At 70.7% G+C, this 57,671-nt stretch carries 46 protein-coding genes and 1 pseudogene (2 of these 47 running past the window's edge); 20 read left to right on the top strand and 27 right to left on the bottom strand.

Annotation, left to right across the window (positions count from 1 at the left end; all coding sequences use genetic code 11):
• On the top strand, positions 1-512 hold the 3' portion of the coding sequence (locus ACIP79_RS14620) for an MFS transporter (protein ID WP_401223076.1). Its footprint begins 712 nt before the window's first position; the window shows 512 of its 1,224 coding nt (coding positions 713-1,224); the start codon falls outside the window, past its left edge; the stop codon is at positions 510-512.
• Positions 513-565: 53 nt separating this feature from the next.
• Here the strand turns inward: ACIP79_RS14620 and ACIP79_RS14615 are convergent, their stop codons facing one another.
• The 4 genes from ACIP79_RS14615 to ACIP79_RS14600 all read right to left on the bottom strand — a co-directional run bounded on the left by ACIP79_RS14615 (position 566) and on the right by ACIP79_RS14600 (position 6,301).
• Positions 566-2,593, bottom strand: a complete 2,028-nt coding sequence (locus tag ACIP79_RS14615) for an NAD(+) synthase (RefSeq protein WP_401223426.1) — start codon at positions 2,591-2,593, stop codon at positions 566-568.
• A gap of 182 nt (positions 2,594-2,775) precedes the next feature.
• Positions 2,776-4,716, bottom strand: a complete 1,941-nt coding sequence (locus ACIP79_RS14610; protein WP_401223074.1) for a protease pro-enzyme activation domain-containing protein — start codon at positions 4,714-4,716, stop codon at positions 2,776-2,778.
• Between the two features lie 215 nt (positions 4,717-4,931).
• Entirely contained in the window at positions 4,932-5,558 is a 627-nt protein-coding gene (locus tag ACIP79_RS14605) for a DUF305 domain-containing protein (RefSeq protein ID WP_401223072.1), read from the bottom strand.
• A gap of 77 nt (positions 5,559-5,635) precedes the next feature.
• Complete coding sequence (locus tag ACIP79_RS14600; RefSeq protein ID WP_401223071.1) at positions 5,636-6,301, bottom strand: DUF3105 domain-containing protein; 666 nt, start codon at positions 6,299-6,301, stop codon at positions 5,636-5,638.
• 279 nt (positions 6,302-6,580) lie between these two features.
• On the opposite strand from ACIP79_RS14600, the gene ACIP79_RS14595 reads away from it, so the two are divergent.
• On the top strand, positions 6,581-7,942 hold the full coding sequence (locus tag ACIP79_RS14595) for a glutamine synthetase family protein (RefSeq protein WP_401223069.1): 1,362 nt from the start codon (positions 6,581-6,583) through the stop codon (positions 7,940-7,942).
• A gap of 131 nt (positions 7,943-8,073) precedes the next feature.
• Here the strand turns inward: ACIP79_RS14595 and ACIP79_RS14590 are convergent, their stop codons facing one another.
• Entirely contained in the window at positions 8,074-8,730 is a 657-nt protein-coding gene (locus ACIP79_RS14590) for a TetR/AcrR family transcriptional regulator (RefSeq protein ID WP_401223067.1), read from the bottom strand.
• A gap of 135 nt (positions 8,731-8,865) precedes the next feature.
• Here ACIP79_RS14590 and ACIP79_RS14585 point away from each other — a divergent pair, with 135 nt between their 5' ends.
• A complete protein-coding gene (locus tag ACIP79_RS14585; RefSeq protein WP_401223065.1) occupies positions 8,866-9,438 on the top strand; it encodes an ester cyclase in 573 nt (190 codons plus the stop codon).
• Here the strand turns inward: ACIP79_RS14585 and ACIP79_RS14580 are convergent.
• The 3 genes from ACIP79_RS14580 to ACIP79_RS14570 all read right to left on the bottom strand — a co-directional run bounded on the left by ACIP79_RS14580 (position 9,435) and on the right by ACIP79_RS14570 (position 11,399).
• The gene (locus ACIP79_RS14580; RefSeq protein WP_401223063.1) at positions 9,435-10,292 is read right to left on the bottom strand and encodes an aminoglycoside N(3)-acetyltransferase; all 858 of its coding nucleotides are present in this window, start codon (positions 10,290-10,292) and stop codon (positions 9,435-9,437) included. The genes ACIP79_RS14585 and ACIP79_RS14580 overlap by 4 nt on opposite strands.
• Before the next feature lie 76 nt (positions 10,293-10,368).
• The gene (locus ACIP79_RS14575) at positions 10,369-10,809 is read right to left on the bottom strand and encodes a VOC family protein (RefSeq protein ID WP_401223061.1); all 441 of its coding nucleotides are present in this window, start codon (positions 10,807-10,809) and stop codon (positions 10,369-10,371) included.
• 62 nt (positions 10,810-10,871) lie between these two features.
• Positions 10,872-11,399 carry a pyridoxamine 5'-phosphate oxidase family protein gene (locus ACIP79_RS14570; protein WP_401223059.1) on the bottom strand — a complete coding sequence of 176 codons (528 nt, stop codon included), beginning with the start codon at positions 11,397-11,399 and terminating at the stop codon, positions 10,872-10,874.
• Positions 11,400-11,557: 158 nt separating this feature from the next.
• Here ACIP79_RS14570 and ACIP79_RS14565 point away from each other — a divergent pair, with 158 nt between their 5' ends.
• On the top strand, positions 11,558-14,647 hold the full coding sequence (locus ACIP79_RS14565) for a bifunctional [glutamine synthetase] adenylyltransferase/[glutamine synthetase]-adenylyl-L-tyrosine phosphorylase (protein WP_401223057.1): 3,090 nt from the start codon (positions 11,558-11,560) through the stop codon (positions 14,645-14,647).
• Between the two features lie 306 nt (positions 14,648-14,953).
• On the opposite strand, the gene ACIP79_RS14560 is transcribed toward ACIP79_RS14565, so the two are convergent.
• Positions 14,954-15,886, bottom strand: a complete 933-nt coding sequence (locus ACIP79_RS14560; protein WP_401223055.1) for a DMT family transporter — start codon at positions 15,884-15,886, stop codon at positions 14,954-14,956.
• Positions 15,887-15,957: 71 nt separating this feature from the next.
• Between ACIP79_RS14560 and ACIP79_RS14555 the strand changes: the two genes are divergently transcribed.
• Positions 15,958-16,869 carry a LysR family transcriptional regulator gene (locus ACIP79_RS14555; protein ID WP_401223053.1) on the top strand — a complete coding sequence of 304 codons (912 nt, stop codon included), beginning with the start codon at positions 15,958-15,960 and terminating at the stop codon, positions 16,867-16,869.
• A gap of 25 nt (positions 16,870-16,894) precedes the next feature.
• Here ACIP79_RS14555 and ACIP79_RS14550 read toward each other — a convergent pair whose 3' ends face one another.
• Together ACIP79_RS14550 and ACIP79_RS14545 are read right to left on the bottom strand one after the other, a co-directional pair.
• The gene (locus tag ACIP79_RS14550) at positions 16,895-17,755 is read right to left on the bottom strand and encodes a phosphatase PAP2 family protein (RefSeq protein ID WP_401223051.1); all 861 of its coding nucleotides are present in this window, start codon (positions 17,753-17,755) and stop codon (positions 16,895-16,897) included.
• A gap of 120 nt (positions 17,756-17,875) precedes the next feature.
• Entirely contained in the window at positions 17,876-18,910 is a 1,035-nt protein-coding gene (locus ACIP79_RS14545; protein ID WP_383686344.1) for a LacI family DNA-binding transcriptional regulator, read from the bottom strand.
• Positions 18,911-19,377: 467 nt separating this feature from the next.
• Between ACIP79_RS14545 and ACIP79_RS14540 the strand changes: the two genes are divergently transcribed.
• The 8 genes from ACIP79_RS14540 (at position 19,378) to ACIP79_RS14505 (ending at position 33,977) form a co-directional block, all read left to right on the top strand.
• A complete protein-coding gene (locus ACIP79_RS14540; RefSeq protein WP_383686347.1) occupies positions 19,378-20,649 on the top strand; it encodes an extracellular solute-binding protein in 1,272 nt (423 codons plus the stop codon).
• A 132-nt stretch (positions 20,650-20,781) separates the two neighbouring features.
• Complete coding sequence (locus ACIP79_RS14535; protein WP_383686350.1) at positions 20,782-21,786, top strand: carbohydrate ABC transporter permease; 1,005 nt, start codon at positions 20,782-20,784, stop codon at positions 21,784-21,786.
• 13 nt (positions 21,787-21,799) lie between these two features.
• Positions 21,800-22,711: a sugar ABC transporter permease gene (locus ACIP79_RS14530; RefSeq protein ID WP_401223048.1), complete on the top strand. Its 912-nt coding sequence runs from the start codon at positions 21,800-21,802 to the stop codon at positions 22,709-22,711.
• A gap of 168 nt (positions 22,712-22,879) precedes the next feature.
• Positions 22,880-24,562 (top strand): glycoside hydrolase family 13 protein, encoded by a 1,683-nt coding sequence (locus ACIP79_RS14525; protein WP_401223046.1) that lies wholly within the window; start codon positions 22,880-22,882, stop codon positions 24,560-24,562.
• A gap of 299 nt (positions 24,563-24,861) precedes the next feature.
• Positions 24,862-26,244: an alpha-amylase family protein gene (locus tag ACIP79_RS14520; protein ID WP_401223044.1), complete on the top strand. Its 1,383-nt coding sequence runs from the start codon at positions 24,862-24,864 to the stop codon at positions 26,242-26,244.
• 230 nt (positions 26,245-26,474) lie between these two features.
• Positions 26,475-31,901 (top strand): pullulanase-type alpha-1,6-glucosidase, encoded by a 5,427-nt coding sequence (gene pulA, locus ACIP79_RS14515; RefSeq protein ID WP_401223042.1) that lies wholly within the window; start codon positions 26,475-26,477, stop codon positions 31,899-31,901.
• Between the two features lie 71 nt (positions 31,902-31,972).
• The gene (locus ACIP79_RS14510; RefSeq protein ID WP_401223425.1) at positions 31,973-33,589 is read left to right on the top strand and encodes a SpoIIE family protein phosphatase; all 1,617 of its coding nucleotides are present in this window, start codon (positions 31,973-31,975) and stop codon (positions 33,587-33,589) included.
• A gap of 28 nt (positions 33,590-33,617) precedes the next feature.
• Positions 33,618-33,977, top strand: a complete 360-nt coding sequence (locus tag ACIP79_RS14505; protein ID WP_401223040.1) for a 5-carboxymethyl-2-hydroxymuconate Delta-isomerase — start codon at positions 33,618-33,620, stop codon at positions 33,975-33,977.
• Positions 33,978-34,011: 34 nt separating this feature from the next.
• On the opposite strand, the gene ACIP79_RS14500 is transcribed toward ACIP79_RS14505, so the two are convergent.
• The 5 genes from ACIP79_RS14500 to ACIP79_RS14480 all read right to left on the bottom strand — a co-directional run bounded on the left by ACIP79_RS14500 (position 34,012) and on the right by ACIP79_RS14480 (position 39,476).
• Positions 34,012-34,713, bottom strand: coding sequence for a TetR/AcrR family transcriptional regulator (locus ACIP79_RS14500; RefSeq protein ID WP_401223038.1), 702 nt, complete (start codon positions 34,711-34,713; stop codon positions 34,012-34,014).
• A gap of 56 nt (positions 34,714-34,769) precedes the next feature.
• A complete protein-coding gene (locus tag ACIP79_RS14495; RefSeq protein ID WP_401223037.1) occupies positions 34,770-35,828 on the bottom strand; it encodes a PDR/VanB family oxidoreductase in 1,059 nt (352 codons plus the stop codon).
• Complete coding sequence (locus ACIP79_RS14490; RefSeq protein ID WP_401223035.1) at positions 35,828-36,733, bottom strand: metal-dependent hydrolase; 906 nt, start codon at positions 36,731-36,733, stop codon at positions 35,828-35,830. Before ACIP79_RS14490 ends, ACIP79_RS14495 begins: the two co-directional genes overlap by 1 nt.
• 251 nt (positions 36,734-36,984) lie before the next feature.
• Positions 36,985-38,916 carry a hypothetical protein gene (locus tag ACIP79_RS14485; protein ID WP_401223033.1) on the bottom strand — a complete coding sequence of 644 codons (1,932 nt, stop codon included), beginning with the start codon at positions 38,914-38,916 and terminating at the stop codon, positions 36,985-36,987.
• 44 nt (positions 38,917-38,960) lie between these two features.
• Complete coding sequence (locus ACIP79_RS14480; RefSeq protein WP_401223423.1) at positions 38,961-39,476, bottom strand: tetratricopeptide repeat protein; 516 nt, start codon at positions 39,474-39,476, stop codon at positions 38,961-38,963.
• A 142-nt stretch (positions 39,477-39,618) separates the two neighbouring features.
• Between ACIP79_RS14480 and ACIP79_RS14475 the strand changes: the two genes are divergently transcribed.
• On the top strand, positions 39,619-40,020 hold the full coding sequence (locus ACIP79_RS14475) for a hypothetical protein (protein ID WP_387187001.1): 402 nt from the start codon (positions 39,619-39,621) through the stop codon (positions 40,018-40,020).
• A gap of 121 nt (positions 40,021-40,141) precedes the next feature.
• On the opposite strand, the gene ACIP79_RS14470 is transcribed toward ACIP79_RS14475, so the two are convergent.
• From ACIP79_RS14470 to ACIP79_RS14440, 7 genes are all read right to left on the bottom strand, one after another.
• Positions 40,142-41,707 carry a DUF1996 domain-containing protein gene (locus tag ACIP79_RS14470; RefSeq protein ID WP_401223030.1) on the bottom strand — a complete coding sequence of 522 codons (1,566 nt, stop codon included), beginning with the start codon at positions 41,705-41,707 and terminating at the stop codon, positions 40,142-40,144.
• A 230-nt stretch (positions 41,708-41,937) separates the two neighbouring features.
• The gene (locus ACIP79_RS14465) at positions 41,938-42,594 is read right to left on the bottom strand and encodes a LuxR C-terminal-related transcriptional regulator (RefSeq protein ID WP_401223028.1); all 657 of its coding nucleotides are present in this window, start codon (positions 42,592-42,594) and stop codon (positions 41,938-41,940) included.
• The gene (locus tag ACIP79_RS14460) at positions 42,579-43,847 is read right to left on the bottom strand and encodes a sensor histidine kinase (RefSeq protein WP_401223026.1); all 1,269 of its coding nucleotides are present in this window, start codon (positions 43,845-43,847) and stop codon (positions 42,579-42,581) included. The genes ACIP79_RS14465 and ACIP79_RS14460 overlap by 16 nt, the downstream gene beginning before the upstream one ends.
• A 304-nt stretch (positions 43,848-44,151) precedes the next feature.
• Entirely contained in the window at positions 44,152-45,132 is a 981-nt protein-coding gene (locus ACIP79_RS14455) for an NAD-dependent epimerase/dehydratase family protein (protein ID WP_401223422.1), read from the bottom strand.
• 117 nt (positions 45,133-45,249) lie between these two features.
• A complete protein-coding gene (locus tag ACIP79_RS14450; RefSeq protein WP_401223024.1) occupies positions 45,250-45,843 on the bottom strand; it encodes a winged helix-turn-helix domain-containing protein in 594 nt (197 codons plus the stop codon).
• A 388-nt stretch (positions 45,844-46,231) separates the two neighbouring features.
• Positions 46,232-47,260: a glutamine synthetase gene (gene glnII, locus ACIP79_RS14445; RefSeq protein ID WP_401223022.1), complete on the bottom strand. Its 1,029-nt coding sequence runs from the start codon at positions 47,258-47,260 to the stop codon at positions 46,232-46,234.
• 354 nt (positions 47,261-47,614) lie between these two features.
• Positions 47,615-48,283, bottom strand: a complete 669-nt coding sequence (locus ACIP79_RS14440; protein WP_401223020.1) for a hypothetical protein — start codon at positions 48,281-48,283, stop codon at positions 47,615-47,617.
• 365 nt (positions 48,284-48,648) lie between these two features.
• On the opposite strand from ACIP79_RS14440, the gene ACIP79_RS14435 reads away from it, so the two are divergent.
• From ACIP79_RS14435 to ACIP79_RS14425, 3 genes are all read left to right on the top strand, one after another.
• A complete protein-coding gene (locus tag ACIP79_RS14435; protein WP_401223018.1) occupies positions 48,649-48,957 on the top strand; it encodes a hypothetical protein in 309 nt (102 codons plus the stop codon).
• Between the two features lie 227 nt (positions 48,958-49,184).
• Positions 49,185-49,709, top strand: coding sequence for a hypothetical protein (locus ACIP79_RS14430; RefSeq protein ID WP_401223016.1), 525 nt, complete (start codon positions 49,185-49,187; stop codon positions 49,707-49,709).
• Between the two features lie 4 nt (positions 49,710-49,713).
• Positions 49,714-51,075 carry a DUF2252 domain-containing protein gene (locus ACIP79_RS14425; RefSeq protein WP_401223014.1) on the top strand — a complete coding sequence of 454 codons (1,362 nt, stop codon included), beginning with the start codon at positions 49,714-49,716 and terminating at the stop codon, positions 51,073-51,075.
• A gap of 48 nt (positions 51,076-51,123) precedes the next feature.
• Here the strand turns inward: ACIP79_RS14425 and ACIP79_RS14420 are convergent.
• Positions 51,124-51,957 (bottom strand): annotated as a pseudogene (locus tag ACIP79_RS14420) (alpha/beta hydrolase); the annotation flags it as partial.
• A 259-nt stretch (positions 51,958-52,216) separates the two neighbouring features.
• Between ACIP79_RS14420 and ACIP79_RS14415 the strand changes: the two are divergent.
• A complete protein-coding gene (locus tag ACIP79_RS14415) occupies positions 52,217-52,522 on the top strand; it encodes a hypothetical protein (protein ID WP_401223012.1) in 306 nt (101 codons plus the stop codon).
• Between the two features lie 72 nt (positions 52,523-52,594).
• On the opposite strand, the gene ACIP79_RS14410 is transcribed toward ACIP79_RS14415, so the two are convergent.
• From ACIP79_RS14410 to glnA, 3 genes are all read right to left on the bottom strand, one after another.
• The gene (locus tag ACIP79_RS14410; RefSeq protein ID WP_401223010.1) at positions 52,595-53,182 is read right to left on the bottom strand and encodes a hypothetical protein; all 588 of its coding nucleotides are present in this window, start codon (positions 53,180-53,182) and stop codon (positions 52,595-52,597) included.
• A 2-nt stretch (positions 53,183-53,184) separates the two neighbouring features.
• A complete protein-coding gene (gene htpX / locus ACIP79_RS14405) occupies positions 53,185-54,105 on the bottom strand; it encodes a zinc metalloprotease HtpX (RefSeq protein WP_401223420.1) in 921 nt (306 codons plus the stop codon).
• 306 nt (positions 54,106-54,411) lie between these two features.
• The gene (gene glnA / locus ACIP79_RS14400) at positions 54,412-55,821 is read right to left on the bottom strand and encodes a type I glutamate--ammonia ligase (protein ID WP_383684052.1); all 1,410 of its coding nucleotides are present in this window, start codon (positions 55,819-55,821) and stop codon (positions 54,412-54,414) included.
• 199 nt (positions 55,822-56,020) lie between these two features.
• Between glnA and ACIP79_RS14395 the strand changes: the two genes are divergently transcribed.
• Together ACIP79_RS14395 and ACIP79_RS14390 are read left to right on the top strand one after the other, a co-directional pair.
• Positions 56,021-56,488 carry an RDD family protein gene (locus ACIP79_RS14395; protein ID WP_401223008.1) on the top strand — a complete coding sequence of 156 codons (468 nt, stop codon included), beginning with the start codon at positions 56,021-56,023 and terminating at the stop codon, positions 56,486-56,488.
• A 159-nt stretch (positions 56,489-56,647) separates the two neighbouring features.
• Positions 56,648-57,671, top strand: the 5' portion of a protein-coding gene (locus tag ACIP79_RS14390) for an acyl-CoA dehydrogenase family protein (RefSeq protein WP_401223006.1). Its footprint extends 152 nt past the window's final position; the window shows 1,024 of its 1,176 coding nt (coding positions 1-1,024); the start codon lies at positions 56,648-56,650; its stop codon lies beyond the right edge, outside the window.

Below are 57,671 nucleotides of genomic sequence, written 5' to 3'. Positions count from 1 at the left end.
TGACCCTGCTGCTGGCGCTGTTCGGCGTCGGCGCCACCGCGGGCAACCTGCTGGGCGGACGGCTGGCGGACCGCTCGATGCGCGGCACGCTCTTCGGCGGCCTCGTCTCGCTCGCGGTGGTCCTGGCCCTGTTCCCGGTGCTGATGACGGCCGCGTGGAGCGCCGCGCTCGCGGTGGTCCTGCTCGGCACGGCGGCGTTCGTGACCAGTTCGCCGCTGCTCCTGATGGTGATGGAGAAGGCCTCCTCGGCCCCGTCCCTCGCCTCCTCGGCCAACCAGGCCGCCTTCAACCTGGCCAACGCCGGGGGCGCGTGGATCGGCGGCCTCGTACTGGCCGCCGGGTTCGGCGTGACCTCGCCCGCCGTGGTGGGCGCGGGACTGGCCGTCCTGGGCCTGGGAGTCGCCGGGGTGGCGTATGTGGTGGACCGGCGCCGGGCGCCCGGCGCGGTGACCGGCCGGGAGCGTGTGGTCGCCTCCTACCTGCCCGAGCACGCGGAGTCGGTGCACCACTGAGACCGCTTCCCGGGGGCGCCCTCGTCGGAGGGCGCCCCACAGCCGCGCAATCCCTAGTCGAAACGCGCGAGATCGCGCAGCCAGGCCGTCGCCGAGCTGTCCGACGGGGCTCGCCAGTCGCCTCGCGGGGACAGTGAACCGCCCGCCGAGACCTTCGGCCCGTTCGGCATGGCCGAGCGCTTGAACTGCGCGAACGCGAAGAAGCGACGGCAGAACACCTCCAGCCACTGCCGGATCTCCGGCAGGTCGTACGCCACCCGCTTGGCATCGGGGAAGCTCGGCGGCCAGGCGCCGGTGTCCGCGTCGTGCCAGGCGTGCCAGGCCAGGAAGGCGATCTTCGAGGGCCGGAAACCGTAGCGCAGCACGTGGAACAGCGTGAAGTCGTGCAGCGCGTACGGGCCGATCTTGGACTCGGTGGACTGCATCTCCTCACCCGGTACGAGTTCCGGGCTGATCTCGGTGTCGAGGATCGCGGCGAGGATCCCGCCGGTCTCCTCGTCGAACTGGCCGCTGCCGATGACCCAGCGGATCAGATGCTGGATCAGCGTCTTCGGCACGCCCGAGTTGACGTTGTAGTGGCTCATCTGGTCGCCCACGCCGTAGGTGGACCAGCCGAGGGCCAGCTCCGAGAGGTCGCCGGTGCCGAGCACGATGCCGCCGCGCTGGTTGGCGAGCCGGAACAGGTAGTCGGTGCGCAGTCCGGCCTGGACGTTCTCGAAGGTGATGTCGTACACCGGCTCACCGGCGGCGAACGGGTGGTCCATCTCCTTCAGCATCAGCCGGGCGGTCGGTGTGATGTCCAGCTCGGCCGCGGTGACGCCGAGGGCGCGCATCAGCTTGTGCGCGTTGTCCTTGGTGTGGTCGCTGGTGGCGAAGCCGGGCAGGGTCCAGGCCAGGATGTCGCTGCGCGGGCGCCCCGCGCGGTCCATCGCGTGGGCCGCCACGATCAGCGCGTGCGTGGAGTCGAGCCCGCCGGACACCCCGATGACCACCTTCGGCCCACCGATCGACGCGAGCCGCTGTTGCAGCCCCGCGACCTGGATGTTGTACGCCTCGTAGCAGTCCAGGGCCAGCCGGCCGGGGTCCGCGGGCACGAACGGGAAGCGCTCGATACGCCGCCGCAGCCCCAAGTCGGTCGTCGGCGGTTCGAGTTGGAACGACACGGTACGGAAGTCGGCGGTGCGGGCGGCGTGGGTACGCCGGTTCTCGTCGAAGGTGCCCATCCGCTGCCGCTCCTGGCGCAGCAGGTCGAGGTCGACATCGGCGACGGCGAACTGGTCGTCGAGCGGGAAGCGCTCCGACTCGGCCAGCAGCACCCCGTTCTCGTAGATCAGGGTCTGGCCGTCCCAGGACAGGTCGGTGGTCGACTCGCCCGGCCCGGCCGCCGCGTAGACGTACGCGGCGAGGCAGCGTGAGGACGCCGAGCGGCACAGCAGCCTGCGGTCCTCGGCACGGCCGACGGTGATGGGGCTGCCGGAGAGGTTGGCGAGGACGGTCGCGCCCGCCAGAGCGGCTTCGGCGCTCGGCGGCACCGGCACCCACATGTCCTCGCAGATCTCCGTGTGCAGCACCAGGCCGGGTACGTCGTCCGCCGCGAACAGCAGGTCGACGCCGAACGGCACCCGCTCACCGCCGACCAGGATCGTCCCGCCGCGCTCGTCGTCACCGCCGGCGATCTGCCGACTCTCGTAGAACTCCCGGTAGTTCGGCGGGTACGACTTGGGCACGACACCGAGGACGCGGCCGCGGTGCACGACCACCGCGCAGTTGTAGACCCGGTTGCGGTGCCGCAGCGGGGCGCCGACGAGCAGTACCGGCAGCAGCTGGGCCGACCCCGCCACCACGGTCCGCAGCGCCTCCTCGACCTCGTCGAGCAGCGCGTCCTGGAGCAGCAGGTCCTCGATGGAGTAGCCGCACAGCGCCATCTCCGGGAAGACGGCGACGGCCACACCCTCCTCGGAGCACCTGCGCGCGTGGCGCAGCATCGCCTCGGCGTTGGCGTACGGGTCCGTGATGACGGTGTGGCCCGTACAGGCGGCGACGCGCGCGAAGCCGTGCTGATAGAGCGACCGGAAGTTCAGTGGAGGCACACGGATCAGTGTAATCGTCAGAGCGACGCGATGGGGTGGCGGGCACCGGGCGGCACCTCGCGCCTCCCGGCCCCGGGCCCCGGCGAGAGGTCTTCGGCGGACGTACGCCCGCCCCCGACGGGACTCCGTCGGGGGCGGACGCGCGGAATGCGGCGTGCCGTACCGCGTGGACCTCAGCGGCGGCCGTACGACCGGACGTAGCCGCCCGCGGGCGTGCCCACGCCGGTGATGTCGTCGTACCCCCGTACGGCCTTCAGCGAGCTGTCCTTGCCGAGGCTGCGCACGGAGGTGAGGAGGCCGTCCGTCGCGTCGAAGCCGTTGACGAAGTCGACGCGCGCCACGGCGAGTCCGGACCCCGTGGGGTTGTCCGTGACGTCGTGGTAGACCTTCGAGCCGTACTTGGCGTAGATCGCCGGGTTGGCGAAGCCGATCGCCTTGCCGCCCCGCGTCTGCTGGGCCAGCGCCTGCACCGCGGCGATCACCGGCGCGGCGAGCGAGGTGCCGCCGATCCGGTACTCGCTGTACGCCTGCGTCCCGTCGGCGAGCGTCTGCGTCTGGCCCACCTTGAAACCGGTGTTGGGGTCGGCGACCGCCGAGATGTCCGGCACGGTACGCATGGCGGTGGTGCCGTTCGCCTTGGCGAGCGAACCGGGCACGACCCCGCGCTGGTAGTAGGGCTGCGAGACCGTCCGACTGGTGCCGCCGCCCGCGCCCGAGGTGAACGCGCCGGGGAAGTCCGTCCAGCTCTTGCCGTCGTCGGACAGCACGGCCCGCTCGGTGCCCCAGCCGGTCTCGAACTTGTACTTGTCGCCCTTGCCGACCGCCAGCGAGGTACCGCCCACCGCCGTCACCCACGCCGAGTTGGCCGGGGTGTCGACCTGCTTCGTACCCGTGTTGGCCACCTCGTCGCCGTTGTCGCCCGAGGAGAAGTAGAAGCCGATGCCCTCGACCGCGCCGAGCTGGAAGACCTGGTCGTAGGCCGCCGCGATGTCGGGCGTCTCGTTGGCCTCGATGTCGCCCCAGGAGTTGGAGACGATGTCGGCGAGGTGCCCGTCGACGATCTTGCCCAGCGAGTCGAGCAGGTCGTCGTCGTAGCAGGAGGCGGCGCCGACGTAGGTGATGCTCGCGCCGGGCGCGACCGCGTGCACGGCCTCGACGTCGAGGGTCTCCTCGCCGTACCAGCCCGCGGCCCCGCACTCCTCGGTCTTCGTGTACGTGCCGGGCAGCACCTGGCGGAGCTGACCGCTGCCGTACGCCGCGTCGCCGTGCTTCCTGGCGTAGGTGGCGGCGTCGTAGGCGATCGTGGGGGAGGCGTACGCGTCGGTGATGGCGACCCGCACGCCCTTCCCGGTACTGCTGCCCGCTCCGTAGGCGGCGCGCAACTGCTTGCCGGTGTACCCCTGGACGGCGTACGGGATCTTCGTGCCGTACGCGCTCGGCAGGGTCTTCGCGACGTTCGAGCCGTAGTACGAGGAGAACGGTCCGGCGTTCTTGAAGACGGCGTCCGGCGGCGGCAGGGTGTCGCTGTGGCTCGCCTTGTGCGGGGCGTTGTCCAGGCCGGTGACGGTCAGGACGGCGCCGTTCAGAGCGGCCGGCGCGGACGCCGACTTCGACGGCGCGCGGTAGGTCTTGGCGCCCTTGGTGTAGTTGTGCAGCTGGGTGTCGAACGCCTTCTCGGCGGCGGTGACGTCACCCGTCACGGATATGTAGTGCGCCGTGCTGCCGGTGACCTTCAGGCCCGCCGCCTTCAGCCACGACGTCACCGCGGCCACCTGCGCCCCGGTGGCGCCGAAGCGATTCTGCGCCTGCGTGGCGCTGAGGTACTTCCCGTACGAGGCGGACTGCGGGTCGGACACGGCCTTGGCGTACGCGGCCAGGCCCGCGGTGTTCCGGCCGGCCAGGTAGACCCGGGCGGAGACCTGCGAACTGTCCGCGGTGGCGCCCTTGTCCGCCTTGGCCGTCGCCCAGGCGGGCTTCGTGCCCGCGAGGGTGTCCCGGCTCGGGCCGTCCGCGGCCTGCGCCGCGGGTATGCCGATCGCCAGCGCGCCGGCGAGCAGGGGCAGTGTCGCTGCCATGCTCACTCCGGCTCGCAGCGCTGCGCGGTTGGATCTCATGTAACCCCCTGCGATGCGGTTCGTCGCATGTAGTGGTCGGTCGCTGATCCGTGAACTCCCCGTGCCAACTGGATGCACAGGGAATGGATCACGCAGGGGTCACTCTTGCGACGAACCGTCCATGCCAGGGGAATGGGCGGTCAATGGGTGGGCCAAGAAGAGCCCAAGGAACCGTATCCGCAGGGGATTTGGGGGTTACGCGCGCCTTGTGTCCATCAACGGGCCTTCGCCCCCCGTGCCTTCAGCAGACCGGCCATCACGTCGATCTCCGACTGCTGCGCCCGGACCATGCCGGTGGCGAGCCTGCGCTCCACCCCGACCCGGCACTTCTCCACGCAGCCGTCGGCCATGTGGATGCCGCCCTCGTGGTGCGCGGTCATCAGCTGGAGGTAGAGGACCTCCGCCCGCTCACCGCTCAGCGTGTTCAGCTTCGCCAGCTCGGTGTTGGTCGCCATCCCCGGCATCAGCTCACCGTCCTCGCCGGAGGCCATGCCGGCCATGCCCATCCACGCCATGGGCCCCTCCGACGACACCTTCGGCAGCCCCCACAGGTCGAGCCAGCCGAGGAGCATGCCCCGCTGGTTGGCCTGCGTCTGCGCGATGTCGTACGCGAGCCGCCGTACCTCCACGTTCTTGGTGCGGTCCCGCACGATGTACGACATCTCGACGGCCTGCTGGTGATGGACCGCCATGTCCCGGGCGAACCCCGCGTCCGCCGAGTCGGCGGCGGGAACCTCCACCGCCGAGTCGTCACCGGAGCCGTCGGCGACCGCGTACGTGATCGCCCCGGCCGCGACGAGCACCGCCGCCGCGGCCCCCGAGATCCACCCGACCTGCCTCATCCGCCCAGTCCGTCCACTCCGCCCGGTCCATCCAGTCTGTCCAGCGCGTCCAGTCCGTCCGATCCGGCTCGGCCGATTCACTTCGCCAGGCCGCCGGTGCAGGCGGCGCCCGGCTCCGGGGTCTGCTCGCCCTGCACGTACGACTCGAAGAACTTGTCGACATCTCCGTCGGTCGCGCTCGTCACCGTGCGCTGCTTGCCCCACGCGCTGAGCATGATCGGGTCCTTCTGGTCCTCGACCGGGCTCATCAGCGTGTACGGCGTCTTCTTGACCTTCTCCGCGAGCGCCTTGACGTCGGCGTCGGCGGCCTTGCTGTTGTACGTCACCCAGACCGCGCCGTGCTCCAGCGAGTGCACGGCATTCATGTTGTTGATCGCCTGGCCGTAGACGTCGCCGTTGCAGTTCATCCAGACAGCGTTGTGGTCACCGCCGACCGGCGGCTCCATCGGGTACTTCACGGTCTTGCTGACGTGCGTCTGGGAGAGCTTCGCGCTCCAGGTCCGCACACCGTCCGCGCCCGTCACGAAGCGGCCCTTCGCCCCCTTGGAGTCGCTCGCCGTGTCGTCCTTGTCGGGCTGCGACTGGACGAGCGCGTAACCGCCCAGCCCGAGCGACGCGACGATGACCACGCCGAGGGTGATCGAGAGAAGCCGGTTGCGACGCTCGCGGGACTGCTCGGCGCGGCGCATCTCCGCTATGCGCGCCTTCCGCGAGGCGTTTCTGGTGTTCTTCTCGGAACCCATGGCGAGAGTCCTTCGGCGTGGGGGACGGTCGGGAAAACTGATCGTAGTGGGAGCGTGGCCGCCCATTACAGATGAGTCCCCCGACAGGCAAGATGGGCAGGTGGGCGCGATCGGAGCGGGACACCTGCCGGACACGAGGCGTTAAGGCCCCGTCCGGCCGGCCGATCAAGGTCGGCAACGCGCATGAAATGGTGTTGTGGTGGGATGGTCAGGTGCCCCGACCGTCCCCGAGGCGTGGGAGCAGGCGGCCTGACCAGCAAGGATGGGTGGAAGCGGAAGATGGACAAGCAGCAGGAGTTCGTGCTCCGGACACTGGAGGAGCGTGACATCCGGTTCGTACGTCTGTGGTTCACGGACGTACTCGGCTTCCTCAAGTCGGTGGCCGTGGCCCCGGCGGAGCTCGAACAGGCCTTTGACGAGGGCATCGGCTTCGACGGCTCGGCGATCGAGGGCTTCGCCCGTGTATACGAGTCGGACATGATCGCCAAGCCGGACCCCTCGACCTTCCAGGTCCTGCCGTGGCGCGCCGAGGCCCCGGGTACGGCCCGGATGTTCTGCGACATCCTGATGCCGGACGGCTCCCCGTCCTTCGCGGACCCGCGCTACGTCCTCAAGCGCACCCTCACCAAGACCTCCGACCTGGGCTTCACCTTCTACACCCACCCGGAGATCGAGTTCTTCCTGCTGAAGGACCGCCCGCTGGACGGCACGCGGCCCACCCCCGCGGACAACTCCGGCTACTTCGACCACACCCCGCAGAACGTCGGCATGGACTTCCGCCGCCAGGCGATCACCATGCTGGAGTCGATGGGCATCTCCGTCGAGTTCTCCCACCACGAGGGCGCGCCCGGCCAGCAGGAGATCGACCTGCGGTACGCCGACGCGCTGTCCACGGCGGACAACATCATGACGTTCCGCCTGGTCATGAAGCAGGTCGCGCTGGAGCAGGGCATCCAGGCCACCTTCATGCCGAAGCCGTTCTCCGAGCACCCCGGCTCCGGCATGCACACGCACCTCTCCCTCTTCGAGGGCGACCGCAACGCCTTCTACGAGTCCGGCTCGGAGTACCAGCTCTCCAAGGTCGGCCGCTCCTTCATCGCGGGCCTGCTGAAGCACGCCGCGGAGATCTCCGCGGTCACCAACCAGTGGGTCAACTCCTACAAGCGCATCTGGGGCGGCTCCGAGCGCACCGCGGGCGCCGGCGGCGAGGCCCCCTCGTACATCTGCTGGGGCCACAACAACCGCTCCGCCCTGGTCCGCGTCCCGATGTACAAGCCCGGCAAGACCGGCTCGGCGCGGGTCGAGGTCCGCTCCCTCGACTCCGGCGCGAACCCGTACCTCGCCTACGCGATGCTCCTCGCCGCCGGCCTCAAGGGCATCGAGGAGGGCTACGAGCTCCCGCCGGGCGCCGACGACGACGTCTGGGCCCTCACCGACGCCGAGCGCCGCGCCATGGGCATCGAGCCCCTGCCCCAGAACCTCGGCGAGGCCCTCTCCCTCATGGAACGCAGCGAACTCGTCGCCGAAACCCTCGGCGAACACGTCTTCGACTTCTTCCTCCGCAACAAGCGCCAGGAGTGGGAGGAGTACCGCTCCGAGGTGACGGCGTTCGAGCTGCGGAAGAATCTGCCGGTGTTGTAGGGCGGTTCAGGAGGGGATACCCCCTGAACTTCGGAGGGGCTTCCTTCGGAACATCGACTTCGGGTCCGCCGGTTTCTGCCGGTGGGCCCGAAGTCGTTCGTGGCGTCCGCGGGCTGATGGACGGGGTGCGTTCACGGGGTGGGCGGGCCGGAATCCGGCCGCGGGGCCGATGGGCGGTCGAGGGTCGCCAGGGCGGTCCGGTAGAGGGATTCCTCGGCCCGGTCCCAGGACCAGCCGCTCTCTGCCACGAGGGTGCGCCAGCCCGTCGGGCCGAACCAGAGCCAGAGCAGATCGGCCACCTCCTGCACGGAGTGGCCGCCAAGACCCGTGCCGAGGGCGGCCAGGTGGGCGGCGACCGTGCCCAGGGCGTCCCGGTAGGCCGCGGTCGCGCGCTCCCAGAGCGCCTGCCCGTTCTCGTGAACGGGCAGGGCCTTGCGGATCGCTTCCTGCGCGGTGGACTGGCCCTCGTTGCCCAGGCGGGTGCCGTGGGCCAGTACCCTCAGCACCTCCTCCGCGGAGTCCAGGGTGAGCATGTGCGTGACGGACTGCCGGTACCCGGAGTCGGCGACCGCCCGGTCCACGATCTGGTCGAGGATGTCGGCCTTGCTGCCCACGCTCGCGAACACCGTCTTGTGGGCGACGCCGGCCGCGTTGGCGATTTCGGCCACGGTGACCCGCCCGTAGCCGCGCTCCGCGAACAGCTCGGCGGCCTGCCGAAGGATGGCGGCGCGGGTCTGAGCCGCTGCCTTTTCCCGATAAGGCGAGACATAGCGGCGTCCGGAAGTCATGGGCAGATACTAGCCAGCCGTGATCACCTGGTTGAACTATTCATTAGGTCATCAGTAACATCAATTTTGGTCGCCCCAGGCGTCGCTCCCGCCCTCCCGCCCGCCCCTACGCCGCATGACAGGAAACAACAAGCCATGAACGCTGAAGAACTGGCCGCCGGGCTCTTCCGGATCCTCCAGACCGGGGACCCCGCCCTCGCGACCCGTGTCGTCGCGGCCGACAACCACAACCGCGAGGCGGCCGTGTCACCGCTCGCCTGTCAGATTCCGGGACCCGCCGGCACCCTCGCCTCGGGCGCGTGGATGCGCTCGGCGTTCAGCGAACTGCGTTTCCCCATCGAGGCGGTCACGGAGACGGGTGACCAGGTATGGGTCCGGCTGCGCATGCAGGGACGGCACACCGGGCCGTTCGTCCGCTTCCGGGAGGGCAGGCTCGACCAGGCCATCCCTCCCACCGGCCGGGACATCGACTTCGAGCAGGTGCACATGCTGACGGTCCGAGACGGTCAGGTGATCCGCCACGAAGCCGTACGGGACGACATCGGCATGCTGGGCCAGCTCGGCGTCTTCCCGCCGGCACCCTCCACCGGCCTACGCATGCTCGGCTGGCGGATCTCGGGCCGGGCGACCCGCGCCGCCCGGCGAGTGACGGAGCTCGCCGCCGAGGCCGCCGCGCAGCTCGATACCGCGACGACTCCCGCCAACTAGCGGTCGGTGGCGCGGTGGCCCCGATGGTCATGGTGGCCGCGTTGGCCGCGGTGTACGGGGAGCCACTGCTCGGCGTGGTCGACGGCGGCCACGAGGTTCAGCAGGCGGCACGGGGCCGCTCCCACAGGGCCGGGCTGCACCGCTGCCGGGGTCGCGCGTTCGAAGTCCGCGCCCAGCGTGCCGAAGTCGCTGTCGTTGAGGGCGACGTCGTCGTACTCCCACCACTGGGGTCGGCCGGCTCGGTGGATCACGCATCGGTATGAGCGGTGGGGAGGGGAGGGGACCCGGTATTCGCCGAGGTGGAAAGCGGTGCATCGGTCGTAGCCGACGCCGAGGAGCAGGACGTGGGCGCGGAGGTCGTAGAGCCGGGCCAGGGGGGACCGCTCGCCGAGGTGGCAGTCGGGGCTGTGGCCGGCCACGATCCTCGCGGCCTGGGGACCCAGGGCCGCGAACGACGTCTGGGGATGGGCGCTGCGCAGGGAGTCCGGGTGGAGGCGGGTCGTCTCGGCCAGGATGCCCATGCCGGTCGAGGGAGTGGTCGCCGGGTCGAAAGCGGGCATGCGCCGGCGGAAGGCGGCTCTGGCCTCTTCGCTCAGGTCGCGGACGCGGTCCCGGTGGGCCGCCGACGTGTCGGAGTTGTCCGAGGTGAACGTGGGTACGACCACGGTGCCGGCGGGGCCGAGCGCTCGGCGCAGGGCGCGGAGCACGGTGGCCGCTCCTCCCTCGACCTTGCCGAGCGAGCGCAGGGAGGCGTGCACCAGGAGGACGCCCCCCGCCTCGACTCCCAAGTCGGTGAAGTGGTGGGTGAGGCGGGACCCGGTGAGTCCGGGGCCGCCGCCGGAAGCCGTGTTCAAGGAAGCTCGTCCCCCGCTATCACGAAGCCGCGGCGCCGTCGCGCCGCGGCTTCCGGTGTCGCGTGCTCGTGGTGGACTACTGGCGCTCGGCGGCCAGTTCGGTGAGGAGCTGGTGCAGGGGGCGGGTCGCGCGCTGGCGGTACTCCTGGACGGCCCAGCCGTTGCCGTCGGGGTCCTTGAAGTACATGAAGGTGGCGCCGTCCTGCGGGGCGAAGGTCTGCGGCTCGCTGATGTCGAGGCCGCGGCCCCTCAGCTCCTCGTACGCCGCCTTGGCGTCCTCCACGCAGAGCTGCAAGCCGTGGTACGTCCCCGGCCGCGGAGTCCCCGTCGGGATCGGGAGGCCGTCGACGAGCGCGATGGAACAGCCGGACCCCGGCGGCGTCAGCTGCACGATCCGCACGCCCTCCATCACCTCGCCGTCGAGGTCGACGTGGAATCCGACCTTGTCCCGGTAGAACTCCTTCGCCCGGTCCACGTCGGTCACCGGCAGCGTGATCACTTCGAGGGTCATGTCCATGGGACGACTCCTTTGTCGTACGGCGTCAGGTGCTGGGTGGTTCATGTGCTGGATCAGCGGGGTCACTCGAACCGCCAGCGGGTCTGGCTGAACGGCTCCCCCTTACCGAATCCGAAAACCGTGCGGGGCGCCACAGCGAAGACGAGGGCGGGGCCGCCCTCGCCCTGGAAGGTTCCCTGGAACTCCGCGTCCTCCCGTACGTCGAAGTGCCAATCGGCGCCGTATTTCTCCTCCCAGGCTCCGGCCAGCGCGCGCAGCCGGGCGCCGTCGGTCACGCGGACCGCCTCGCCCTCGACGACGAGGTCGTACCCCGCGGCCCAGGTGTTGCTGCCCGTGGTGAGGACGACGTGCGGGTTCAAGGCGAGGTTGACCGCCTTGCGCTCCCGCGCGCCGGTCGCGAAGTGCAGGGCCCCGTCTCGCCAGACGCCGATCAGCGGCGTCACATGCGGCCGTCCGTCCGGTCGTACCGTCGACAGCCAGTACAGCTCGGCGGCGGCCAGCCGGGCGCGGGCCTCGGGCCAGGGCGTGGGCGTCGCTCCGGGACTGCCGTAGCGCGCGTCGAGGTCGGTCCGCGGTTGGGTCTCCGGCATGGGTGTCCTCCAGGGTCGACGTGGGTCCGCCGTAGGGGAGACCCCGCGGGGCGGGCGGAATCATCGGTGCCGGTCCTGGCGCCCCGCCCCGGCGCTTCCCACCAGGTCTGCGGTTACGCTCGACTTCGTACGACCTTGATCCGACGGGAGGGCCGGGCATGACGGTGCCGGGGCGCAGGAGCAGTACTTTCACACGGCTGCTGCGGCACGGTTTCACCGATCCGTCGGGCGCCGAGCGGCTCCTGGAGAGCGTCGAGCTGGCGCCCATAAGGTCCGACCCGGTGCTCCTGGACGCGCTGGGGGCCACCGCCGACCCGGATCTGGCGCTGCTCGGGCTCGTACGGCTCGTCGAGGCGCAGGACGGCCCCCCGGCACAGCGGGAACTGCTCGACACGCTCATCGCGGCGAAGCCCCTGCGGGACCGGCTGCTCGGCGTGCTCGGCTCCTCCGCCGCGCTCGCCGACCATCTCGCCCGGCATCCCAGCGACTGGCAGGCGCTCGTGACGTACGAGCCGCGGGACCTGCACCCCGGGGTGGAGGAGTTCGAGCGGGGGCTCGCCTCGGCGACGGACCCGGTGTCCCTGCGGGTTTCCTACCGGCGCTGCCTGCTGTCCATCGCCGCGCGTGACGTGTGCGGCACGACCGACCTCGCCCAGACCGCCGCCGAGCTCGCCGACCTCGCGACGGCGACCCTGCGCGCCGCGCTCGCCATCGCCGGGGCCGCCGCGCCCGACGACGTCGCGCAGTGCCGGCTCGCCGTCATCGCGATGGGCAAGTGCGGCGGTCACGAGCTCAACTACGTGTCCGACGTCGACGTGATCTTCGTGGGGGAGGCGGCGGAGGGCGCGGACGAGGGCAAGGCCCTCCAGGCCGCCGGCCGGCTCGCCGCGCATCTGATGCGGATCTGTTCCGAGACCACCGTCGAGGGCAGCATCTGGCCCGTCGACGCGAACCTGCGGCCCGAGGGCAGGAACGGGCCGCTCGTGCGGACCCTCAGCAGCCACCTCGCGTACTACCAACGGTGGGCCAAGACCTGGGAGTTCCAGGCGCTCCTCAAAGCACGGCCGGTGGCCGGGGACCTCGAACTGGGCGAGGAGTACGTCGCCACGCTCGCGCCCCTCGTCTGGCACGCCGCCGAGCGGGACAACTTCGTCGCCGACGTGCAGAAGATGCGGCGGCGAGTGGTGGAGAACATCCCCGTCGCCGACGTCGACCGTGAGCTCAAGCTCGGGCCGGGAGGCCTGCGCGACGTCGAATTCGCCGTGCAGCTACTCCAGTTGGTGCACGGCCGGTCCGACACCTCGCTGCGCAGCGGGACCACCCTCGACGCGCTGAAGGCGCTGGCGGCCGGCGGGTACGTGGGCCGCGCCGACGCCGTACAGCTCGACGAGGCCTACCGGTTCCTGCGTTCCATGGAGCACCGCATCCAGCTCTACCGGCTGCGGCGGACCCACCTGGTGCCCGAGGAGGACGCCGATCTGCGGCGCATCGGGCGGTCGCTCGGCCTGCGCGCCGACCCGGTCGTCGAACTGAACCGCGAGTGGAAGCGGCACGCCGCCGTCGTACGACGGCTGCACGAGAAGCTCTTCTACCGGCCGCTGCTCGACGCCGTCGCCCAACTCGCCCCGGGAGAGACGCGGTTGCGCGCGGACGCGGCCCGGGAGCGGCTGGTCGCGCTCGGGTACGCCGACCCCGCGGCGGCGCTGCGGCACCTGGAGGCGCTGGCCTCCGGCGTCTCGCGCAAGGCGGCGATCCAACGGACGCTGCTGCCCGTGCTGTTGGGCTGGTTCGCCGATTCCGCCGATCCCGACGCCGGGTTGCTCAACTTCCGCAAGGTGTCCGACGCGCTGGGCAAGACCCCCTGGTATCTGCGGCTGTTGAGGGACGAGGGTGCCGCTGCCGAGAACCTGGCGCGGGTGCTGTCCGCCGGGCGGCTCGCCCCCGATCTGCTGCTGCGCGCCCCCGAGGCGGTCGCGCTGCTCGGTGACGGGGACGGCGGCAGGGGCGGGCTCGGACCGCGGCCCCGTGCGCACCTGGAGCAGGAGATCCTCTCGGCCGTCGGGCGGGCCGCCGGCGGCGAACAGGCCGTCACCGCGGCGCGCGGGGTGCGACGCCGTGAGCTGTTCCGTACGGCGGCGACGGACATCGTCGCCTCCTACGGCACCGAGGAGCACCCGGCCGTCACCGACCAGGGCGCGCTGGTGGACCTCGTCGGCGGCGCCGTGTCCGACCTGACGGCGGCGACCATCGCGGGGGCGCTGCGGGCCGCGGTGCGGTGGGGGTCCCCCCGGTCGAGCGGGGCCGACGGGGCGGGCGGGGGCGAGGCCGGGGGCCTGGGCGGCTGGGGAGAGACGCTGCCCACGCGGTTCGCCGTCATCGGCATGGGGCGCTTCGGGGGGCACGAGCTGGGCTACGGGTCCGACGCGGACGTGCTGTTCGTGCACGAGCCCCGGGAAGGGGTCGACGAGCAGGAGGCGTCCCGGGCCGCCAACGCCGTCGTCTCCGAGATGCGTCGGCTGCTCCAGATTCCGAGTGCGGATCCGCCGCTGCTGATCGACGCCGATCTGCGGCCCGAGGGGAAGACCGGGCCGCTGGTGCGGACGCTCAACTCCTATGAGGCGTACTACCGGCGGTGGTCGCTGGTGTGGGAGTCGCAGGCGTTGCTGCGGGCCGAGGTCGTCGCGGGGGACGAGGACCTGGGGCGGCGGTTCATCGAGCTGATCGACCCGCTGCGGTATCCGGCGGAGGGGCTCGGGGACGACGCCGTACGGGAGATCCGGCGGCTGAAGGCCCGGATGGAGTCCGAGCGGATGCCGCGTGGGGCCGACCCCACGCTGCACACCAAGCTCGGGCGGGGCGGGCTGTCCGACGTGGAGTGGACCGTGCAGTTGATCCAGCTCCGGCATGGGTGGGCGGAGCCGGGGCTGCGGACCACCCGGACGCGGGAGGCGTTGGCGGCGGCGTGTGCGGCGGGGCTGTTGGGTGCGGAGGAGGCGGCGATCCTGGATGAGGCGTGGGTGCTGGCTACGCGGGTGCGGAACGCGGTGATGCTGGTGCGGGGGCGGGCCGGGGATACGTTTCCGTCTGACGGGCGGGAACTTGCGGCGGTGGGGCGGTACTTGGGGTACGGGGCGGGGGACTCCCGTCGGCAGGGGGGTGGGAGTCACAGTGGGGACATGCTCGATGACTACCGGCGGATCACGCGGCGGGCTCGGGCTGTTGTGGATGAGTTGTTCTACGGGGCGTGAGGTTGGTGGCGGTGGCGGTGGCGGTGGCGGTGGCCGTGGTGGCGGTGTCGGTGGCTGGTGCCGGGTGTCCGGGTCGGGGCCGGGGGCCGGTACATCCGCCCGTCGCCGCCGGATCAGACGTTGGGCAGGATCGACAACTCCGGTGACGCGAACGTACGCGACGGGCATGTGATGTACCGGCCCCCGGCCCCTTCCGCCGGTGGGCCGCAGCGGGTCTCCGGCCCCTTCCGCCGGTGGGCCGCAGCGGGTCTCCGGTCCCTTCCGCCGGTGGGCGTCAACAGAGCGGGGGGCGGGGGGCTTTCCGGTCTACGGGTGGGTCGCGGGTGTCGGTGTGAGGGTTGCGGGGGGTGTGGGGGTCTGGGGGGTCGGCTTTTTGCGGGAGAGGGCTACGCCTGTGAGGACTACTGCCATGCCTGCGATGACTCGTAGGCCGATTTTTTCGTCCAGGACCAGGGCGCCCAGGGCTACGGAGACGACGGGGAGGAGGTAGCCGACGGTGGCGGCGCTGGTGGGGCCCTCGTCGGCGATCATGCGGTAGTTGAGGTAGAAGGTGATGCCGGTGGCGAAGATGCCGAGGATGGTCACGGCGATCAGGGCGGTGGCGTCGGCCTCGCCGAAGGAGCCGCCGGTGGGCAGGGCCAGGGTGCTCCAGGCGGTGGCGGTGAGGAGTTGGGCCGCCGATACGGCGAGGGGGGCGCCCTGGGTGGTGAGGTGGCGGGCCATGTACGCGAAGGCGATGGCGTAGCTCGCGGCGGCGGCGAGCAGGGCGAGGGCTCCCCAGCTGGCGAGGCCTTCCTGGTGCCAGGGGGCGAAGATCAGGAGGACGCCGGCGAAGCCCAGGAAGAGGCCGGTCAGGCGCAGCGGGTGGAGGCCTCGGTCGGTGCCGAGGAGGAAGCCTATGAGGAGGGCCCAGAGCGGGGTCGTCGCGTTCAGGACGCCCGCGATGCCGGAGTCGACCGTCTGCTCACCGATGGCGAAGAGGGCGAAGGGGATGGCGTTGCAGAAGAGCGCCGCGACGACCAGGTGCCCCCAGATCCGGCGGGAGCGGGGGAGGCGCTGCTTCGCCCGGCCGGCCAGGACCAGGAGGACCGCCGTGCCCAGGGCGCAGCGCGTGATCGTGATGTGCGCGGGGGACAGGCCGTGGTTCAGGGCCAGTTTGATCCACAGGAAGCCCGAGCCCCACAGGAGGGCCAGGGTGGCCATGCGGAGCGGCGAGGCGAGGGAGCGGAGACTTGGCATGGCTCTACGGTCCCGGAAGAAACCTTTGAGGACAAGTGAAGAGTGCTGCATGCACTGTTAAGCTGGGCTGCATGCTCGATGTGAGGCGTATGCAGGTTCTGTCGGCCGTGGTGGGATGCGGGTCGGTCACCGCGGCAGCGGCTGACCTCGGGTACACGCCGTCCGCCGTCAGCCAGCAGATCGCCGCCCTGGAGAAGCAGGCCGGGGTCGAGCTGCTGGAGCGGGTGGGGCGTGGTGTGCGGCCGACAGCGGCGGGGCTCCTGCTGTCCGAGTACGCCGGGGTGATCGGGCGGCAGGTGGCCGAGGCGGAGACCGCCCTCGGGGATCTGCGGGCCGGGCGTACGGGGCGGCTCGCGGTGCGCTACTTCGCCACCGCGGGGGCCGCCCTCGTGGCTCCCGCCATCGCCCGGTTCCGGTCCGAACACCCGGGTGTGCAGGTCGAGTTGAAGCTCATCGATCCCGAGGATCCGCTGCCCGACGTGAAGGAGGGGCGGGCCGACCTGGCGCTGGTGGTGCGGCCGCCCGGTGACTCCGGCGGGCCCGACGGCGTACGGCTGGTGCATCTGCTCGACGATCCCTACCGTGCCGTGCTGCCCAAGGGGCACCGGCTGGCCGGGAAGCGTTCGCTGGAGCTGACCGACCTCGCCGACGAGCCGTGGGTCGGCAGCGAGTGGCCGGGGACCTGCCTGGACGCGCAGCTCGACGCCTGTGCCGCCGCCGGTTTCCGGCCCGGCTTCGTGGTCGAGAGCGAGGACTACGTGACCGCCCAGGGGTTCGTGGCGGCGGGGCTGGGGGTCAGCCTCATCCCGCGGCTCGGGCTCGGGGGTCTCCATCCGGACGTCGTCATCCGCGAGGTGCGTTCTCCTGAGCCGCGTAGGGCGATCTACGTGGCGGTGCGGGAGTCGGCTCCGGAGCAGCCTGCCCTGCGGGGGCTGATCGACTCTCTGCGGCACGCCGCCCGCGCCGGCGAGCGCCGGGAGTGAGCGGAGGGGGGTTGGTGGCCCGCTGTCAGGCTTTGGCAGGGAGCAGCGGTGCCTTGCGTGAACCCGGTACCCAGCGCGGGAGCGCGTACGGCAGTGCTCCGTACCAGAGGCTGGCCACCGCGAAACCGAAGGCCAGGCAGAGCATGCCGCCCACGGCGTCGAGCCAGAAGTGGTTGGCGGTGGCGACGATGACCACCAGCGTCGCCGTCGGGTAGAGAAGGCCCAGGATGCGGGCCCAGGGGGCGGACGCCAGGGCGAAGATCGTGAGGCCGCACCACAGGGACCAGCCGATGTGCATGGACGGCATCGCGGCGTACTGGTTGGACATGTGCTTGAGGTCGCCCGAGGCCATGGAACCCCAGGTCTGGTGGACCAGCACGGTGTCGACGAAGCTGCTGCCGTTCATCAGGCGGGGCGGCGCCAGCGGGTAGAAGTAGTAGCCGACGAGGGCCACCGCCGTGGTCGCGAAGAGGGCGAGCCTGGTCGCCGCGTACCGCCCTGGATGACTGCGGTAGAGCCACACCAGAACACCCAGCGTCACCACGAAGTGCAGTGTCGCGTAGTAGTAGTTCATGCCGATGATCAGCCAAGTCACCGAGTTCACGGCGTGGTTGACGGATTCCTCGAAGGCGATACCGAGCTGGTGCTCCGTGCGCCAGATCCAGTCGGCGTTGCGCAGCGCCTGTCCGCGCTGCTCCGGGACCGCGTTCCGGATCAGCGAATACGTCCAGTAACTGACCGCGATGAGCAGGATTTCGAACCAGAGGCGGGGGCGCCGCGGGGTCCGCAGTCGACGCAGGAAACGCAGCCCCGCTCTCTCCTCCGCGACGGGCTGCGAAGCAGTCTGCTCCCGGCCTTCCAGTGTCGTCACGGTTGTCTCACCCATAGGGACAGAGTCTGCCAGAAAAGCCTTGCCCCACAGATCATCCCTTGGTCGGGTCCACGTCGCATGTTCTACGACCAGAGGACTCCAACCGGTGTGGTACGGGCTCCTCCTCGGGGAGGATCACGGACGATTCCGGTCTCCGGGGGCCGAAGCGGTCGAACCGCGCACCACCAGTTCGGGCATGAACACGAACTCGCTGTGCGGCGCGGGCGTCCCGCCGATCTCCTCCAGCAACGTCCGTACCGCCGCCTGCCCCATGGCGGGCACCGGCTTGCGGACCGTCGTGAGCGGTGGGTCGGTGAAGGCTATGAGGGGGGAGTCGTCGAAACCGACGACCGAGACGTCTTTGGGGACGTCCAGACCGCGCTGGCGGGCCGCCCTGATCGCGCCGAGCGCCATCATGTCGCTGGCGCACACCACGGCCGTACAGCCGCGGTCGATCAGCGCGGAGGCCGCCGCCTGGCCGCCTTCCAGCGTGTACAGCGAGTGCTGGACCAGTCGCTCCTCGATGTCGGCGGCGGCCAGCCCCAGCAGGTCCTGCATCGTGCGTATGAAGCCCTCGATCTTGCGCTGCACCGGCACGAACCGCTTGGGGCCCAGCGCGAGCCCGATGCCGGTGTGGCCGAGCGAGACGAGGTGGGTGACGGCCAGCGCCATCGCCGCGCGGTCGTCGGGGGAGATGAACGGCGCCTGGACCTTCGGCGAGAAACCGTCCACGAGGACGAACGGGACACCCTGGGCGCGCAACTGGTCGTAGCGCTGCATGTCCGCGGAGGTGTCGGCGTGCAGGCCCGAGACGAAGATGATGCCGGCGACCCCCCGGTCCACCAGCATCTCCGTCAGCTCGTCCTCGGTGGAACCGCCCGGGGTCTGCGTCGCGAGGACCGGCGTGTAGCCCTGCCGGGTCAGCGCCTGGCCGATGACCTGCGCCAGCGCGGGGAATATCGGATTCTCCAGCTCCGGCGTGATCAGGCCCACCAGGCCCTCGCTGCGCTGCCGCAGCCGGACGGGGCGCTCGTAGCCGAGGACGTCGAGCGCGGCCAGAACGGTCTGGCGGGTGGTCGCCGCGACGCCCGGCTTCCCGTTCAGGACGCGGCTGACGGTCGCCTCGCTGACACCTGCCTGGGCCGCGATGTCGGCAAGCCGTGTGGTCACGGGAGTGGACTGTACCGGCCTGTTCTCGCCTTGCCCACCAACCGGACGCCGTGTGCGGGCGGTTGAACGGCCCGCTCCGGGCTGCTGCGTCATCGCGCTCCCTCGTGTAGTGGTCGGCTCGGCGTCCCGGGCGTGCGCCGCGGGAAGGGGTGGCTCCTGCAAGGCGCTGACGGGGCGATGATCCCCGTACCCGGCAGGCGTGGCAAGAGCTTGCAGAGTCTTGCACAGCGCGCCCGATGTCCGCTGAGCGGCCTCGTACCAGGGTTTCCGGGGGGTCGAGCCGAGGTCACGGGCACGTAACTCTCGGCAGTCCTTGCACTTTTTTGCTGCAAGGTCTTTCGCGGCGCTTACAACGCTGTTACGTTCACGTCGCCCGGCGGACGCAACGGCGCAGTCGGCAAGTCGGCAAGGGGAGCGGGCGGGACCGCTGCCTCAACCACTCGGGCTTTCACCCTCAAGGAGATCTCATGCGGCGTGGCATAGCGGCCACCGCGCTGGTGGCGTCCATCGCCCTCGCGGCGACGGCCTGCGGCGACAGTGACAGCGGCAGCGACAAGTCGGACGGCCCCACCACCATCACCTGGTGGGACACCTCCAACGCCACCAATGAGGCACCGACGTACCAGGCCCTGGTCAAGGAGTTCGAGAAGGCCAACTCCGACGTCAAGGTCAAGTACGTCAACGTTCCCTTCGACCAGGCGCAGAACAAGTTCGACACGGCCGCCGGTGCCAGCGGCGCCCCGGACGTGCTGCGTTCCGAGGTCGGCTGGACCCCCGCCTTCGCCAAGAAGGGCTACTTCCTGCCGCTGGACGGCACCGAGGCCCTCGCGGACCAGAGCAAGTTCCAGCCCAGCCTTATCGAGCAGGCCAAGTTCGACGGCAAGACGTACGGCGTACCGCTGGTCACCGACACGCTCGCGCTGGTCTACAACAAGAAGATCTTCGAGGAGGCGGGCGTCGAGGCGCCCACCACCTGGGCCGAGTTGAGGACCGCCGCCGCCGCGATCAAGAAGAAGACCGGCGTCGACGGCTACTGGGGCTCGACCCAGGCGTACTACGCGCAGTCCTTCCTGTACGGCGAGGGCACCGACACCGTCGACGCCGACGCCAAGAAGATCACCGTCAACTCGCCCGCGGCGGTCAAGGGTTACGAGACCTGGGAAGGCCTGTTCAAGGGCGACGGCCTGCACAAGGCCGACACCACCGTCGACGCGTACGCCCACATCCAGGAGGCGTTCGTCAGCGGCAAGGTCGCCTCGATCATCCAGGGTCCGTGGGAGATCACGAACTTCTACAAGGGCTCGGCCTTCAAGGACAAGGCCAACCTGGGCATCGTCAGCGTCCCGGCCGGCTCCACCGGCAAGGCGGGCGCCCCGACCGGCGGCCACAACCTCTCGGTCTACGCGGGCTCGGACAAGGCCCACCAGGAAGCGTCCCTGAAGTTCCTGAAGTTCATGACCTCGGCCGCCTCCCAGGAGACGATCGCCCTCAAGAACTCCACGCTGCCGACCCGCGACGACGCCTACACCGCCGAGGTCAAGGCCGACCCGGGCATCGCCGGCTACCAGACGGTGCTCTCCGCCGCCCAGCCGCGCCCGGCGCTGCCCGAGTACAGCTCGCTGTGGGGCCCGCTCGACACCGAGCTGAACAAGGTCGCGGCAGGCAACGAGTCGCTGGACAAGGGACTGGGCAACGCGGAGACCGCGATCGCCAAGCTGGTCCCCGACTTCAGCAAGTGACCGTCGTGGCCGTCGGATCCGCCCGCCCTCTCGGCACTGAACGAGCGGGCGGACCCCGGTGACCCGGGGACGGATCCGGCGGCCACCGGCCCGCGTGCGCCCAACCCCTGATCTTCCAGAAGGTGTCGAACCATGACAGTCGTCATCGACCGCGCGACCGGCAAGCGCCGCGGTGACCGAGGGCCGCGCCCCGGGCCGCTCCAGCGACTCAAGCACGGGTACCAGAAGTACTGGTACGCGTACGCGATGATCACCCCGGTGGTCGTCGTGCTCGGCGCGCTGGTGCTCTATCCGCTGGTGCGGGGCGTCTACTTGACGTTCACGGACGCCAACAGCCTCAACTCGGCCCGCCAGATCGGCGTCAACCACATCGACGCCACCTACAAGTTCATCGGCCTGGACAACTACGCCGACATCCTGTGGGGCCCGACCTCCTACGACCGGTTCTGGTCGCACTTCATCTGGACGATCGTGTGGACGGCGCTCTGCGTCCTGCTGCACTACGCCATCGGCCTCGGCCTCGCCCTGCTGCTCAACCAGAAGCTGCGCGGACGCACCTTCTACCGGCTGATCCTGGTCCTGCCGTGGGCGGTGCCCACCTTCGTCACGGTCTTCGGCTGGCGCTTCATGCTCGCCGACTCCGGCATCATCAACTCCGCCCTCGACGCACTGCATCTGCCGTCGCCGCTGTGGCTGGAGGACAGCTTCTGGCAGCGCACCTCCGCCATCATGGTCAACACCTGGTGCGGCGTGCCCTTCATGATGGTCTCGCTGCTCGGCGGCCTCCAGGCCATCGACCAGACCCTGTACGAGGCCTCCGAGATGGACGGCGCCAACGCCTGGCAGCGCTTCCGGCACGTGACCCTGCCGGGGCTGCGGCCGGTCAGCTCCACCGTCGTACTCCTCGGCGTCATCTGGACCTTCAACCAGTTCGCCGTCATCTTCCTGCTCTTCGGCGACACCGCCCCGGACGCGCAGATCCTCGTGACCTGGGCCTACTACCTGGGCTTCGGCCAACAGCCGCGCGACTACGCCCAGTCGGCCGCCTACGGCGTACTGCTGCTGTCCATCCTCGTCGTCTTCACCTCCGTCTACCGCCGCTGGCTGGCCCGCAATGAGCAGCAGCTCGCGAACTGAGGCAGGAGCCCCCATGAGCACCACCACACCCCAGCGCTCCGCCGCGACCGACGAGGCCCCCACCAGGACCGCGCCGGCCCGCAAGGTGCGCCGGCGCGGCGAGAACAGCCTCGCCGGAACGATCACCTCGCACGGCATCCTGACCCTCGCCAGCCTGATCGCGCTGTTCCCGATCGCCTGGCTGGTCTATCTGTCGCTCGGCCCGGACAAGGACGACTACCTCCACCCCGGGCGCATCTTCGGCAAGATGACGTTCGACAACTACTCGTTCGTGTTGCAGCACACGCCGTTCTTCGACTGGCTGTGGAGCACCCTCGTCGTCTCTCTCGGCACCACCTTCATCGGTGTGCTGGTCGCCGCCACCACGGGCTACGCGGTCTCGCGCATGCGCTTCCCGGGCTACAGGAAGTTCATGTGGGTCCTGCTCGTCACCCAGATGTTCCCGGTCGCCGTACTGATGGTGCCGATGTACGAGATCCTGTCCGAACTCCAGCTCATCGACAACTACTTCGGCCTCATCCTGGTGTACTGCTCGACGGCCGTGCCGTACTGCGCCTGGCTGCTCAAGGGCTACTTCGACACGATCCCCTTCGAGATCGACGAGGCCGGACGTGTCGACGGACTGAGCCCCTTCGGCACCTTCGCGCGGCTGATCCTGCCGCTCGCCAAACCGGGCCTGGCCGTCGCCGCCTTCTACAGCTTCATCACCGCGTTCGGCGAGGTCGCCTTCGCCTCGACGTTCATGCTCTCCGACACCAAGTACACGTTCGCCGTCGGCCTGCAGAGCTTCGTCAGCGAACACGACGCACAGCGCAACCTGATGGCCGCCACCGCGGTGCTCGTCGCGATACCCGTCTCCGCTTTCTTCTACCTTGTGCAGAAGAACCTGGTGGCCGGGCTCACCGCAGGCGGCACGAAGGGCTGACGCCCGCCTCCCGAGTGACTCCCGCGCGCCAAGTCGCGCGGGTGGCGGCCGCGGTGGCCCCCCCGGCCTCCGGCCGGGGGGACCGCCAGACCCCGCCGCCACCGCGGCCGCCTCGTCAACCCGCTCCACCACAGACGCCCATGACCCCCACTCCGCAACAAGGACGCCATGAGCCAGCACTCCGCCGACCAGGCACCGACCTCCGCCCTCGCCACCGTCGCCACGCACCGCGACTGGTGGCGGGACGCGGTGATCTACCAGGTCTATCCGCGCAGCTTCGCCGACAGCAACGGTGACGGCATGGGCGACCTGGAGGGCGTACGTTCCAGACTTCCCTACCTGCGCGACCTCGGCGTGGACGCCGTGTGGCTGAGCCCCTTCTACGCCTCGCCGCAGGCCGACGCCGGCTACGACGTGGCGGACTACCGGGCCGTCGACCCCATGTTCGGCAATCTGCTGGACGCCGACGGGCTGATCCGCGACGCCCACCGGCTGAGCCTGCGGATCATCGTCGACCTCGTCCCCAACCACTCCTCGGACCAGTACGAGTGGTTCAGGCGGGCCCTCGCGGACGGGCCGGGCTCCCCGCTGCGCGAGCGCTACCACTTCCGGCCCGGCAAGGGCGAGAACGGCGAACTGCCGCCCAACGACTGGGAGTCCATCTTCGGCGGTCCGGCCTGGACCCGGGTGGTCGAGCCGGACGGCACCCCCGGCGAGTGGTACCTGCACCTCTTCGCGCCCGAGCAGCCCGACTTCAACTGGGAACACCCGGCCGTCGGCGACGAGTTCCGCTCCATCCTGCGGTTCTGGCTCGACATGGGCGTCGACGGTTTCCGGATCGACGTGGCGCACGGTCTGGTGAAGGCGGCAGGGCTGCCGGACCTGGGATCCCACGAGCAACTGAAGCTGCTGGGCAACGATGTCATGCCGTTCTTCGACCAGGACGGCGTGCATGAGGTCTACCGGCAGTGGCGCACGATCCTCGACGAGTACTCGGGCGAGCGCATCTTCGTGGCCGAGGCGTGGACGCCCACCATCGAGCGCACCGCCAACTACGTGCGCCCCGACGAGCTGCACCAGGCCTTCAACTTCCAGTACCTGAGCACCCATTGGGACGCGGCCCAACTGCGTTCCTGCATCGACCGCACGCTGGACGCGATGCGCCCGGTGGGCGCCCCCGCCACCTGGGTGCTGTCCAACCACGACGTGACCCGGCACGCCACGCGCTTCGCCAACGAGGCCGGGCTCGGCACCCAGATCCGCACCGCGGGCGACCGCGCGCTCGGGCTGCGCCGGGCCAGGGCGGCGACGCTCCTGATGCTGGCGCTGCCCGGCTCCGCCTACCTCTACCAGGGCGAGGAACTCGGCCTGCCGGACGTCGTGGACCTGCCGGACGAGGTGCGCCAGGACCCCGCGTACTTCCGGGGCGCCGGCCAGGACGGCTTCCGCGACGGCTGCCGGGTGCCGATCCCGTGGACCCGGGAGGGCTCCTCGTACGGCTTCGGAAGCGGGGGCAGCTGGCTGCCGCAGCCCGCCGAGTGGGCCGAGCTGAGCATCGAGGCGCAGACCGGCACGGCGGGCTCGACCCTGGAGCTGTACCGGGAGGCGATCGCGGTCCGGCGTGAGCGGTCCGACCTCGGCGCGGGCGACTCGGTCACCTGGCTGAAGGCACCGGAGGGCGTACTCGCCTTCCGCCGCGGTGAGTTCACCTGCACCACGAACACCGGCACCGAGGCGGTGACCGTCCCGGCGTACGGCCGGGTACTCGTCGCCAGTGGTGAGCCGATCCTGTCCCAGGACGGCGAGGCGAAGCTGCCGGCGGACACCACGGTGTGGTGGACCACCGGCTGACAGCCCGGCGACGGCCGTTCGCCCGGCGCCTGACAGCCCGGCGACGGCCGTTCGCCCGGCAATTGGCGGCCGGGCAGTCTCCGCCCACCCGGTAACTGCTGAGCCGTCAACCACCGGTCCCTGCAAGAAGTTTCTGACAGTTTCAGAGGCCCGCCTTCCGCTCCGGGAGGTGGGCCTCTACTATCTGCGGCACCGCACGACTCTGCAAGCTTTCAGCAAGAACCTTCAATTCCCCTCGAAGCGCCGCAAGGCGCCTCGACGTACCCTCCATGGACCTTCAACGGAGAAGGAACCCCCACATGGCCAGCAGAACCCTTTCCGGTGCCCTCGCCCTCGCGGCGGCCGCGTCGGTCGCGCTCGCCGTCCCCGCCGGCACCGCGCAAGCCTCACCCCCCGGCACCAAGGACGTCACCGCCGTCCTCTTCGAATGGGACTTCGACTCCGTCGCGACGGAGTGCGCGAGCCGCCTCGGCCCCGCCGGATACGGCTTCGTCCAGGTCTCCCCGCCCGCCGAGCACATCCAGGGCGCGCAGTGGTGGACCTCGTACCAGCCGGTCAGCTACCGGATAGCGGGGCGCCTCGGTGACGCCACCGACTTCCGGGACATGGTCACGGCCTGCCACAACGCGGGCGTGAAGGTCGTCGTCGACACGGTCATCAACCACATGTCCGCGGGCAGCGGCACGGGCACCGGCGGCTCGTCGTACACGAAGTACAACTACCCGGGCCTGTACTCCTCGTACGACTTCGACGACTGCACCGCGAGCATCAGCGACTACTCCAACCGCGCCAACGTCCAGAACTGCGAACTGGTCGGTCTCGCGGACCTGGACACCGGCGAGTCGTACGTCCGTTCCGCCATCGCCGGCTACCTGAACACCCTGCTCGGCTACGGCGTGGACGGCTTCCGCGTCGACGCGGCCAAGCACATGCCGGCCGCCGACCTCGCCAACATCAAGTCCAGGCTGAGCAACACGGGCGTGTACTGGAAGCAGGAGGCCATCTACGGCGCGGGCGAGGCGGTCCAGCCCACCGAGTACACCGGCACCGGCGACGTCCAGGAGTTCCGGTACGCCTACGACCTCAAGCGGGTCTTCAACAACGAGAACCTCGCCTACCTGAAGAACTACGGCGAGGGCTGGGGGTACATGAGCAGCGGCGTCTCGGCCGTCTTCGTCGACAACCACGACACCGAGCGCAACGGCTCCACCCTCAGCTACAAGGACAACGCCAACTACACGCTGGCGAACGTCTTCATGCTCGCCTGGCCCTACGGCGCACCCGACATCAACTCGGGCTACGAGTTCTCCTCCACCGACGCCGGACCGCCCAACGACGGCACGGTCAACGCCTGTTGGCAGGACGGCTGGAAGTGCCAGCACGCCTGGGGCGAGATCCAGCGCATGGTCGCCTTCCGCAACTCCACCCGCGGTGAAGCGGTCACCAACTGGTGGGACAACGGCGCCGACGCCATCGCGTTCGGCCGAGGCTCCAAGGGCTTCGTGGCCATCAACCACGAGTCGTCCTCGCTGAGCCGCACGTACCAGACCTCTCTCGCGGCGGGCACGTACTGCAACGTGCAGAGCAACACGACCGTCTCGGTGAACAGTTCGGGCCAGCTCACCGCGACGCTCGGCGCCAACACGGCGCTGGCGGTCTACTCGGGCAAGTCCAGCTGCTGAGTGCCCCCAGGAGAGGGCCCGTTCGCCGATCCCCTGGTGAACGGGCCCTCCGTCACGAGCAGATGTGAAAGTTCTTGCCATCGCTTTCAAGACTCTTGCTGCAATGCTTGCGGGAGCGATACGTTCACGCCGGCGCCCGGCAACGAGGCCGAGCCGCGGCGTGGGGCATACGGGACTTCGGACCTGCCCGCCTGACCCGAATGAGCCGTAATCGCGAGGAGTTCACGCCTGTGATACCGAGATGGCCGGCGCCCTGGGTGCGCCGAAGCGCGCAGCCCGGACGAACCTCGCACCGCGGGAGAGTCGCGGCCGTCGCCGTGGCCGCCCTCGCGGCAGCGCTCGTCCAGCCCCTCGCGGCCCAGGCCGCGACGCCGCCCGCGCCCCCGTCCGACGCGGCCCTGGCCAGGACGGCCGCCCGCAACGACGCGACCCGCGAGCAGTTCTACTTCGTCCTGCCGGACCGCTTCGCCAACGGCGACTCCTCCAACGACAAGGGCGGCCTCACCGGTTCGCGCCTGTCCACCGGCTACGACCCCACCGACAAGGGCTTCTACCAGGGCGGTGACCTCAAGGGCCTGACCCAGCGGCTCGACTACATCAAGGGCCTCGGCACCACCTCCATCTGGATGGCGCCGATCTTCAAGAACCAGCCCGTGCAGGGCACCGGCGACAACGCCTCGGCCGGCTACCACGGCTACTGGATCACCGACTTCACCCAGGTCGACCCGCACTTCGGCACCAATAAGGACCTGGAGACACTGATCTCCAAGGCCCACGCCAAGGGCATGAAGGTCTTCTTCGACGTCATCACCAACCACACCGCCGACGTCGTCGACTACGAGGAGAAGTCCTACGGGTACCTCTCCCAGGGCGCCTTCCCCTACCTGACGAAGGACGGCGAGCCCTTCGACGACGAGGACTACGCGTCCGGGGCGGCCGGCGCACCGGACTTCCCCGCCGTCGACAAGGACTCCTTCCCCCGTACGCCGACCGTGCCCGCCGCCAAGCGGAACACCAAGGTCCCGTCCTGGCTCAACGACCCGACGATGTACCACAACCGCGGCGACTCCACCTTCGCCGGCGAGAGCTCCGAGAACGGCGACTTCTCCGGCCTCGACGACCTGTGGACCGAGCGCCCCGAGGTCGTCGGCGGCATGGAGCGGATCTACCAGAAGTGGGTCAGGGACTTCGACATCGACGGCTTCCGGATCGACACCGTGAAGCACGTGAACATGGAGTTCTGGACGCAGTGGGCCACCGCCCTGGACGCGTACGCGAAGAAGCACGGCCGTGACGACTTCTTCATGTTCGGCGAGGTCTACTCCGCCGACACCTCGATCACCTCGCCGTACGTCACCGAGGGCCGCCTCGACGCCACGCTCGACTTCCCCTTCCAGGAGGCGGCCCGCCAGTACGCCTCCCAGGGCGGCAGCGCGCGCAAACTGGCCTCGGTCTTCGGCGACGACTACAAGTACACGACGGACAAGGCCAACGCGTACGAGCAGGTCACCTTCCTCGGCAACCACGACATGGGCCGTGTCGGCTCCTTCCTGGTCCAGGACAACCCGGACGCGACCGACGCCGAGCTCCTGAAGAAGGACCGGCTCGCCAACGAGCTGATGTTCCTCAGCCGGGGCAACCCGGTCGTCTACTACGGGGACGAGCAGGGCTTCACCGGCGCGGGCGGCGACAAGGACGCCCGCCAGACCATGTTCGCCTCACAGACCGCCGACTACCTCGACGACGACGAACTCGGCACCGACCGCACCCACGCGAGCGACGCCTACGACACGAGTGCGCCGCTCTACAAGCAGATCAGTGCTCTCGCCAAGCTCCGCAAGGCCAACCCCGCCCTCGCGGACGGCGTCCAGACGGAGCGGTACGCCGCCGACGGCGCCGGTGTCTACGCCTTCTCCCGGACGGACGCGAAGACCGGCACCGAGTACGTCGTGGCCGTGAACAACGCGGCCGAGCCGAAGTCGGCGACCTTCGCGACGGGCTCGGCGGACATGAGGTTCCGCGGCGTCTACGGCACCTCGGACACCGTCACCAGCGGAGCCGACAGCCAGGTCACCGTCACCGTCCCGGCCGGCTCCTCCGTCGTCCTCAAGGCCGCGGGCACCCTCGACGCACCCGTCTCCAGGCCGACGCTCACCCTGAAGGCACCGGACGCGGGCGCCACCGGCACCGTAGAGCTGACCGCCGACGTCGCGGGCGGCCGGCTCAACCGGGTCGTCCTCGCCGCCCAGGTCGGCGACGCGAAGTGGCGGACGCTCGGCTCCGCCGACCACGCCCCGTACAAGGTCACCCAGGTCATCGGCGAGGACGTACCGGCCGGAACCGCCCTGCGCTACAAGGCAGTTGTCATCGACTCGGCCGGCCGCACGTCGAGCGCCACGGCCGGCTCGGTCACGGGCACCCCGCCCGCCGAGGAGATCCCGACGGCTACCTCGCGCGACTACGCGATCGTCCACTACCAGCGCGCCGACGGCGACTACACAGACTGGCGGCTCTACGCCTGGGGCGACCTCGCCGACGGCGAGGCGACGACCTGGCCCGAGGGCCACGACTTCATCGGCCGCGACGCCTACGGGGCCTTCGCCTACGTGAAGTTGAAGCCCGGCGCCTCCAGTGTCGGCTACCTCGTGATCGACAAGGACGGCAACAAGGACGTCTCCGCCGACCGCACGATCGACGTCACGGCAACGGGCGAGATCTGGCTCGAACAGGGCAAGGAGGCCGTCCTCACCGAACGGCCCGACTACCCGGCGCAGGACACCTCGAAGGCCGTCCTGCACTACCACCGCGCCGACGGCGACTACGACGGCTGGGGACTGCACGTCTGGACGGGCGCCGCGACGGGCACGGACTGGTCCAAGCCCCTGCAACCGGTGGACACTGACGCCTATGGCGCTGTGTACGAGGTGCCGCTCGCCGAGGGTGCCACCAGCCTCAGCTACATCCTCCACAAGGGCGACGAGAAGGACCTCCCCACCGACCAGTCACTGGACCTGGCGGCGAACGGCCACGAGGTGTGGCTGGTGAACGGCCAGGAGAAGTACCTGCTCCCGCAGCCCGCGGGCAGCGCCGCCGCGCTCGACCTGACCACGTCCAAGGCCGTCTGGATCGACCGGAACACGGTCGCCTGGAACGGCTCCGAGGCGCCCGTGTCCACGCAGCTGCTCTACTCGCGCGACGGCTCGGTCGAGGTGAAGGACGGCACGCTGACCGGGCGGGCCAAGTGGCTCCGCCTGTCCAGGTCCACGCTCACCGACGCCCAGCAGGCCGCCTTCCCGCACCTGAAGGACTACACCGCCTGGACCGTCGACCCGCGTGACCGTGACCGCGTGCGGGAAGCGCTGAGCGGCCAACTGGTCGCCTCCCAGCGGGCCGTGAACGGCGCGGTGCTCGCGGCCACCGGCGTCCAGATCGCCGGCGTACTCGACGATCTGTACGACGCGACGCGGGCCGACCTCGGTCCGACCTTCCGCGACGGCCGCCCCACGCTGGCCCTCTGGGCGCCCACCGCGCAGAGCGTCTCCCTCGACCTCGACGGCAGAGCCGTCAGGATGAGGCGGGACGACACCACCGGCGTGTGGTCCGTCACCGGCGAGAGGTCCTGGACGAACAAGCCCTACCGGTACGTCGTCAAGGTGTGGGCGCCGACCGTCAGGAAGATCGTCGCCAACTCGGTCACCGACCCGTACTCGGTCGCCCTGACCGCCGACTCCAAGCGGAGCCTCGTCGTCGACCTGGGCGCCGAGTCCCTTGCCCCGAAAGGCTGGTCGACCCTCAGGAAGCCGAAGGCGGTCGCGCTGAAGGACGCCCAGATCCAGGAGCTGCACGTCCGGGACTTCTCGGTCGCGGACCCCACGGCCGAGAACCCGGGCACCTATCTTGCCTTCACCGACAAGGACAGCGACGGCTCCAAGCACCTCAGGGAACTGGCGGAGTCCGGCACCTCGTACGTGCACCTGCTGCCCGCGTTCGACATCGCCACCATCCCCGAGAAGAAGGCCGACCAGGCGAGCACCGACTGCGATCTCGGCTCCTACCCGGCCGACTCCGACAAGCAGCAGGAGTGCGTGGCGAAGATCGCCGCGAAGGACGCCTACAACTGGGGCTACGACCCCTTCCACTACACCGTTCCGGAGGGTTCGTACGCGACGGACCCGGACGGCACGGACCGTACGGTGGAGTTCCGTGAGATGGTCAAGTCGCTGAACGAGGACGGCCTGCGGGTCGTCATGGACGTCGTCTACAACCACACCGCCGCGAGCGGCCAGGCCGACACCTCCGTGCTCGACAAGGTCGTCCCCGGCTACTACCAGCGGCTCCTCGCCGACGGCAGCGTCGCCAACTCCACCTGCTGCGCCAACACCGCGACCGAGAACGCCATGATGGGCAAGCTGGTGGTCGACTCGATCGTCACCTGGGCCAGGGAGTACAAGGTCGACGGCTTCCGCTTCGACCTCATGGGCCACCACCCCAAGGCCAACATCCTCGCCGTCCGCAAGGTGCTGGACGCCCTCACCCTCGCCAGGGACGGCGTCGACGGCAAGAAGATCATCCTGTACGGCGAGGGCTGGAACTTCGGCGAGGTCGCCGACGACGCCCGCTTCACCCAGGCCACCCAGAAGAACATGGCGGGGACGGGCATCGCGACCTTCTCCGACCGCGCGCGTGACGCCGTACGCGGCGGCGGCCCCTTCGACGAGGACCCCGGCGTCCAGGGCTTCGCGTCCGGCCTCTACACCGACCCCAACTCCTCGACAGGCAACGGCACTCCGGCCGAACAGAAGGCCCGCCTGCTGCACTACCAGGACCTCATCAAGGTCGGACTGAGCGGCAACCTCGCGGAGTTCGGCTTCACCGACACCAACGGCACACGGGTCAAGGGCTCCGAGGTCGACTACAACGGCCAGCCCGCCGGATACGCGGAGGCACCCGGCGACGCCCTCGCCTACGCCGACGCCCACGACAACGAGTCCCTGTACGACGCCCTCACCTACAAGCTGCCCGCGGCGACGAGCGCCGACGACCGGGCCCGTATGCAGGTCCTCGCCATGGCGACGGCCACCCTCTCGCAGGGCCCGTCCCTCTCGCAGGCCGGCTCCGACCTGCTGCGCTCCAAGTCCCTCGACCGCAACTCCTACGACAGCGGCGACTGGTTCAACGCCATCCACTGGAACTGCCGCGACGGCAACGGGTTCGGACGCGGACTGCCGATGGCGGCCGACAACGCCTCCAAGTGGCCCTACGCCACACCCCTGTTGACGTCCGTCAAGGTGGGCTGCGACCAGATCCAGGGCAGCTCCGCCGCCTACCAGGACCTGCAACGCATCCGTACGACCGAGAGCGTCTTCTCGCTCGGCACCGCCGGCCAGGTCCAGTCGGAGCTGTCCTTCCCCATGTCGGGCAGGGACGAGACACCCGGGGTGATCACGATGAGGCTCGGTGACCTCGTCGTCGTCTTCAACGCGACGCCCGAGCGGCAGGAGCAGACGGTCACCGCCTCGGCCGGGACGGCGTACGCGCTGCACCCGGTGCAGGCGGCGGGCGCGGACTCCACCGTCAAGTCCTCGTCGTATGCGGAGAAAACGGGCACGTTCACCGTTCCGGGTCGCACTGTGGCGGTATTTTCCCGGACTTCCTGAAAAGAGCATTACCGTGGTGGGGCAGACCTCGAACCCGGGTCTGTCCCACCCGCGTGTCCAAGGGCTGGCAGATGGACGTCAACGGCAAACGGACAGAGACGACCGTGCTGGTCGTGGACGACGTGGCGGCCAGCCGGTACGCCATGGGCGCCCTGCTGCGCCGCGCCGGCTACCAGGTGGTGTCGGTCTCCAACGGCCATGACGCCCTGGAGGAACTCGACGTACGGCTGCGCAAGGGCACCCTGCCCGACGTTGCGCTCATCGATGTGAACCTGCCGGACATGAGCGGCTTCGAACTGTGCCGTCGGCTCAAGGAACGGCCGCACATGGCCGGGCTGCCCGTCGTGCACTTCTCGGCCGCCGCGTTGGACGCGGGTGACCGCTGCCGTGGCCTCGACGTCGGCGGCCAGGCGTATCTGACGGTGCCCGCCGAGCCCGAGGAGATCGACGCGGTGATCCGGTCGGCGGTGCGCGCCGCGCGCCTCCGGGCCGGAGACCAGGCGCTGGCGCGGCGGCTGACCAGGCTGTCGGAGACGATCGTCGCCATCCAGACGGCGCGTTCACCGCAGGAACTCGCCGACGCCGCCGCCGAGGGCACCGCGCGGCTCACCGGCGGCCCCGCGGCCGTCTTCGTCCTCGGCCCGGACGACGAGCTGTACCGCGGCACCTCACGGGACCGCACCTCGCTCGCGTTGCCGGACGAGGGCGCCCACCGGGCGGTGGCCGGGCTGCTGAAGCGGCTCACCCGCGGGCAGTCGGGGGTGCGGCTCACCACGGTGCCCGCGCCGCTGTGGCCCGCCGGGTTCTTCCGGCCGGACGTGGAGCACGACGCCCGCCTCGCGCTGATCCCCCTCCGGAACGGCCGGGCCTCGGTCTGCCTGGCGGTGCCCACCCGCGGGGTGCGCCGGGTCAACCCCGAGGACGAGACGCTGGTGGCCAGGCTCGCCGAGGCCACCGCGCTCGCCGCCGAGCCGCTGCTCATGTACCAGGTCGAACGGCATGTCGCCCTCACCCTCCAGCACAGCTTCCTGCCCCAGCCGCACCGGCTGCCCGAACTGCCGGGCGTCGATGTCGTGGTCCGGTACGTGCCCGCGTCCCAGGAGACGGAGATCGGCGGGGACTTCTACGCGGCCCTGCGCGTCGGTGACGGGGTGCTCGCCGCGGTCGGCGACGTCGTCGGGCACTCCCTTGAGGCGGCCACCGTCATGGTCGAGATCCGGCACGCGCTGCGCGCCTACTGCGTCGACGAGAGCGATCCGGCCGTGCTCGCCGAACGCCTTGACCGAATGCTCCAGCGCTACCACCCCGAGGTCACCGCCACCGTCTGCCTGGCCCTGATCGACCCGGCCACCGGCCGCACCCTCATCGCCAACGCCGGCCACATCCCGCCGTTGATCATCCGGGACAGCGGCAGCGCGGACTACTCGAAGGCCGCCGGTCCGCTGCTGGGCGTGGGCCTGCCGCACCCGCCGCCCACCGAGCTGTTCCTCGAACCCACCGACCGGCTGCTCATGGTCACCGACGGTCTGATCGAGACCCGCGGCACGGACCTCGTGGCCTCGATGGAAACCCTCCGCTCGGCCGCCGCGGGCGCCCTCCCCGGCCTCGACGCCCTCTGCGACACCCTCCTCGACTGCTTCGGCCACCGTGACGACGACATCGCGCTGCTGGCCCTGCGACTAGGCTGACCGGGAAACCTCTGGAACGGGAGTGCCCATGCCGCAGATCACCGTCGACTACTCCGAGTCGCTCGACGCGGCCTTCGACCGGCGCGGCTTCGCGCTCGCGCTGCACCCGGTGGTCGTCGAGACGGCGGGCGCGCGGATCGAGGCGTGCAAGACACGGTTCCGCCCGACCGAGGACGACGTGGTGGGGGCGGAGGGCGACGGCCACGCCATCGTGCACGTCACGCTCGCCCTGCTCGCCGGCCGCGCCGAGGAGACCAAGGCCCAGCTCACCGAGGCCGTACTCGACCTGCTCCGCAAGCACATCGAGCCCGCCGAAGGGGTCGCGAAGGTGCACGCCTCCGCCGAGGTCCGCGACCTCGACCCGTCGTACCGCAAGTACGAGGAGTAGGTCCGGGGATACGGGGAGCGGCCTCGCGGGGTGTCTACGTCGCCGGTGGTGACGCCAGTGCGATCAGCCGGACGACGAGGTCGCTGAAGGGGCCGTCGCCCGGCTCGCCCCTGAGCGACTCGCGCAGCAGGTCGCTCAGCTCCTCGTCGTAGGCGGCGCTCACGGCCGCGAGTGCGGCGAAGTCGTGCACGAGCTGCCGTTCCAGATCGGCGCGCGGGACGCGCCGTCCGTCCAGCCAGAGCAGCGCCGTCGACTCGACGAGCGAGATCCACGAGCGGATCATCAACTCCAGCCGGGCGGGCGCGTTCTGGATGTTCATGTGCGAGAGGATCTGGACGTACGCGGCCTGCCGCACCCCGTCGATCAGCGCGTTGGTGGTGGACGAGCCGACAGCGGGCCCACCCCGCATCAGCGCCGCGAAACCGGGCCCGTGGTCGTCCACGAAGTCGAAGAACCGGCGCATCACCCGCAGCAGCCGCGAGCCGAGCGAGCCTTCCGCCGCGACCACGAAGCGTTCCGCGAGATCGTCCGAGGCGCGCTGCAACGCGGCCTCGTACAGGCTGAGTTTGCCGGGGAAGTAGTGGTAGACCAGCGGTCGCGAGATGCCCGCAGCGGCGGCTATCTCATCGATGGAGACCTCGTCGGGCGAGCGTCTGCTGAAGAGTTCGAGGGCGACGCCGATCAGCTGTTGCCGCCGTTCATCGACACCCATCCTGCGGCGTACCCCGGTTGTCATACGAACACCTTACCGATCGGATCCGGCCTGGAACGGCACGGTCCGCGCCAGGCGGTTCACATGTCCAGCACGATCCTCCCACCACGTGCCCGGGACACACAGATCAGCATCGAGTCCCCACGCTCCGCGTCCGTGAGCAGTTCGTCCCGGTGCTCGATCTCCCCTTCCAGCACCCGCTGTTGGCAGGTTCCGCAGAATCCCTGCTCGCAGGAGTAGGCGGTGCCGGGGAGCTCCGCGCGCACGGCGGCGAGCACCGTGGAGTCGGCGGAGACGGTCAACGTCCGGCCGCTGCGGTGCAGTTCGACCTCGAAGGCGCCGTTGCCCTCGGCGCGGGCGAGGGGCGTGAACCGCTCCAGGTGCAGCGCCGCCCCCTCCGGGAGCCGGGCCTCGACCGCCTCCATCAGCCCCTGCGGACCGCAGCAGTAGACCACCGCGCCCTCGGGGACGTCCGCGAACAGCGCGTCGAGGTCGGGGAGTCCGTCCTCGTCCTCGGCGACGACGGTGACCTGTCCGCCGGGCAGTTTCCCGACCTCCTCCAGGAACGGCATCGAGGGCCGCGTACGCCCGCAGTACAACAGCCGCCAGTCCGCCTCGGGCCGAAGCGACCGCAGCATCGGCAGGACCGGGGTGATCCCGATGCCGCCGGCCACGAAGACGTACCCGGGCGCGGCCACGAGCGGGAAACGGTTGCGGGGCCCGCGCACCTCCACCTCCATGCCCTCCCGGAGCCCGTCGTGGACCTCGCGCGAACCCCCGCGCCCGCCCGCCGCCTCGCCCACCAGCCGCGCCGCGACGGTGTACGACGAGGTGTCCCGCGGGTCCCCGCACAGCGAGTACTGCCGTACGAGCCCCGAGGGCAGCACCAGGTCGAGATGGGCGCCGGGCTCCCAGCGCGGCAGTTCCCGTCCCTCCAGGCGCAGTTGGACGACACCGTCGGCGATCCGCTCGTGCCGGGCGACCGAAAGACGCAGAGCCCGGGTGCGCGGCCGGCCGGACACCGGGTTCTCCAGCGCGGGCAGCGGCCACAGCGGCGAGCCGCCGATACGGCGGCGCAGCGCACGCCGGACGAACAGGGCGGTGCCGGCGACGGCCACGACGGTCCGCAGCCGGGGCATCAGGCCGCGCCCCTCTCCGCGGCCGTGGCGGCGGGCGACGAGGCGAGATAGGCCACGGCCTGTTCGGTCGAACCCTCCTGGGAGGGGTGGTAGGACCGGCTGAGATAGCGCGGAACGGACTTCAGCAAGTCCCCGGTCGACGGCAGCACCCCCGCCTTCCCGCCCAGGTAGAAGTCCTTGAAGCTCGCCCGGCCCGCGGTGAGTGTCGGATCGTTCTCCATGAAGAAGCGTGTCCCGCGCTGCCACAGGAAGACGAGCGCGGCGAAGGCGGTCGCCCAGGTCCGCGCGCGCCGCCGGTAGCCCCCGTCGACGTGCAGGAACAGTTCGAACGCCACGGACCGGTGCTCGACCTCCTCCGCCCCGTGCCAGCGCAGCAGGTCCAGCATGGTCGGGTCGGCGCCGCGCCGGTCCAACTCCTCGGCGTTCAGCACCCAGTTGCCGAGGAACGCGGTGTAGTGCTCGATCGCCGCGATGATGGCGACCCGCTCCATCAGCCACCACTGGCGCGCCCTGCCCGGCGGCAGCGTGCGGTCGCCGAGGAGTTTCTCGAAGAGCCAGTCGACCTGCGCGGTGTACGGCGTCGGGTCGAGCCCGAGCTCCCTGAGGTGGGGGAGCACCTCGTCGTGCGCCTGCGCGTGCATGGCCTCCTGGCCGATGAACCCGATGACGTCCTGGCGCAGCCGCTCGTCCCGGATGTGGGGCAGCACCTGCTTGTAGACGTGCACGAACCAGCGCTCACCGGCGGGCAGCAGCAGATGCAGCACGTTGATGGTGTGCGTGGCGAACGGATCGCCCGGCACCCAGTGCAGGGGGGTGTCCTCCCAGGAGAAGGACACCTTCCGCGCCTTGAGCGGTATCCGCTCGGAGTCGACCGGTTCGGGAAGCCGGGCCCGCTTGTTGGACATGCCGTCAATGTACTGACGGGTAGCCCTGGGGAGAACCCCTGTGCGGCGACTTGTTGACGCGAGTGTCAGCGAGGCCCTAGGGCCTGTCTGATAATTCCCGTCGTCGCCCGGAGGGCGGCCTCGCGGCGTCAGGTGCGTGCTCTCGCCGTGCCGGGCGTGGATCCTCGTACTGGACGTACTTGGGTCTGCGCCCGGTGCGGCGAGAGTGCGTGCATGGCGTCGCGGGGCAGACGGGAATTGTCAGACAGGCCCTAACGCAGCCCGCTGATCTCCCGTCCGTTCTCCAGGCTTCCCTTCAGCTCGGCCTGCGCGCCCTGCTTCGTCCGTACGGCGAGCAGTGGGCCCTTCGCCGACCCGGTCACCCCGCCGGAGACCCCGACCGACGCCGTGTCCTTGCTGCCGGCCGCCAGGAGATACCAGCTCCCGGCACCCGACTTCCAGAGCACGCCCGCCAGCACGTGCGGATCGCGGGAGCCGCACGCGGACGAGTTCTCGGCCTTCGCGGCGACCGCCCCGTACGCCGCGCCCGGCGTCCGGAACTGCGCGAGGACGCGGGTGCCGCCGCCCCGCCAGGTCTCGGCCCGCGTGCACACCCAGGTGGCGCTGCCGCCGGCGTCGGGCAGGGACTGCCGCGCGTACTGCCAGGCGTTCACGGTCCGTACGCCCTGGGAGCGCACGGAGGCCAGCGAGCAGGCGAACGGCGCCCAGTTCCGCAGGGCTTCGGCGCCCGACACCTCGCCGGGGGCCGCGGGCCGCCCCGAGGTGAGGTGCGCCGGAACCAGTTCGCCGAGGTCGGTCAGCAGCCGGGTGCCCGAACCGTCCTTCAGCTCCAGCACGTTCCACGAGGTGCACGCGCCGGACCGCTGGGCGGGGCTGGCCAGCGGGGTGGTGACACCGTCGGCCGCCGACGCGAGGTCCATCGCACCCGAGGACGGCTTCATCAGGTCCCGTTCGGAGACCTCGGTCACCCAAGGGGCGGTCAGATAGCGGACGTTGCCGTCGGTCCGGCCCAGGACCACCGCCGCGGCCTCCGCCGCCTTCGCGCCGTCGACCCGCGCGAAGTCGAGGGCCGCGCCGCTCGTGCCGTCGGCCGGTTCGGCGTACCGCGCGACGCGCAGCCCGTCGTAGAGCAGCACGACACGCGCCTGGTCCACCACACCGGCGTACAGGAGCTGCGGCGGTCCCGGCGGGGCGCCGGACGGTGTGCCGGGGGTCGCCGAGACCGCCACGGACTCGCCGGGCCGCGCCCACACGGCCAGTGCCCGGCGCAGCAGCGCCCTGTCCTCGGTGAGGCCGCCGCGCGCCGGCCAGACGGAGAAGTCGGTACGCGCGGACGACTGCCAGGCGAGGGCCGGCGCCTTCGTCAACCGCGCGGGATCCAGCGCGGCCTGGGCCGCCGGGTTCTGCGCGTAGGGCGGCGCCGCCGCGCCGTCGGGTCCCCAGCCCTCGCCGGGCAGACCGAGCAGCGCGCCGCACACCACGACGGCCGCGGTGGCGGCGATCGCGGCCTTCAGATGCTGCCTGCGCCGCATCAGGTCGGTGGGCCGGGCGTGCAGCGAACAGGGGTCGAACTCGGGGGAGTCGAGCAGTGAGTCCTGCGCCTCCATCCCGGCGGCCACCGCCAGCGCCGCGCCCGGGTCGTCGACGCCCGCCGCCGTCAGCACCTTCCGCACGTCGGCCTCGGACAGCTTCTCCAGGCCGCGCAGCACATAGGCGGCGCGCGCGGGCCCGGAGAGCGCGGACAGCCGCTGGTCCAGGGCGAGTTCGTCGGCGCCGCCCGAGCGCGGGAAGAGCCGCAGGCCCCACACCTGGGGGAGCAGCGGCGGCAGTTGGGCCCGCCTGGGCCACGCGAGTCTGGCCAGCGGCAGGCCCGCCTCCAGTGCCGTACGCACCACCTGGAGGCGTACGAAGGCGTAGCCCGGGTCGCTGTCGCGGCCGGCGCCCGTCTGCTGGGCGGGGATGACGGTGGCGTCACCGGACGTACGGCCCCGGGGCAGCGCGCGCTGGGTGAGGGCGTGCGCGGTCAGCACCCGGCGGTTGCGGCCGAGGCTGGGCGGCAGCACCAGATAGGCGAGCCGGACCAGCCGCGGATAGTGCTCGACGAGCGCCGCCTCGGCCTGCTCGACATCGATGACCGGGCCTGAGGAAGGCGCGGGGCGCGGGGCTACATCCTGTGACTGCACATATCGCAGAACGAGTGAACCGGGCTATGGTCACCCGCCGGTGGTCACCCGGGTTCGACCAGGAGCCTCGCGTAGTTCGCCATCGACCGCTGGTAGCGCGGCAGATGAGGTGCGAGGGCGCCGATCACCAGGGCGAGGCCCTCGCGTTCACGGCCCAGGTCGGCGAGGCAGAGGGCCAGGCAGGCGCGGACCGCGTCGTCCAACTCGTCCGAGGGGGCGACGAGTTCGGGGCCGAGCAGGTCGACGCCCTCCTCGGGCTTCCCGAGGTTCCGCAGCGAACTGGCGAGCTGGATCCTGGTGCGGCGTCCCCGGTAGCCGTCGAGCCCGCGGGCCAGCGCCTCCCGGTACAGCGGAACGGCCTTGTCCGGGTGGCCCGTCGAGTCCCAGGCGCACGCCTGCTCGAAGGGGCCGAGCGGGCTGGCCGCGGGCAGCTCCGCGACCAGCGAGTCGATCATCGCCCGGAAGTCCGCGGCGTCCTCTTCGGCACAGTCGTCGAACGTGGCCCACGCCGCCGCCGTACGCTCTTCCCAGTCCTCGTTCACGGGCCCACCCTCGCACAGGCGTGCCTCCTGGGGTCGATGGGGGCCGATCGGGGCCGCTGATTGAGCGCTGGGCCCGTGGCAGCCGTATCCAGGGCAAGGGCCCTCGTTCGACAGGGCTCCCGGCGGCATGGGCGCCGACACAGACCGGAGGTACGTAGGTATGAGGTTGACGGGACCCAAGCTCACGGTGGCCGGAGCCGTCGCGGTGCTCGCGCTCACGGGCTGCGCCGCCGAGAAGAAGTCCGACCCGGTGCCGGCCGCCGCGACCGGCAGCCTGGAGCACATAGCGAGTGAGGCGGGCTGCGCCCCCGAACTCCAGACGGACGCGGACGAGATCCGCCAGGCCACCTGCAAGAACACCGACGGCAGGTTCATCCTCGCGACCTTCGCCACCGACCGCGGCCAGCGCGAGTGGATCAACGGCGCCAAGGACTACGGCGGGTTCTACCTCGTCGGCCGCAAGTGGGTCGCCGTCGGCGAGCAGAAGGTCGTCACGGCGCTGCGGGGCCGGCTCGGCGGGGACATGGAGATCGGGACCGATCACTCCGGTCACACCCCCTGACGGGGCGCGGGTTCCCCCCGGACGCCCGGGAACCCGTACCGTTCCGGGACGGACGAAAGCCGGTGGTGGGAATTCCCACCACCGGCTTTCTCAGTGGTTCAGCCTCTCAGCGAGCCACTGCCTACTGGCACCTCTTGCCGGAGTTGATGCACTTGACCAGCTTGTTCATCGTGTTCGCGGAGAAGAAGTTGATGAAGTCGTTGTGGTCGGTGATCGGCTTGTGCAGGTTCTCCGGGAAGCTGTCCACCGCGTACGGGTTCACGACCGTGCCGTTCTCGATGGTCGGAGCCGGGACGTCGTAGACCAGGCGGACCTGGAGCTGGGGGATCGCCTTGAAGCCGTTGGCGCAGGTGCCGTCGGCCTGGACGAACGCCACGTGGGTGCGGTGGTTGGCGCTGTCGATGTTCTGGCCGTCCCAGCAGCTCTGGAAGTTGGTGGTCCGCACCACGTCACTGCCCTGGGGGCAGATCGGGTACTTGTCCTCCAGCTGCACCTTGTTCTCGAAGCCGGTGCAGCTCCAGTTCACGTTGGCGTTGGCGTTGCCGTTGACGAAGGCCTTGGCGTCACCGGTGATGATGCGCAGGGCGGACGGCATCGCGACGACCTTGCCCCGCTTGTTGCCGACGAACTTCAGCTGCGCCTGGGCGGGCTGCAGGATCTTGCCCACGTTGCCCTCGGTGCCGCCACCGGCGTTGTTCTGGTCGAAGTCCTGCGTACCGTCCTGGAGACGGAGCACCGGCCAGAAGTACGACGACTTGTCACCCTGGTTCTGGCAGGTGGTGTCGGCCGCCGCCAGGTCCGCGTCGCTGGCGAACGCGTCGTTGTTCTGGTTGCCGACGTAGTCGTGCAGGTGGTGGGCGCCGTTGGTGACACCCGGAGCCACGATCACGTTGTCCGTGTTGTGGTTGTCGTTCCCGTTGGTGCCGCACCTGGTGGTGAAGGTGCCCCGCGATCCGGACCTGCCGTTCGCGGCGAGACCGTTCGCGCCCACACCGGGCTGGGTGTTGCGCTGGGCGGTGGTGATGTCCTGGAAGTCGGCCGCCACCGGGCCGTTGCTGACCGGGGGAGTCGCACCGGCGTCGTCGCCGCCCGCGTCCTCCCCGCCGGCGTCGCCGCCCGCGTCCCCACCGGCTTCGTCGCCGGGCGCGGGGCTCGCGGACTCCTCGCCCTCGCCGCCCTGGCCGTCCCCGGTCTGGCCGTCGTTGGTCTGCGGCACTTCCACCGCCTGCCCCGTACAGGGAGCGAGGCCGTCCAGCGAGTCGGGGGCGGTACCGCCGACGCGGGTGATCTCCAGCTGGATGCGGTCGATGATGTTCGCCCGCCGGTCCTTCAGCGGCTGGAGGACCGAGTTCTGGACGAAGCTGGCGTCCCGGGCCTGCGCGTCCCGGGTCGTGGCCAGACGCTGGTAGGCCTCGGTGATCTGCTGGTCCAGCGTGGCCAGCTCACCGTCGACCTCCCCGCGCGCCCGGTCGGGAACACTGGTGAGCTGCTGACCGACATCGGGGCATTCGATCGTGGCCACCTGGGAGGTGGCCGCCTTGGTGCTGTTCTGCGTGCTGTCCTTCTCATGAGCCGAGGCGTAGAAGTTCGCCCAGACCAGACCGCCTCCACCGATCGCGAGGGCCGCGGATGCGGCCACGGCGCGAACGGCCAGTGGCGAACGTCGTTTTCGAGCATTGCGTCCCATGGAACTCCTCTGACTTCCTTGCGGGGCAGCGGAGGCGCCCGACAGGAGTGAAGCGGCTCCATTCCATACGCATGAGGCGGATGGGGTGTTCAGAAACCTCAGAAAATCTTAGAAGTCCCTGAGGCCAATTCCCCCACAATGGGCGCAGAAGCCCCCGAAGTTCCGGGAGTTGATCTCGTGAAACAGGTTTGCGGCAGCCCTGAATGATATTCAGCGCCGCTGAATTTCTGTCAACGGAGACCCTGGTCCAGATAAGCGAGCACCGCCAGTACGCGCCGGTTGTCGTCATCCGAGACCTCTAGTCCCAGTTTGGCGAAGATATTGGAGGTGTGTTTGGCGATCGCCCGTTCCGTGACCACGAGTTGACCCGCGATCGCCGCGTTGGTGCGCCCCTGCGCCATGAGTTCGAGCACCTCCCGTTCGCGCGGGGTGAGCCGCCCCACCGGCTGGTCGGCCGCCGACCGTCGCGACAGCAGCTGCTGGATCACCTGCGGGTCCATGGCCGTACCCCCCGCCGCGACCCTCCGTACGGCGTCGACGAACTGGTCCGCGTCGAACACCCGGTCCTTCAGCAGATAGCCGACCCCGCCGGTGCCGTCGGCGAGCAGCTCGCGCGCGTACAGCTGCTCCACGTGCTGCGAGAGGACGAGCACCGGCAGTCCGGGCCGGTTCCGGCGCGCCTCCAGCGCGCACTGGAGCCCCTCGTCCGTGTGCGAGGGCGGCAGCCGTACGTCGACCACCGCGACGTCCGGCTCCAACTCGGCCAGCGCCCTGCTCAGTTCGGGCCCGCTCTCGACCGCCGCGGCGATCTCGAAGTCGTACGCCTCGAGCATCCGGACCAGTCCGTCGCGCAGCAGGAACAGGTCTTCGGCTAGGACAACTCGCAAGGGATCTCCATGGTGACCATGGTGGGACCGCCCACGGGGCTGCTGACGGCCAGGACGCCGTCGAATGTACCCAGCCGCCGGTCGACGCCGGTGAGCCCGGACCCGGCGTCGAGCCGGGCGCCGCCCCGGCCGTCGTCGGTGACCGTGACCCGCAGCATGCCGTTCGCGTGGTGGACGTCCACCCAGACCCGGCCCGCGCCCGAATGCTTGACCGCGTTGGTCAGCACCTCGCTGACGGCGAAGTACGCCGCCGCCTCGACCGGTTCCCCCGGCCTGCCGTCGAGGTCGACATCCACCTCGGTCTCCAGCGGCAGCCGCAGCGCCAACGCCCTTACCGCGTCGCCGAGTCCGCGCTCGGCCAGCACCGGCGGATGGATGCCCCTGACGAGGTCCCGGAGCTCGGTGAGAGCGTCGGCGGAGGACCTGCGGGCCCGCCCCAGCAACTCCTTCGCCTTCGCCGGGTCCTTCTCGACCAGCGCCTCGATGGTCCCCAGGTCCATCCCCATGGCTACCAGCCGCGCCTGCGCCCCGTCGTGCAGATCCCGCTCGATACGCCGGAGTTCGGCGGCCGAGGAGTCGACGGCGTCGCGCCGCGTCTCGGTCAGTACGCGTACCCGCTCGGCGAGTTCGGCCTCGTCCGGCCCCAACACCGCCCGGGTGAGCAGGAAGTGGACGCGCAGGAGGGGCGGGGAGAGGTGATAGGAGGCGACCAGGAGTGCCGCGCCCAGCGCGCCCGCGAGGAGCGCCGTGCCCTGTCCGGAGACCGGCACGAAGCCGTACCACCAGTCGCCGCCCGTGGCGTCCGTCAGGATCCGCCACAGGCCGAGCGCGAGCGCGAACCCCTCCAGGGGGTAGAGCAGCAGCGCGGCCGGCAGCACCGCGGTGACGAACCCCGCGGTCATGTCGACCGGCAACCACCCCAGGTCCCGCCAGGTCGCCGGGTCCCGGAGCATCCGGAAGCAGCGTTCCCACGGGTTCGCCCTCTCGGGTATCTGCCGGTACCTGGCCGGAATTCGTACCCCGCACCACCGGGTCGCGACCATCCGCCGCCAGTTCGCGAAGCCGCGTACGCCGGTGAGTACCCACGGTGTCGTGACGACGCCGATGCCGACCGGCACCAGCAGGATCGACACCACCGCCGTCACGAACAGGGCGACCGATCCCGCCGCCCCCGCCACACCGACCAGGAACCCCCGCCCGCCCGCCACGACGGCTCCCCACGCCCGCGCCCGCACGCCGCTCTCCGTATCCATACCCCCAGTCTCACCGCCCCGCCCACCCCGGTCACTGGGCCGAACCCCCGGGCGGGGGGTGGTGCCAGGTGCACCCCTGATTTTCTTCGCCCCCTCCGCCCCTTCCCGTCCCGAACTCGGGGGCTCCGCCCCCGAACCCCCGCTCCTCAAACGCCGGAGGGGCTGAAATTTTCCCCCCGGGCGGCGCTAGAAATCTTTCAGCCCGTCCGGCGTTTGAGGACGAGCGCGAAGCGCGAAAGGGGGGTCTGGGGGCGCAGCCCCCAGGAACGGGACGGGAAGGGGCGGAGGGGGCGAGAAACCTCCCCTACAGGCCCAGCACCTTCGCCTCCACCGCCGGATCGAGGCCCACGGCAGGCCGGTCGGGCCGCTGGGGCGCAACCCCGCCGAGGCCCTGGAGCCAGCTCCAGGTATCGGCCACGGTGTCCCGCACAGGCCGACACCGCAACCCACTACCGACCGCCCGCGACACATCGGCGCCGTGCACCGAGTCATGCAACTCGCTCCCACCCGGCACCCACACCGGCAACTGACTCCACGGCTCGACCCCGGCCGCGAGGACCACCTCGGGATCGGTCCACCGCAGATCCCCCGCACCCCCGGTGACCTGGACGCACGCGTCGAGGAGTCCCCCCATCGTCGTATGCCCCCGCGGACTGACCAGGTTGTACGCCCCGCTCAGCCCCCGCTCCACACCCCCGAGGACCCACCCGGCGAGATCGCGGACGTCGACGTACTGGAGGGGGAGGTCGCGAGGCCCGGGGGCGAGGACAGGTCCGCCGCGGGCGACGCGGTTCAGCCACCACGGCAGGCGCCCGATGTTCTCGTACGGCCCGAGGATCAGCCCGGCGCGCACGAGCAGCGCCCCCGCCTCACCGAACGCGTCGAGGGCGGCCAGCTCACCCCCGCGCTTGTCCCTGGCGTAGTCGGTCTGCCCGGCGTCCGCGGCGGCCCCGTCGACGAGGGGCGCGTCCTCGTCGTATCCGGCGGTCATCGGCCACGCGTACACCGAGCAGCTCGACACGTACACGTAGCGGCGCACCCGGCCGGCCAGCAGCCGCGCCGTGTCCCGCACGGCCCGCGGCGCGGCGGACCAGGTGTCCACGACGGCGTCCCACTCGCCGTCGGCGAGCGCCGCGAGTCCGTCGGGAGCGGTGCGGTCGCCGTGCAACGACCGGACCCCGGCGGGCGGTTCGTGCCGTCCCCGGTGGAAGACGGTCACCTCCCAGCCACGCCCGAGCGCCGCCTCCACGACGGCGCGCCCCACGAACTCCGTACCGCCCAGCATCAGAAGCCTCATACGGACGACTCTGCCCGGTCCGATGGCGGCAGGGAACGGGAATCTGCTGACAGAAGAGCTGACAGGAGATCCGCCGTCAGGCCGTGGAGTCCGGCGGCGTAGAGGTCAACGCCCGGCCGGCGGCGCGTACTTGTATCCCACCCGCCGTACGGTCTGGATCGCCTGCCGGTGCCGCGCGCCGAGCTTGCGCCGCAGCCGGGCGACGTGCACGTCGACGGTCCGTCCGTCGCCCACGTGCCCGTAGCCCCACACGGTGGTGACGAGCTGGTCGCGGGTGTGCACGCGGTTCGGGTGCGCGACGAGGTGGGCGAGCAGCTCGAACTCCAGGTAGGTCAGGTCGAGTCGCTGCCCGTCGACCTCGGCGGTGCGCTGCACGGTGTCGATGCGGACGAGCGGGTCGCCGCCGCCGACGGAGTCCTGCGCGTCGAGCGGTTCGGGCCGGTCCGGGACGGCGACCGGCAGCAGCGGCTGCTGGTCGGCGGGCACGAGGACCAGGTAGCCGATCATCGGCGGCTGGCCCGGCAGCACCGGCAGGGTGTGCGGGGGCGCGGGCAGCCAGGTGGCGCCCGGCGGCAGGAAGTCGGCGACGTCGACCACCTCGTCCCGGTCGACGGCACGCAGTCGGTGCCGTCCGGAGCTGGGGTTCGTGGACGCCGGGGGAGAGGTCGCGACGGACGAGAAGGAACGGGTGTTCGCCATGAGAGGTCAGCTCTTTCGCGCGAGGAGTTCGTCGGGAGGATCGACGACCGCGAGTTCGTGGTCGGGTTCGTCGAGGACGTACGTCGTGCGCGCTGGCCGGAGGCCGGGTGTCGGCTTTAGAGGGCCCGCGCGTTCATCGCGCGACAACACACCCGGTCGAAGTCATGGTGCTGACGGGAGGGCCAGAACGGCTCGAGGTCATGGCGACCCGTCGCGCTGTACTTCTGGAAACCGGCCATGACCCCATTGAAGCAGAAGCCGGGTCCGGGCAGCAGGGCCCTCTCACCGGTCGGACGCCTGCTTGGCGCGAACTTGACTTCGCGCCCCGGTGAAAAACGGGAAGGGGCGCCCACCAAGACGGTGGACGCCCCCGCACGGAGCCGGGTGATCAGATCTGGCCGGCCTTCTCCAGGGCGGTGCAGCAGGTGTCGACGATGAGGCGGGTGACGACGTACGGGTCGACGTTGGCGTTGGGACGGCGGTCCTCGATGTAGCCCTTGCCGTCCTTCTCGACCTGCCACGGGATACGGACCGAGGCGCCGCGGTTGGAGACGCCGTAGCTGTACTCGTTCCACGGGGCGGTCTCGTGCAGGCCGGTCAGACGGTCGTCGATGCCGGCGCCGTAGTTCTTCACGTGGTCCAGGGGCTTGGAGCCCTCGCCGAGGGACTCGCACGCGGTGATGATCGCGTCGTAACCCTCGCGCATCGCCTTCGTGGAGAAGTTGGTGTGCGCACCGGCGCCGTTCCAGTCGCCCTTCACAGGCTTCGGGTCCAGGGTCGCGGAGACGTCGAAGTCCTCGGCGGTGCGGTAGAGCAGCCAGCGGGCCACCCACAGGTGGTCGGAGACCTCCAGCGGGGAGACCGGGCCGACCTGGAACTCCCACTGGCCGGGCATGACCTCGGCGTTGATGCCGGAGATGGCGAGACCGGCGTTGAGACAGTTCTCCAGGTGCGCCTCGACGATGTCACGGCCGAAGATCTCGTCCGAGCCGACACCGCAGTAGTAGCCGCCCTGCGCGGCGGGGAAGCCGCCCTCGGGGAAGCCCAGCGGGCGCGTTCCCTTGAAGAAGGTGTATTCCTGCTCGATGCCGAAGATCGGCTCCTGGGCGCCGAACTTCTCCTCCACCTCGGCGAGCGCGGCACGGGTGTTGGACTCGTGCGGCGTCATGTCGATGTTGAGGACCTCGCACATGACCAGGACGTCGTCGCCGCCGCGGATCGGGTCCGGGAAGACGGCGACCGGCTTGAGTACGCGGTCGGAGGCGTGACCCTCGGCCTGGTTCGTCGAGGAACCGTCGAAGCCCCAGATCGGGAGCTCGGCGCCCTTGGCGTCGTCGGCCAGTATCTTCGTCTTCGAACGGAGCTTGGCCGTCGGCTCGGTGCCGTCGATCCAGATGTACTCAGCCTTGAAGGTCACGGGCCACATCCTTCGGGGTGGGTCTTCAGTCGCACTGCGGGTGCTGCTGCGGCGCTGCGGCACTGGGGCGCCGCGTAGATGCAGGGCAGCCTGTCAACAGGCGATTTCCCGATCATTGCTCGAATGTGAACCCCGTGTTACCTGAGCTGTGTGTGCCCGTTGTCACCCGGTGGCGCGCCCCGGGGGTGTTCGCGACCGCGATCCGTGGTCCCGCCGGGCGGACGTGTCCCGTGCTTCCCGCCGTTCCCGGCCTCACGGCTCGTATGCGATGGGTTTGCGGGCGCGCACGGGGTAATTGAGGGGTCCTGCCGCCTCTGACCGGAGAGCGGCAGGACCCGGTTCGGGCGGCTCCGGTCAGCCGACCCGCTCGATCACGGCCCTGCGGATCAGGAACTTGCCGGGCTCGCGGACCTGCTCGAAGGCGGCGTTGTTCAGCAGCGCGCAGCTTCCGGAGACTCCGGTGACCTCCACGGTCGTGGACTTGTTGTTGTCCAGGTTCGTGACCTTGAGCTTCGTCCCGGCCGGGAACTGGTTGCTGGACGCGGCGGGGGCGCCGGCCTCTCCGGAGAGGGTGACCGTCGAACCGTTGCAGACCTGCTCACCGGTGGCGGCGCCGGCGTCGGCGTCCTCACCGGCCTCCTCCGCCGGAGCGGTCTCCACGGGAGCGGCGGCCGGGGGTACGGAGGCGGCGGGCGGCGTGTTGGTCTGGGAGCCCTGAGCCGACTCCCCGACCTCGCAGCCGGACGCTTCCTGCTGGACCTTGATCTGCGCGAGGACCGCTTCGCGGTTGGCGATCCGGGCCTCCGACTGGGCGTCGGGGGCGGCCCGTTGGTCGGCGATGAACTGCTCGTTGTTGCCGAACGCGGTGGCCAGGCCCTGGCAGACCGTCGAACTCGCCGCGTTCTGGACCGACGCCGCGTTCGAGGTGGCGGCCAGGGCGAAGGCCCCGCCACCGGCCACGGCCGCGGCGCTGACCAGCAGTGCGAGCTTCTTCTTGGTGCTGAGGGTTCTCCTGCGCGACATGTGCGCCTCCTGTGTGCGGGGGTGCGGTACGTCGCTAGGTACGAGATCCCGAACAAGGTTACTCAACGGTTACAGGAGTCACCGAAGTGGCATGGGTCACAAGGGAGTTGGGGCCCATTCGGGCGGAAGACCCCCCGGTGCGACAGCCGGCCGCATCGCCGCCGCCTCGATCTGTTCGAATTTCTGACGCCTCACGCGCATCTCCCAAACCTGCTGTGACATCACCGCGATTCCCTTGCCCACCTGGCTCTTTGGGCAGCTTCGCGGTCCCCCCGTTGTCAGTGGGGGCCGGTAGACTGGGAGCAGTGTTCGAGGGAATCGCCGGGGGAGCCGGACGGTTCCCTGACCGCGACAGGAGGAGTTCCGTGCCCGCTGCCGCACTGAAGCCGCTGCCCACTCAGTCCACGTCCAAGAGGGCGGTCCAGCTGGACCTGCCGTACGAACCCGTGGAGAAGCGCCCGCTGCCGCCGGGGCGTCCCCGCGAGTGGTACGTCATCCACAACCGCCGGCTCAAGGCGATGCGCCTCGCGATCGCCCTGCTCGACTCGGGTGTCTACATGCCGAACCAGGCCCGCGACGAGAAGATCCGCACCACCGCTCAGGTCATAGGCGTCCACCCGCCGTCGGCCACCACGTGCCACATGGTGCGCGCGCTGATGAGGTACGCGCGCTGATGAGGTATGCGCGCTGATCCACCCGCTCCCCAGCCGGGCGGAGGGGGCGAAAACCTCCCCACTCCGCCCGGCACCCGCTCACACCCCCCACCCACACCGCCCCACCCACACCGCCCCACTTCACCCGATCGGCGGACCCGGCATGCGCACCCCCCGGGCTCCGCCTTGACTGGGGCCACAGCGTGAGGCGGACTCCGCGGGAGAACCAGCGAAAGGTCGGTGCGGCGATGGTGAGGGGCTCGCGGGTTCTGATCCTGGCGGCAGCCGCCACGGCGGTCCTGGCCGCGCCCCTCACCGGCTGCTCGGACGACACCAGCCCCTCCGGTGCCGCCTCCAAGGCCGCATCGGCCGCTTCCAAGGCGGCCTCCGCCGCTTCCGAGGCCGGTGACGCGCTGTCCTCGGCCACCGCCGATGCCGGGGACACCCTCGCCTCCGCCACCGCCGAGGCGGGCGAGAAGTTCGACGAGTTCAAGAGCGGCGTGGACGCCAAGGGCGACGTGCGGACCGGCGACGTGGGCACCGACTCCGCCGGGCGCTCCACCGCCGGGATCACGGTCACCAACTCCGGCTCCTCGTCGCGGTCCTACGCCGTCCAGGTCGACTTCCGCGACCCGGGCGGCAACCTTCTCGACACGGTCGTCGTCACGGTCGACGGCGTCGGGGCGGGCGCCACCAAGGACGCCACCGCCACCAGCAACCGCACCCTCTCCGGCGACGTCACCGCCGAAGTGTCCCGAGCCGTACGGAAGTGACGCGGTGGCCCCGACCGGCGCGGCGGCCGCCCCGGCGGACCGCGCCGCGCGGGGCAGGGCCGCCCGCGGACGCGTGTCCCGGTCCGTGCACGGCCGCTGGATCCCCGCGGCCGACCGCGCCGACCCCGTCGCCGTCCTGGAACGGCAGGGCAGGAACCGGCTGCCGGAGCTGCTGCCGATCCGGTACGGGCGGATGGCCGCCTCCCCTTTCGCGTTCCTGCGCGGCGGCGCCGCCGCCGTCATGGCCGCCGACCTGGCCGCACAGCCGCACACCGGACTCACGGTGCAGCTCTGCGGCGACGCCCACCTCCTCAACTTCGGCCTGTACGCCTCCCCGGAACGCAGCCTGCTCTTCGATCTGAACGACTTCGACGAGACGCACCCCGGCCCCTTCGAGTGGGACGTCAAACGGCTCGCGGCCAGCGTCGCGGTCGCGGCCCGCGAGAACGGCCACACGGAGGCGCAGGCCCACGGCGCGGCGCTGGCCGCGGTGGGCCAGTACCGCGAGGGCGTCAGACGGCTCGCGAAGAAGGGTGAACTGGCCGTCTGGTACGAGCGGTTGGACGCCGAAAGCCTGCTCCCGCTGGTCCGCTCCGCCCGGCACCGCAAGCGCGTCGAGTCGAGCCTCACCCGGGCCCGCCGGCGCACCAGCCTCCACGCGCTCGGCAAACTCACCGAGACGGTTGGCGGACGCCCCCGCATCGTCCAGGACCCGCCGCTGCTCGAATCCGCCGGAGTCACCGACATGGCGTCGCTCCGCAAGATCTTCAGCGACTACCGCTCCACACTCCCCGAGGACCGCCGCGTCCTCCTGGACCGCTACCGCTTCGTCGACGCCGCCCGCAAGGTCGTCGGCGTCGGCAGTGTCGGCACCCGCTGCTTCATCGTGCTGCTCGCCGGGCGCGACGCCGAGGACCCGCTGTTCCTCCAGATCAAGGAGGCCGGCAGGTCCGTACTCGAAGAGCATCTGCCCAGCGGCCCCTACGTCCATCCCGGCCACCGGGTCGTCGCCGGGCAGCGCCTGCTCCAGGCGGCCGGCGACATCTTCCTCGGCTGGATGACCGGGCCGCAGGGCCGCGCGTTCTACTGGCGGCAACTGCGTGACATGAAGGGTTCCGCGGACGTCGCCGGGATGACCCACCGCGAACTGCTCGCCTACGCCCGGCTGTGCGGCGCCGCGCTGGCCCGCGCCCACGCCCGCTCCGGCGACCGCATCGCGATCGCCGCCTACCTGGGCGGCGCCGACACCTTCGACCGCGCCGTCGCGGATTTCGCGCTGCGCTACGCCGACCAGAACACCGTCGACCACGCGGCACTCGGCGCCGCGGCCACGGCCGGGGTGATCACGGTGACGCGGGGCGTGTGAGCCGAAGCCCGCGGCCTGGATCCGGTGACTCCCGGGCGCCCGGCGTCACTTGGCGGCCGAAGTCCGCGCCGACGTCCACCCCTGGTCGTCCGTGCCGGTGAGCAGGGCGTCCACGAACCGCCGCCGGTCCTCGGCGTGGTCGCGGAACCACAGCCCCAACATGTGGTCGGCGCCCGGCAGTTCGAGCCGGGTGAACCGGGATCTGGCGGCGAGGGACTCCGCCACGGCCTCGGTCACCGCGGGCGGGATCACGGTGTCCGTGCCCGGCACGGCGAGTACCGCACGGCCCGGGTACGCCCGCAGGACGTCGAGCGCGGGGGCCCGGCGCCAGCTGTCCGGCGTACGGATGATCTCGCTGAAGAGGCCGGAACCGTCCCCGAACGGAACCGGCCACGCCGTGGCCCCGTACACGGCGGGCGCGCACAGCCCCAACGCCGCCGCGCGCTCCCCGTAGTGCCCCGCGAGATCGGCCACCGTCTGGCCGCTCATGCTGAACCCGACGAGGATCAGCGGCGCGTTCGCCGGCACGCTCGCGTCGATGACGGCGACGGCCTGCTCGAAGCGCCTCTTCAGGCTCAACTCGCCCAGCTCGCCCGAGCTTTCGCCGTGTCCGGAGAAGTCCAGGGCGAGGCCCCGGCAGCCGCGCGCGACGAACTCCTCCAGCAGCGGCAGCAGTCGCTCCTTGTTGCCGACGCCCGCGCCGTGCAGCAGGACGACAGTGGCTTTCGAGCCACCGCCACCGCCATCACCGCCTTGACCGCTGTCGCCACCGCTGTCGCCACCGCTGTCTCCGCCGGCTCCACCGTCCGCGCTGCCGTCGGCCGATCCGCCGACGCAGCTCAGTCGTTCACCGTCGTGGTCGTACGTGAAGGGGATGAGCATCCCTCATTTACTCATGCCCCCCTCAACTCCCTCGCGGCCGGGAAAAGCAGATGCGCGCCGAGTGACCGGCTCCCTACGCTGGAGAAGCGTTCCGGAGCCGTCGAACACCGCTTTCCTCCGGACAGGCATCAGCGGGCGGACTCGGGGCTACTCTCTACGCACCGACGGACGGCAGCCCTCCCCAGCGCCCCGTCGACAGATCCGGAAACACCTTCACGACATCGAGATCCAGTCACCCACGCACGCAAGGAGTCCCGTCATGGGCACCTTGATCATTTCCGCGACCGCGATCCTGGTCGTTCTCGGCTTCTCCAACCACGTCCTGTGGCTCGCGGCGATCGCCCTGCTCTTCCTGTACGTCCGCTACGGCCGCACCGGGGACGGCACCCCGGCGGCGTCCGCACCGGGTTCGGCTCCGGCCGCACCCCGGACAGGGTCGTCCGGGGGCCGCCCGGACTCCACCTACCGGGCGTACCGGGCCCGCCGTGACCGTCAGGCCAGATGGGAGCGCCGCTACCGCCGTGAACGTCCGCTGGAGGCGCGCCGTCAGGACCGCCAGAAGTAGTCCGGCGCCCATGGCCGCGGGCACGAGGACCGTGCCGTCGAGCCGGTGCCGCCGGCCGGGCGCCCCGGGTTCTCACAGACCCGGGGCGCCCCAGACCGGGAACCAGCGGGACAGGTCCTGCTCGATCCGCAGATCGTCGGCCAGCGCGGCCTTGATCCGCAGTTCCAGCGCGTTGTCGCGCTGCCGGCCCGCGTCGGCGCGCGGAGCGAAGGGATAGAACGTCCCGCGCTTGTAGAGGTAGACGAGGCCGAGCCGCCGCTCGCTCTCGCCGTCCTTGAAGCCCGCCACCGAGCAGAGCAGTTGGGGGCCGAAGCCGCTGTCCTCCAGTGCGCTGTTGACCGCGTGCAGATCGCCGACGAGCGCGGGCAGATCGTCGGGCGCCCGCCGGGAGACCAGCCAGGAGTAGCCGTACTCGTCCCGGCTGACCTCCACCGGCGGGCCGCCGTGGTCGGTGTCCGCGTCGAGCAGTGCCCTGACGTCCCGGTGGGCCTCCGCGAAGGCCGCGCCCTCGACGGTCGCGAAGCACACCGCGCCCGTCCCCGTCGGGATGAACCCGGCGGCGGCCTGAAGGGTGACGGCGGCCGACGGCAGGGCGAAGAGCTGGTCGAGGTCGGGCGCGACGGGTCTGCTGCGGCCGAGCAGGATGTCCAGGAGCCCCATGGTCAGCCGGCCTTCCCGGGAGCCGCCGCCTCACCCAACTCCACCGACATGCGCGCCAGTTGTTCGAGCCGCTGCTCCAGGCTCGGGTGGGTGGAGAAGTACTTGACCACACCCGGCTCGGCGCCCAGGGCGGGCGTGAAGTAGAAGGCGTTGAAGGCCTGGGCCGTCCGCAGGTCCTTGGTCGGGATCCTGGCGATGTCCCCGGTGACCTTGGTCAGCGCGGACGCCAGTGCCGAGGGCCGCCCGGTGAGCTGGGCCGCGGCCCGGTCGGCGGCCAGCTCGCGATACCGGGACAGCGCCCGGATGAGCAGGAAGCTGATCGCGTACACGGCCGCGGACACCGTCATGACGGCCATGAACACCAGCGCCGTGTTCTGGTCCCTGCGCCCGCCGCCGAGGAGCTGCGAGTAGAAGGCGAACCGGACGATCAGCCCGGCGATCACCCCGAGGAAGGAGGCGACGGTGATCACCGCGACATCCTTGTGCGCCACGTGCGACAGCTCGTGGGCCAGCACACCTTCGAGTTCGTCGGGCTCCAGCCGCCGCAGCAGCCCGGTGGTCACACAGAGCACCGCGTGATCGGGGTTCCGCCCGGTCGCGAAGGCGTTGGGCATGTCGATGTCGGACACGGCGACGAGCGGCTTCGGCAGGTCGGCGATGGCACACAGCCGGTCGACCACCCCGTGCAGCTGCGGATACTCCTCCCGCTCCACGATCCTCCCGCGCATCGCGAACAGCGCGATCCGGTCCGAGAACCAGTACTGCGCCCCGAGGAACGCCGCCGCGATCACCACGACCAGCACCCAGGATTTCATCAGCGCGATCAACGCGGCGATGAAGGCCACGTACAGCAATCCGAGCAGAAACAGCGTGACCGTCATCCGCACGGTCAGCCGCCGATCGCTCCGGAACCGGCTCCGCATCATGCATCACCCCACACTCGGGCACTCGTCCCAGTCCCCATTGTGCGCCCGCCCCCGCCCACGAAACGGCCCCGATCACCCCCGAACCAGGCAAAGACCTGCCCTGTCAAGAGCCACTTATTTATGCGGAGCGGACGGGGGAGAGGACGCCGCAGGTACCGAGGACGGACACAACGGCAGACACAACGGCGGATACAACGGCGGATACAACGGCGGATACAACGGCGGAGCCCCGCCACCACCCGAAGGCGATGACGGGGCCCGTCCTGGAGCGAAGAACTCCGGAGCTGAAGCTGGAGCCACGGCTCACACGTCGTAGTACAGCTCGAACTCGTGCGGGTGCGGACGCAGCTGGAGCGGCGCGATCTCGTTGGTGCGCTTGAAGTCGATCCACGTCTCGATCAGGTCGGACGTGAAGACGTCGCCCGCGAGCAGGAACTCGTGGTCGGCCTCAAGGCGGTCGAGGACGGCCGGGAGGGAGGTCGGGACCTGGGCGACGCCCGCGTGCTCCTCGGGAGCGAGCTCGTAGAGGTCCTTGTCGATCGGCTCGGCCGGCTCGATCTTGTTCTTGATGCCGTCGAGGCCCGCGAGCAGCAGGGCGGAGAAGGCGAGGTACGGGTTGCCGGAGGAGTCGGGCGCGCGGAACTCGACGCGCTTGGCCTTCGGGTTCGAGCCGGTGATCGGGATGCGCATGGCCGCGGAGCGGTTGCGCTGCGAGTACACCAGGTTGACCGGGGCCTCGAAGCCGGGGACCAGACGGTGGTAGGAGTTCACCGTCGGGTTGGTGAAGGCCAGCAGCGACGGGGCGTGCTTGAGGATGCCGCCGATGTAGAAGCGGGCGGTGTCCGAGAGGCCCGCGTAGCCGGCCTCGTCGTAGAACAGCGGGTCGCCGTTCGCCCACAGCGAGGAGTGGATGTGCATGCCCGAGCCGTTGTCACCGAAGATCGGCTTCGGCATGAAGGTCGCGGTCTTGCCGTTGCGCCAGGAGACGTTCTTCACGATGTACTTGAAGAGCTGGAGGTCGTCGGCCGCGGCGAGCAGCGTGTTGAACTTGTAGTTGATCTCGGCCTGGCCGGCGGTGCCCACCTCGTGGTGCTGGCGCTCGACCTGGAGGCCGGACTTGGCCAGCTCCAGGGAGATCTCGGCACGCAGGTCGGCGAAGTGGTCCACCGGCGGGGTCGGGAAGTAACCGCCCTTGTAGCGGACCTTGTAACCGCGGTTGTCCTCGATCGCACCGGTGTTCCAGGCGCCGGCCTCGGAGTCGATGTGGTAGAAGGCCTCGTTCGCCTTCGTGTCGAAGCGCACGCTGTCGAAGACGTAGAACTCGGCCTCGGGACCGAAGTACGCGGTGTCGGCGATACCGGTCGACGCGAGGTACGCCTCCGCCTTCTTCGCCACGTTGCGCGGGTCACGGGAGTACTGCTCGCCCGTGATCGGGTCGTGGATGAAGAAGTTGATGTTGACCGTCTTGTCGCGGCGGAAGGAGTCGACGCGCGCGGTGGACAGGTCGGCGCGGAGCGCCATGTCGGACTCGTGGATGGCCTGGAAGCCGCGGATGGAGGAGCCGTCGAAGGCCAGTTCCTCGGTCGGGTCGAAGGCCTCCGCCGGGATCGTGAAGTGCTGCATCACACCCGGCAGGTCGCAGAAGCGGACGTCGACGAACTTGACGTCCTCGTCCTTGATGAACTTCTTGGCCTCGTCGGCGTTCTGGAACATCCAGCTCCTCCTACTCCCGCTCACTTCGGACCGGGGTGGTAGTTCGTTCGTGCGGCCAGTGCGGTGGCACACGCTGAGCCCGACCATAGGGACGGGGGATTTCTCAGGCGTGACCCATTTGTTTCGCCCAAGTTAACCGGGCCAGGCCCGTCATACCCCGCCTGTCCACATGCCAAAACGGGCGCAGTACCTTTGACGGGTGGACAAGAGGCAAGTAATCGGATCGTGGCTCGCCGGACCGCGCGAGGCCCTGGAGGACGCCGGTGTCGACCTCGGCTACCGGGGGGAGCAGCTCGGTCTGCCGGAACAGGGGCCCGGCTCGATCGCCCGCCCGGGCCGCCGCTTCGGCGCCCTCGCGGTCGACTGGGCCCTGAGCCTCTTGATCGCATACGGCCTGCTCACTGACGGCAACAGCCAGACGACCGGCAACTGGGCCCTGCTCGTCTTCTTCACCCTCGGCGTCCTCACCGTGGGTACGGTCGGCTCCACCCCCGGCAAACGCCTCTTCGGCCTGCGCGTCATCAGCGAGAACGGCGGCCGCGTGAACCCCCTGCGCGCCCTCGCCCGCACCGCGCTGCTGTGCCTCGCCATCCCCGCCCTGGTCTGGGACCGCGACGGCCGCGGCCTCCACGACCGCCTGGCCCGCACGATCGAGGTCCGCGGCTAGCGATCCTCGTGGCCGGTCGTGACGCCGGTGGTGACGCCGGTCGTGACGCCGATGGTGACGCCGGTCGGGTGACGGATTGGCCGGTCCCGATCGGGGTCCGGCCGGTGTCGGGCCGTGCCGGGGACACTGCGTCCATTCCCGGTGAAGGTGGTGGACAGCATGTCGCACGACAGCAGGTCGACGATCGTGGCCCGAGCGCCGCGGGTTGCCGAGATCGCGGCCCGGTACAGCGACGAGGCGGAAACCGCCCGCCGGCTCTCGCCGCAGGTGGTCAGCGCGGTGTTGGACGCCGGCTTCGCGCGGCACTTCGTACCGGCGGCACACGGCGGAGAGACCGGCGGCTTCACCGAGCTGACCTCGGCGGTGGCGCTGGTCGGAGAAGGGTGTACGTCAGCGGCCTGGGCGGCCTCGCTGGCCGCCTACGCCGGACGGTACGCGGCGTTCCTGCCCGAGGCGGGGCAGGCGGAGATCTGGGCGGACGGACCGGATGTGGTGCTGGCCGGCGCGCTCATGCCGTCCGGCAAGGCGGAACCCGTCGACGGCGGCTGGCGGCTGAGCGGTGAGTGGAAGTACATCAGCGGGGTGCACTTCGCCGACTGGGCGCTCGCCTGCGCGGTCGTACCTGCCGAGGAGGGGAACGCCCAGAACTCCGCGGAGCGGCCCGAGGTGCTGTTCTTCGCGGTGCCGCGGGCCGACTTCTCCATCGAGGACAGCTGGTTCACCGTGGGGATGCGCGGGACCGGCAGCCACACCCTGCTCCTCTCCGACGTCTTCGTGCCCGAGCACCTGACCCTGCCGCGCTCGGCCGTCCACGCCGGCCGCGCGCCCGCGTCGGACGCCCGCTGCCACATCGTCCCGATGTACGCCGTGAACGCCCTGCCGTTCGCCGCTCCGCTGATCGGGGCCGCCCGAGGCGCACTGCGCGCCTGGATCACGCGGACCGGGCAGCGCGTCGACCGACGGGGACGGGCCGTCCGCGAGATGCCGTCGGCGCAGGTCTCCCTGGCCCGCTCGGCCGCCGAGGTGGACGCCGCCGAACTCCTCATCCTGCGGACGGCGGCGGTGGCCGACGGCACGGAGTGTCCGCCGGAGGGCGAGACGGCGGTCCGGGGCGCCAGGGACCTCGCACTGGCGGTGGAACTGCTCGTCTCGGCGGTCGACCGGGTCTTCCGCGCGAGCGGGA

Source organism: Streptomyces sp. NPDC088747, assembly GCF_044751025.1.
In the GTDB taxonomy this organism is placed as follows: domain Bacteria; phylum Actinomycetota; class Actinomycetes; order Streptomycetales; family Streptomycetaceae; genus Streptomyces.
The sequence above is the reverse complement of the archived record's forward strand: the minus strand, read 5'-3'. Positions and strand labels throughout refer to the sequence as shown.

Excerpts from the sequence above, each read along its gene's own strand:
- ACIP79_RS14475 (WP_387187001.1), top strand. The coding sequence starts at position 39,619 with ATGAGGTTGACGGGACCCAAGCTCACGGTGGCCGGAGCCGTCGCGGTG.
- ACIP79_RS14600 (WP_401223071.1), bottom strand. The coding sequence starts at position 6,301 with ATGGGTTCCGAGAAGAACACCAGAAACGCCTCGCGGAAGGCGCGCATA.
- ACIP79_RS14410 (WP_401223010.1), bottom strand. The coding sequence starts at position 53,182 with ATGGGGCTCCTGGACATCCTGCTCGGCCGCAGCAGACCCGTCGCGCCC.
- ACIP79_RS14450 (WP_401223024.1), bottom strand. The coding sequence starts at position 45,843 with ATGGCGAACACCCGTTCCTTCTCGTCCGTCGCGACCTCTCCCCCGGCG.
- ACIP79_RS14510 (WP_401223425.1), top strand. The coding sequence starts at position 31,973 with ATGGACGTCAACGGCAAACGGACAGAGACGACCGTGCTGGTCGTGGAC.
- ACIP79_RS14605 (WP_401223072.1), bottom strand. The coding sequence starts at position 5,558 with ATGAGGCAGGTCGGGTGGATCTCGGGGGCCGCGGCGGCGGTGCTCGTC.
- ACIP79_RS14590 (WP_401223067.1), bottom strand. The coding sequence starts at position 8,730 with ATGACTTCCGGACGCCGCTATGTCTCGCCTTATCGGGAAAAGGCAGCG.
- ACIP79_RS14520 (WP_401223044.1), top strand. The coding sequence starts at position 24,862 with ATGGCCAGCAGAACCCTTTCCGGTGCCCTCGCCCTCGCGGCGGCCGCG.
- ACIP79_RS14500 (WP_401223038.1), bottom strand. The coding sequence starts at position 34,713 with ATGACAACCGGGGTACGCCGCAGGATGGGTGTCGATGAACGGCGGCAA.
- ACIP79_RS14505 (WP_401223040.1), top strand. The coding sequence starts at position 33,618 with ATGCCGCAGATCACCGTCGACTACTCCGAGTCGCTCGACGCGGCCTTC.
- ACIP79_RS14560 (WP_401223055.1), bottom strand. The coding sequence starts at position 15,886 with ATGCCAAGTCTCCGCTCCCTCGCCTCGCCGCTCCGCATGGCCACCCTG.
- ACIP79_RS14540 (WP_383686347.1), top strand. The coding sequence starts at position 19,378 with ATGCGGCGTGGCATAGCGGCCACCGCGCTGGTGGCGTCCATCGCCCTC.
- ACIP79_RS14550 (WP_401223051.1), bottom strand. The coding sequence starts at position 17,755 with ATGGGTGAGACAACCGTGACGACACTGGAAGGCCGGGAGCAGACTGCT.
- ACIP79_RS14610 (WP_401223074.1), bottom strand. The coding sequence starts at position 4,716 with ATGAGATCCAACCGCGCAGCGCTGCGAGCCGGAGTGAGCATGGCAGCG.
- ACIP79_RS14455 (WP_401223422.1), bottom strand. The coding sequence starts at position 45,132 with ATGCTGGGCGGTACGGAGTTCGTGGGGCGCGCCGTCGTGGAGGCGGCG.
- ACIP79_RS14525 (WP_401223046.1), top strand. The coding sequence starts at position 22,880 with ATGAGCCAGCACTCCGCCGACCAGGCACCGACCTCCGCCCTCGCCACC.
- ACIP79_RS14415 (WP_401223012.1), top strand. The coding sequence starts at position 52,217 with ATGGGCACCTTGATCATTTCCGCGACCGCGATCCTGGTCGTTCTCGGC.
- ACIP79_RS14490 (WP_401223035.1), bottom strand. The coding sequence starts at position 36,733 with ATGTCCAACAAGCGGGCCCGGCTTCCCGAACCGGTCGACTCCGAGCGG.
- ACIP79_RS14430 (WP_401223016.1), top strand. The coding sequence starts at position 49,185 with ATGGTGAGGGGCTCGCGGGTTCTGATCCTGGCGGCAGCCGCCACGGCG.
- ACIP79_RS14470 (WP_401223030.1), bottom strand. The coding sequence starts at position 41,707 with ATGGGACGCAATGCTCGAAAACGACGTTCGCCACTGGCCGTTCGCGCC.
- ACIP79_RS14585 (WP_401223065.1), top strand. The coding sequence starts at position 8,866 with ATGAACGCTGAAGAACTGGCCGCCGGGCTCTTCCGGATCCTCCAGACC.
- glnA (WP_383684052.1), bottom strand. The coding sequence starts at position 55,821 with ATGTTCCAGAACGCCGACGAGGCCAAGAAGTTCATCAAGGACGAGGAC.
- ACIP79_RS14555 (WP_401223053.1), top strand. The coding sequence starts at position 15,958 with ATGCTCGATGTGAGGCGTATGCAGGTTCTGTCGGCCGTGGTGGGATGC.
- ACIP79_RS14440 (WP_401223020.1), bottom strand. The coding sequence starts at position 48,283 with ATGTCGCGCAGGAGAACCCTCAGCACCAAGAAGAAGCTCGCACTGCTG.
- ACIP79_RS14575 (WP_401223061.1), bottom strand. The coding sequence starts at position 10,809 with ATGGACATGACCCTCGAAGTGATCACGCTGCCGGTGACCGACGTGGAC.
- ACIP79_RS14565 (WP_401223057.1), top strand. The coding sequence starts at position 11,558 with ATGACGGTGCCGGGGCGCAGGAGCAGTACTTTCACACGGCTGCTGCGG.
- ACIP79_RS14570 (WP_401223059.1), bottom strand. The coding sequence starts at position 11,399 with ATGCCGGAGACCCAACCGCGGACCGACCTCGACGCGCGCTACGGCAGT.
- htpX (WP_401223420.1), bottom strand. The coding sequence starts at position 54,105 with ATGCGGAGCCGGTTCCGGAGCGATCGGCGGCTGACCGTGCGGATGACG.
- ACIP79_RS14535 (WP_383686350.1), top strand. The coding sequence starts at position 20,782 with ATGACAGTCGTCATCGACCGCGCGACCGGCAAGCGCCGCGGTGACCGA.
- ACIP79_RS14595 (WP_401223069.1), top strand. The coding sequence starts at position 6,581 with ATGGACAAGCAGCAGGAGTTCGTGCTCCGGACACTGGAGGAGCGTGAC.
- ACIP79_RS14460 (WP_401223026.1), bottom strand. The coding sequence starts at position 43,847 with ATGGATACGGAGAGCGGCGTGCGGGCGCGGGCGTGGGGAGCCGTCGTG.
- ACIP79_RS14530 (WP_401223048.1), top strand. The coding sequence starts at position 21,800 with ATGAGCACCACCACACCCCAGCGCTCCGCCGCGACCGACGAGGCCCCC.
- ACIP79_RS14495 (WP_401223037.1), bottom strand. The coding sequence starts at position 35,828 with ATGCCCCGGCTGCGGACCGTCGTGGCCGTCGCCGGCACCGCCCTGTTC.